Origin of the sequence: Pseudomonas fluorescens, assembly GCF_902497745.1 — a bacterium.
Taxonomy (GTDB): Bacteria; Pseudomonadota; Gammaproteobacteria; order Pseudomonadales; family Pseudomonadaceae; genus Aquipseudomonas; species Aquipseudomonas fluorescens_BM.
In genome coordinates this window covers 94,155-151,825 of the sequence record NZ_CABVHJ010000013.1, presented here as the reverse complement: position 1 = coordinate 151,825, position 57,671 = coordinate 94,155, and the positions used below count along the sequence as shown (strand labels likewise).

General features: G+C 59.4%; 50 protein-coding genes (1 of these 50 only partly in view). 25 read left to right on the top strand and 25 right to left on the bottom strand.

Annotation, left to right across the window (positions count from 1 at the left end; genetic code table 11):
* From F8N44_RS20565 to codA, 3 genes are all read left to right on the top strand, one after another.
* Positions 1-638: the 3' portion of an alpha/beta fold hydrolase gene (locus F8N44_RS20565; protein ID WP_150651590.1), read on the top strand. 175 nt of this gene lie to the left of the window's left edge; 638 of the gene's 813 nt are visible here — the last part of the coding sequence; its start codon lies beyond the left edge, outside the window; the stop codon is at positions 636-638.
* A 334-nt stretch (positions 639-972) separates the two neighbouring features.
* The gene (codB, locus tag F8N44_RS20560) at positions 973-2,244 is read left to right on the top strand and encodes a cytosine permease (protein ID WP_150651589.1); all 1,272 of its coding nucleotides are present in this window, start codon (positions 973-975) and stop codon (positions 2,242-2,244) included.
* A gap of 15 nt (positions 2,245-2,259) precedes the next feature.
* Positions 2,260-3,507: a cytosine deaminase gene (gene codA, locus F8N44_RS20555; RefSeq protein WP_150651588.1), complete on the top strand. Its 1,248-nt coding sequence runs from the start codon at positions 2,260-2,262 to the stop codon at positions 3,505-3,507.
* Positions 3,508-3,697: 190 nt separating this feature from the next.
* Here the strand turns inward: codA and F8N44_RS20550 are convergent, their stop codons facing one another.
* Positions 3,698-4,678: a diaminopimelate epimerase gene (locus tag F8N44_RS20550; RefSeq protein WP_150651587.1), complete on the bottom strand. Its 981-nt coding sequence runs from the start codon at positions 4,676-4,678 to the stop codon at positions 3,698-3,700.
* Between the two features lie 372 nt (positions 4,679-5,050).
* Between F8N44_RS20550 and F8N44_RS20545 the strand changes: the two genes are divergently transcribed.
* Positions 5,051-6,202 carry an MFS transporter gene (locus F8N44_RS20545; RefSeq protein ID WP_127929082.1) on the top strand — a complete coding sequence of 384 codons (1,152 nt, stop codon included), beginning with the start codon at positions 5,051-5,053 and terminating at the stop codon, positions 6,200-6,202.
* 85 nt (positions 6,203-6,287) lie between these two features.
* Here the strand turns inward: F8N44_RS20545 and F8N44_RS20540 are convergent, their stop codons facing one another.
* The 9 genes from F8N44_RS20540 to asnB form a co-directional block, all read right to left on the bottom strand.
* Positions 6,288-8,714, bottom strand: a complete 2,427-nt coding sequence (locus tag F8N44_RS20540; RefSeq protein WP_150651586.1) for a TonB-dependent siderophore receptor — start codon at positions 8,712-8,714, stop codon at positions 6,288-6,290.
* 98 nt (positions 8,715-8,812) lie between these two features.
* Entirely contained in the window at positions 8,813-9,796 is a 984-nt protein-coding gene (locus tag F8N44_RS20535; protein ID WP_150651585.1) for a FecR family protein, read from the bottom strand.
* A gap of 40 nt (positions 9,797-9,836) precedes the next feature.
* Positions 9,837-10,328 (bottom strand): sigma-70 family RNA polymerase sigma factor, encoded by a 492-nt coding sequence (locus tag F8N44_RS20530; protein ID WP_150651584.1) that lies wholly within the window; start codon positions 10,326-10,328, stop codon positions 9,837-9,839.
* 314 nt (positions 10,329-10,642) lie between these two features.
* Entirely contained in the window at positions 10,643-11,935 is a 1,293-nt protein-coding gene (locus tag F8N44_RS20525; RefSeq protein ID WP_150651583.1) for an MFS transporter, read from the bottom strand.
* A gap of 107 nt (positions 11,936-12,042) precedes the next feature.
* Complete coding sequence (locus F8N44_RS20520) at positions 12,043-13,302, bottom strand: ATP-grasp domain-containing protein (protein WP_150651582.1); 1,260 nt, start codon at positions 13,300-13,302, stop codon at positions 12,043-12,045.
* On the bottom strand, positions 13,299-14,261 hold the full coding sequence (locus F8N44_RS20515; protein WP_127929088.1) for a DMT family transporter: 963 nt from the start codon (positions 14,259-14,261) through the stop codon (positions 13,299-13,301). The genes F8N44_RS20520 and F8N44_RS20515 overlap by 4 nt, the downstream gene beginning before the upstream one ends.
* A complete protein-coding gene (locus F8N44_RS20510) occupies positions 14,248-16,332 on the bottom strand; it encodes a GNAT family N-acetyltransferase (RefSeq protein WP_150651581.1) in 2,085 nt (694 codons plus the stop codon). Before F8N44_RS20510 ends, F8N44_RS20515 begins: the two co-directional genes overlap by 14 nt.
* On the bottom strand, positions 16,329-17,192 hold the full coding sequence (locus tag F8N44_RS20505; protein ID WP_150651580.1) for a TauD/TfdA dioxygenase family protein: 864 nt from the start codon (positions 17,190-17,192) through the stop codon (positions 16,329-16,331). Before F8N44_RS20505 ends, F8N44_RS20510 begins: the two co-directional genes overlap by 4 nt.
* Before the next feature lie 48 nt (positions 17,193-17,240).
* Positions 17,241-19,106, bottom strand: coding sequence for an asparagine synthase (glutamine-hydrolyzing) (gene asnB / locus F8N44_RS20500; RefSeq protein WP_150651579.1), 1,866 nt, complete (start codon positions 19,104-19,106; stop codon positions 17,241-17,243).
* 862 nt (positions 19,107-19,968) lie between these two features.
* On the opposite strand from asnB, the gene F8N44_RS20495 reads away from it, so the two are divergent.
* The 5 genes from F8N44_RS20495 to F8N44_RS20475 are packed head-to-tail and all read left to right on the top strand — an operon-like array spanning position 19,969 to position 25,377.
* Complete coding sequence (locus F8N44_RS20495) at positions 19,969-21,360, top strand: hypothetical protein (protein ID WP_150651578.1); 1,392 nt, start codon at positions 19,969-19,971, stop codon at positions 21,358-21,360.
* 16 nt (positions 21,361-21,376) lie between these two features.
* Positions 21,377-22,072 (top strand): class I SAM-dependent methyltransferase, encoded by a 696-nt coding sequence (locus F8N44_RS20490; RefSeq protein WP_150651577.1) that lies wholly within the window; start codon positions 21,377-21,379, stop codon positions 22,070-22,072.
* Between the two features lie 36 nt (positions 22,073-22,108).
* Entirely contained in the window at positions 22,109-23,368 is a 1,260-nt protein-coding gene (locus F8N44_RS20485; protein WP_150651576.1) for a diaminopimelate decarboxylase, read from the top strand.
* A complete protein-coding gene (locus tag F8N44_RS20480) occupies positions 23,369-24,199 on the top strand; it encodes a 2,3,4,5-tetrahydropyridine-2,6-dicarboxylate N-succinyltransferase (RefSeq protein WP_150651575.1) in 831 nt (276 codons plus the stop codon).
* Positions 24,196-25,377 (top strand): aminotransferase class I/II-fold pyridoxal phosphate-dependent enzyme, encoded by a 1,182-nt coding sequence (locus F8N44_RS20475; RefSeq protein ID WP_150651574.1) that lies wholly within the window; start codon positions 24,196-24,198, stop codon positions 25,375-25,377. The genes F8N44_RS20480 and F8N44_RS20475 overlap by 4 nt, the downstream gene beginning before the upstream one ends.
* Here F8N44_RS20475 and F8N44_RS20470 read toward each other — a convergent pair.
* From F8N44_RS20470 to F8N44_RS20455, 4 genes are all read right to left on the bottom strand, one after another.
* The gene (locus tag F8N44_RS20470) at positions 25,374-26,549 is read right to left on the bottom strand and encodes a M20 aminoacylase family protein (RefSeq protein ID WP_150651573.1); all 1,176 of its coding nucleotides are present in this window, start codon (positions 26,547-26,549) and stop codon (positions 25,374-25,376) included. The two genes, F8N44_RS20475 and F8N44_RS20470, sit on opposite strands and share 4 nt — an antisense overlap.
* Positions 26,550-26,744: 195 nt before the next feature.
* Positions 26,745-31,214 (bottom strand): hemagglutinin repeat-containing protein, encoded by a 4,470-nt coding sequence (locus F8N44_RS20465; protein WP_150651572.1) that lies wholly within the window; start codon positions 31,212-31,214, stop codon positions 26,745-26,747.
* Between the two features lie 97 nt (positions 31,215-31,311).
* Positions 31,312-33,039 carry a ShlB/FhaC/HecB family hemolysin secretion/activation protein gene (locus F8N44_RS20460; RefSeq protein WP_150651571.1) on the bottom strand — a complete coding sequence of 576 codons (1,728 nt, stop codon included), beginning with the start codon at positions 33,037-33,039 and terminating at the stop codon, positions 31,312-31,314.
* A gap of 108 nt (positions 33,040-33,147) precedes the next feature.
* The gene (locus F8N44_RS20455) at positions 33,148-34,281 is read right to left on the bottom strand and encodes a multidrug effflux MFS transporter (RefSeq protein ID WP_150651570.1); all 1,134 of its coding nucleotides are present in this window, start codon (positions 34,279-34,281) and stop codon (positions 33,148-33,150) included.
* A 98-nt stretch (positions 34,282-34,379) separates the two neighbouring features.
* Here F8N44_RS20455 and F8N44_RS20450 point away from each other — a divergent pair, with 98 nt between their 5' ends.
* From F8N44_RS20450 to F8N44_RS20440, 3 genes are all read left to right on the top strand, one after another.
* On the top strand, positions 34,380-35,144 hold the full coding sequence (locus F8N44_RS20450) for an AraC family transcriptional regulator (RefSeq protein WP_150651626.1): 765 nt from the start codon (positions 34,380-34,382) through the stop codon (positions 35,142-35,144).
* Between the two features lie 96 nt (positions 35,145-35,240).
* Positions 35,241-36,350, top strand: coding sequence for an HlyD family secretion protein (locus F8N44_RS20445; protein ID WP_150651569.1), 1,110 nt, complete (start codon positions 35,241-35,243; stop codon positions 36,348-36,350).
* Complete coding sequence (locus F8N44_RS20440) at positions 36,347-37,939, top strand: DHA2 family efflux MFS transporter permease subunit (RefSeq protein WP_150651568.1); 1,593 nt, start codon at positions 36,347-36,349, stop codon at positions 37,937-37,939. Before F8N44_RS20445 ends, F8N44_RS20440 begins: the two co-directional genes overlap by 4 nt.
* A 138-nt stretch (positions 37,940-38,077) precedes the next feature.
* Here the strand turns inward: F8N44_RS20440 and F8N44_RS20435 are convergent, their stop codons facing one another.
* Entirely contained in the window at positions 38,078-38,518 is a 441-nt protein-coding gene (locus F8N44_RS20435; protein WP_150651567.1) for a carboxymuconolactone decarboxylase family protein, read from the bottom strand.
* Between the two features lie 186 nt (positions 38,519-38,704).
* On the opposite strand from F8N44_RS20435, the gene F8N44_RS20430 reads away from it, so the two are divergent.
* Positions 38,705-39,004 (top strand): hypothetical protein, encoded by a 300-nt coding sequence (locus tag F8N44_RS20430; RefSeq protein ID WP_007915566.1) that lies wholly within the window; start codon positions 38,705-38,707, stop codon positions 39,002-39,004.
* A 186-nt stretch (positions 39,005-39,190) separates the two neighbouring features.
* On the opposite strand, the gene F8N44_RS20425 is transcribed toward F8N44_RS20430, so the two are convergent.
* The 3 genes from F8N44_RS20425 to F8N44_RS20415 all read right to left on the bottom strand — a co-directional run bounded on the left by F8N44_RS20425 (position 39,191) and on the right by F8N44_RS20415 (position 42,433).
* Positions 39,191-40,762 carry a diguanylate cyclase gene (locus F8N44_RS20425; protein WP_150651566.1) on the bottom strand — a complete coding sequence of 524 codons (1,572 nt, stop codon included), beginning with the start codon at positions 40,760-40,762 and terminating at the stop codon, positions 39,191-39,193.
* Positions 40,763-40,939: 177 nt separating this feature from the next.
* Positions 40,940-41,713 carry an aldolase gene (locus F8N44_RS20420; RefSeq protein ID WP_150651565.1) on the bottom strand — a complete coding sequence of 258 codons (774 nt, stop codon included), beginning with the start codon at positions 41,711-41,713 and terminating at the stop codon, positions 40,940-40,942.
* Between the two features lie 15 nt (positions 41,714-41,728).
* Positions 41,729-42,433, bottom strand: a complete 705-nt coding sequence (locus tag F8N44_RS20415; protein ID WP_150651564.1) for a haloacid dehalogenase type II — start codon at positions 42,431-42,433, stop codon at positions 41,729-41,731.
* Between the two features lie 109 nt (positions 42,434-42,542).
* Here F8N44_RS20415 and F8N44_RS20410 point away from each other — a divergent pair, with 109 nt between their 5' ends.
* Positions 42,543-43,400 carry a LysR substrate-binding domain-containing protein gene (locus tag F8N44_RS20410; RefSeq protein WP_150651563.1) on the top strand — a complete coding sequence of 286 codons (858 nt, stop codon included), beginning with the start codon at positions 42,543-42,545 and terminating at the stop codon, positions 43,398-43,400.
* 17 nt (positions 43,401-43,417) lie between these two features.
* Here the strand turns inward: F8N44_RS20410 and F8N44_RS20405 are convergent, their stop codons facing one another.
* From F8N44_RS20405 to F8N44_RS20390, 4 genes are all read right to left on the bottom strand, one after another.
* Positions 43,418-43,939, bottom strand: a complete 522-nt coding sequence (locus F8N44_RS20405) for a hypothetical protein (protein ID WP_150651562.1) — start codon at positions 43,937-43,939, stop codon at positions 43,418-43,420.
* Positions 43,939-44,667, bottom strand: a complete 729-nt coding sequence (locus tag F8N44_RS20400; protein ID WP_150651561.1) for an alpha/beta hydrolase — start codon at positions 44,665-44,667, stop codon at positions 43,939-43,941. The genes F8N44_RS20405 and F8N44_RS20400 overlap by 1 nt, the downstream gene beginning before the upstream one ends.
* A 3-nt stretch (positions 44,668-44,670) precedes the next feature.
* On the bottom strand, positions 44,671-45,168 hold the full coding sequence (locus tag F8N44_RS20395; protein WP_150651560.1) for a PAAR domain-containing protein: 498 nt from the start codon (positions 45,166-45,168) through the stop codon (positions 44,671-44,673).
* 134 nt (positions 45,169-45,302) lie between these two features.
* Positions 45,303-45,968, bottom strand: coding sequence for a ribonuclease T2 (locus F8N44_RS20390; protein ID WP_150651559.1), 666 nt, complete (start codon positions 45,966-45,968; stop codon positions 45,303-45,305).
* 165 nt (positions 45,969-46,133) lie between these two features.
* On the opposite strand from F8N44_RS20390, the gene F8N44_RS20385 reads away from it, so the two are divergent.
* The 7 genes from F8N44_RS20385 to F8N44_RS20355 all read left to right on the top strand — a co-directional run bounded on the left by F8N44_RS20385 (position 46,134) and on the right by F8N44_RS20355 (position 52,272).
* Positions 46,134-46,604 (top strand): hypothetical protein, encoded by a 471-nt coding sequence (locus F8N44_RS20385; protein WP_150651558.1) that lies wholly within the window; start codon positions 46,134-46,136, stop codon positions 46,602-46,604.
* 102 nt (positions 46,605-46,706) lie between these two features.
* Entirely contained in the window at positions 46,707-48,404 is a 1,698-nt protein-coding gene (locus F8N44_RS20380) for a copper resistance system multicopper oxidase (RefSeq protein WP_150651557.1), read from the top strand.
* Positions 48,405-48,415: 11 nt separating this feature from the next.
* Positions 48,416-49,285, top strand: a complete 870-nt coding sequence (locus F8N44_RS20375; protein ID WP_150651556.1) for a copper resistance protein B — start codon at positions 48,416-48,418, stop codon at positions 49,283-49,285.
* Between the two features lie 31 nt (positions 49,286-49,316).
* Positions 49,317-49,691 carry a copper homeostasis periplasmic binding protein CopC gene (gene copC / locus F8N44_RS20370; RefSeq protein ID WP_038362456.1) on the top strand — a complete coding sequence of 125 codons (375 nt, stop codon included), beginning with the start codon at positions 49,317-49,319 and terminating at the stop codon, positions 49,689-49,691.
* A 3-nt stretch (positions 49,692-49,694) separates the two neighbouring features.
* Positions 49,695-50,564, top strand: a complete 870-nt coding sequence (copD, locus tag F8N44_RS20365; protein ID WP_150651555.1) for a copper homeostasis membrane protein CopD — start codon at positions 49,695-49,697, stop codon at positions 50,562-50,564.
* Between the two features lie 59 nt (positions 50,565-50,623).
* The gene (locus tag F8N44_RS20360; RefSeq protein ID WP_191630929.1) at positions 50,624-51,415 is read left to right on the top strand and encodes a transporter substrate-binding domain-containing protein; all 792 of its coding nucleotides are present in this window, start codon (positions 50,624-50,626) and stop codon (positions 51,413-51,415) included.
* A 191-nt stretch (positions 51,416-51,606) separates the two neighbouring features.
* Entirely contained in the window at positions 51,607-52,272 is a 666-nt protein-coding gene (locus tag F8N44_RS20355) for a TIGR02466 family protein (RefSeq protein ID WP_150651553.1), read from the top strand.
* Between the two features lie 21 nt (positions 52,273-52,293).
* On the opposite strand, the gene lepB is transcribed toward F8N44_RS20355, so the two are convergent.
* The 3 genes from lepB to F8N44_RS20340 all read right to left on the bottom strand — a co-directional run bounded on the left by lepB (position 52,294) and on the right by F8N44_RS20340 (position 54,090).
* Entirely contained in the window at positions 52,294-53,091 is a 798-nt protein-coding gene (gene lepB / locus F8N44_RS20350; RefSeq protein ID WP_150651552.1) for a signal peptidase I, read from the bottom strand.
* Between the two features lie 81 nt (positions 53,092-53,172).
* Complete coding sequence (locus F8N44_RS20345; protein WP_150651551.1) at positions 53,173-53,580, bottom strand: hypothetical protein; 408 nt, start codon at positions 53,578-53,580, stop codon at positions 53,173-53,175.
* 147 nt (positions 53,581-53,727) lie between these two features.
* Positions 53,728-54,090 (bottom strand): DUF6124 family protein, encoded by a 363-nt coding sequence (locus F8N44_RS20340; protein WP_150651550.1) that lies wholly within the window; start codon positions 54,088-54,090, stop codon positions 53,728-53,730.
* An 868-nt stretch (positions 54,091-54,958) separates the two neighbouring features.
* Here F8N44_RS20340 and F8N44_RS20335 point away from each other — a divergent pair.
* The 4 genes from F8N44_RS20335 to F8N44_RS31405 form a co-directional block, all read left to right on the top strand.
* Positions 54,959-55,624: an HNH endonuclease gene (locus tag F8N44_RS20335; protein WP_150651549.1), complete on the top strand. Its 666-nt coding sequence runs from the start codon at positions 54,959-54,961 to the stop codon at positions 55,622-55,624.
* Positions 55,621-56,040, top strand: a complete 420-nt coding sequence (locus F8N44_RS20330; RefSeq protein WP_150651548.1) for a hypothetical protein — start codon at positions 55,621-55,623, stop codon at positions 56,038-56,040. The genes F8N44_RS20335 and F8N44_RS20330 overlap by 4 nt, the downstream gene beginning before the upstream one ends.
* Before the next feature lie 459 nt (positions 56,041-56,499).
* Entirely contained in the window at positions 56,500-57,249 is a 750-nt protein-coding gene (locus tag F8N44_RS20325) for a hypothetical protein (protein WP_150651547.1), read from the top strand.
* 73 nt (positions 57,250-57,322) lie between these two features.
* Positions 57,323-57,671: hypothetical protein (locus F8N44_RS31405; protein ID WP_224794800.1), on the top strand; the 349-nt coding region annotated here is incomplete at its 3' end.

The window sequence follows — 57,671 nt, the reverse complement described above, 5'->3', positions numbered from 1 at the left end:
TGCTGGGTTATGGACGCTCCGAACAACCCGACGCCGACGTCTCCCTCGGTGTGCAGAACCAACTGTTGGCACAACTGCTCGATCACTGGAATCTGCAACGCCCGGACGTGGTGGCCCACGACTTCGGCGGCGCCACCGTACTGCGTGCACACCTGCTCAACGGCAAGGATTACCGCAGCCTGACCCTGATCGATCCGGTCGCGCTGACGCCGTGGGGTTCGCCATTCGTGCAGCATGTGCGTCAGCATGAAGCGGCTTTCAGCGGCCTGCCTGACTACATCCAGCGCGCCATCGTGCCGACCTATATTCGCGGGGCGATTCATCGCGAGATTAACGACGACGAACTGGCGCCCTACGTGCAACCGTGGCTCGGCGATCCGGGGCAAGCGGCGTTCTATCGGCAGATTGCACAGATGGACGAGCGCTATACCCGTGAAGCAGAAAGCCTGTACCCGACGATCCGCTGTCCGGTGCAGATTCTCTGGGGCGAAGAGGACCAGTGGATCCCCATCGAGCGTGGCCGAGCGTTACATCAAATGATCCCGGGATCACAATTCCACCCGATTGCCAACGCCGGCCACCTCGTGCAAGAAGACGCCCCCGAAGCCATCGTCGCCGCCCTGATGCGCTTTCTCTGACAGGCCCCAAATGCCCCTGACACCGATCGTTCCCACGCTCTGCGTGGGAATGCCTCAACGGACGCTCCGCGTTCGGCTTTGGAGTGGGACGCGGAGCGTCCCGCGCTGCATTCCTTTGCTGCGCGTGGGAACGATCAATCAGCCACTGCAGATGTCGCCTGACACGCCGCCTTCGCGAGCAGGCTCGCTCCCACATTGGGCTTGGGTGTATTCAGGTGCACCGCTTTCGCGCCAATCCGCGCGACTCGTCTATACATAACCCGCGCCAACCGGTATTTGGCACGACCACTGCAACCCTCCCCCGCGACTCCTCTCTTCCAGCAAGGACCGCCCCATGACGCAGAACGATCCCGGCAACGATTACCCCCTCAGCGAAGTCCCCATGCATGCGCGCAAAGGCCTGGCCTCCACGGCGATGGTGTTACTGGGCTTCACGTTTTTCACAGCGACCATGTTTGCCGGCGGTAAGCTCGGCGTGGCGTTCAGTTTCGGCGAGATGATGGCGGTGATCATCGTCGGCAATCTGCTGCTGGGTCTGTATGCGGCGGGCCTGGGTTACATCGCCTTCAAGAGCGGCCTCAACTCGGTGCTGATGGGCCGTTTTTGTTTCGGCGAAGTCGGCAGCAAGCTCAGCGACCTGATTCTCGGTTTCACCCAGATCGGCTGGTACGCCTGGGGCACCGCGACTGCAGCGGTGGTGCTCGGCAAATACTTCGATCTCGACGAAGGCACGGTGCTCGGGCTGATGGTGTTGTTCGGTCTGGTGTTCTGCGCCACGGCCTATGTCGGCTATCGCGGACTGGAGATTCTTTCGTACATCGCCGTGCCGGCGATGATGTTGTTACTGATGCTGTCGATGTGGGTGGCAACGGTGAAAGTCGGTGGTTTCGAAGGCTTGCTCAGCGTGGTGCCGAGCGGTTCGCTGGACTGGTCCACCGCGATCACTCTGGTGTTCGGCACCTTCGTCAGCGGCGCAACGCAGGCGACCAACTGGACACGTTTCTCGCGTTCGGCGCGGGTCGCGGTACTGGCCAGCCTGATCGGATTTTTTATTGGCAACGGCCTGATGGTGTTGATCGGCGCGTACGGCGCCATCGTCTATCAACAGCCGGACGTGGTTGAAGTGCTGCTGTTGCAAGGTTTCGCCATGGCCGCAATGGCCATGCTGTTGCTGAACATCTGGAGTACCCAGGACAACACCATCTACAACTTCGCCGTCGCCGGTTGCAACCTGCTGCGCACCGGCCGGCGTAAAACCGTGACCCTAGCCGGCGCAGTGATCGGCACCCTGCTCGCCCTGCTGGGCATGTATGACATGCTGGTGCCGTACCTGATTCTGCTCGGCACGGTGATTCCACCGATTGGCGGGGTAATCATGGCGGACTTTTTCTTCCGTTGGCGTGGGCACTATCCGCGTCTGGCCGACGCACGGTTGCCGGCGTTCAACTGGCCGGGACTCGGGGCCTACGCGGTCGGCACCGTTGCCGCGTTCAACTCGCCGTGGGTCGCGCCGCTGGTAGGGATCGCCGCTGCCGCGCTAACGTATGTCATCGTTACCGGCGTGCTCGGCGCTCGCAGCGCGACCGCGCCACTACAAGACTTATAAAAAAGGATTCGCCTGATGCACATCATCAACGCCCGTTTGCGCAACCAGGAAGGTTTGCACGAGTTGCACCTTGAAGACGGTCTGATCCGCAGCATCGCCCGGCAGACCGAAGCGCCGACCCTCGGCCCGGATGACCTCGACGCCGGCGGCAATCTAGTGGTGCCGCCCTTCGTCGAACCGCATATTCACCTCGACGCCACCCTCACCGCCGGCGAGCCGCGCTGGAACATGAGCGGCACGCTGTTCGAAGGCATCGAATGCTGGGGCGAGCGCAAGGTCACCATCACCGAAGAAGACACCAAGACCCGCGCGAAGAAAACCATTCAGGCGCTGGCCGCCCACGGCATCCAGCACGTGCGCACCCACGTCGATGTCACCGACCCGCAACTCACCGCGCTCAAAGCCATGCTCGAAGTGCGCGAGGAAAGCCGTCACCTGATCGATCTGCAAATCGTCGCGTTCCCGCAGGAAGGCATCGAGTCGTTCCGCAACGGCCGCGAGTTGATGGAGGAAGCGATCCGCATGGGCGCGGACGTCGTCGGCGGGATTCCGCATTTCGAGTACACCCGTGATCAGGGTGTCAGTTCGGTGAAGTTTCTGATGGACCTGGCCGAGCGCACCGGTTGTCTGGTCGACGTGCATTGCGACGAGACCGACGACCCGCATTCGCGCTTCCTCGAAGTGCTCGCCGAAGAGGCGCGCAGCCGCGACATGGGCGCCCTCGTCACCGCCAGCCACACCACGGCGATGGGTTCTTACGACAACGCCTACTGCGCGAAACTGTTTCGTCTGCTCGGCCATTCCGGGATCAGTTTTGTCTCCTGCCCGACCGAAAGCATTCACTTGCAAGGGCGCTTCGACAACTTCCCGAAACGTCGGGGCGTGACCCGCGTGAATGAATTGCTCGAAGCAGGGATGAACGTGTGTTTCGGCCAGGACTCGATCGTCGATCCGTGGTATCCGCTGGGCAACGGCAACATCCTCCGCGTACTGGAAGCCGGGTTGCACATCTGCCACATGCTCGGCTACCGCAACCTGCAAAGTGCGCTGGATCTGGTCACCGACAACAGCGCCAAAGCCATGCACCTGGGTGATCGCTATGGTCTGGAACAGGGGCGTCCGGCGAATCTGTTGATTCTGTCGGCGGACAGCGATTACGAAGTGATCCGCAGTCAGGGCTTGCCGCTGTATTCGATTCGCGGCGGCAAGGTGTTGATGAAGCGGCAGATGCCGGTGGTGGAGTTCAGTGGTGAGCTGAGCTGAGAGGCGCCCCGTAAATCCAATGTGGGAGCGAGCCTGCTCGCGAAGAGGTCGGCACATCCGGCATCATCGCCTCAGACATAGCGCTTTCGCGAGCAGGCTCGCTCCCACAGGATCGGTGTTTGAACAGGATGTTTGTGTTCAACACAAAACCCTGTGGGAGCCTGGCTTGCCAGCGATGGCGTGTTTGAATTCAGCCCATCAACTGCGCCGTACCAAACAGCCTGACCCTCAGCAATGCACCGTCTGCTTCTTCCAGCCAAATCGGCGCCGTACCGCCGGGCATGACCACCTGCACTTCTCCCGCCGCGACCCAACCAACCCGCCACGCCGCCGACGCCACAGCACTGGCGCTGGTGCCGGATGAGGCCGTCGGCCCTTCGCCGCGTTCGAACACTCGGGCAAGGATTCTCTGCGGTGACTCCAGCACTGCCCATTGCAGATTGACGCCCGCCGGGCATGGATCACCAGCGCCGGCGGGTGTGGCGTAGGCAATTTGGGTCAGGCCTTCGTTCAGTGGCGATTCACGCATCTCTTCATTGCTTGGCAACGCCGCTGCATCACCGAGCAGCGTGACGCAATGCGGATTGCCAATTCGTACGAATTGGCTGTGCGCCCAGTCGGGATCAAGTTGTGCCAGGGGTTGGACGTGGCTCACGTCTCGTGCGTTGAACTCAATGCCCTGAACCGTCTGCGCTGCGACGGCATCCGGCCCGAAACCGGGTTTCCCCAAGTCAAGCCAGAAGCCTTGAACGCCTTCAACGTCAGCCGGCTTCACCGAAGTTTCCACCACTTCACCTTTGTCGTGATGCACGCGTAACAACCCACCCGCCTCCGGCATCAAGCCTTGCTCGGTCAGTGCCTGCGAGAAAATCGTCAGGCCATTGCCACTGCGCTCGGCGAGCGTGCCATCGGTGTTGACGATCAGCACATCGAACGGCGCCGACGTCTGGAACGGGCCGATCAGCAGGCCGTCGCTGCGGTGGGATTTGCTGTTCGCCGGGCGTTGGTCTTCGGGCCAGTCACAGCAGAGTTTGATTGCTGCTTCGCTCCACGACTGACGCGAAGAGGCGCATTTGGTGGCGCTGGCCGGCAAATCAATGCCCGCCTCGCGTAATTCGATGGGCGAGATGACGCCATAGATATTGCCCCGTGCATCGTAGAATTGCGTCATCAGTGTTTGTCCCTGTTGCCGAAGAAGGCCACTGTAAAACGCAAGCCCTTGTGGGAGCGAGCCTGCTCGCGAATGCAGTGTGTCAGCCGATATTTTCTTTATCCGACACACCGCCTTCGCGAGCAAGCTCGCTCCCACAGGAATCGGTGCATGACCGCTGATTAGTGAGCCCGCTCCATTCAATGTGGGAGCGAGCTTGCTCGCGAAAACGGTGGGTCAGTCGATATATTTTTAGCTGACACTCCGCTATCGCGAGCAGGCTCACTCCTACAGGTTAGGATGTCCTCTGTACTTCCCCGAATGGCCGGCGATCGAACCTCATCGCTGAATCACTGTCCTTCGGGGACGCGAAGTTTTTTGCCAAGGATCGATATGACCAGTCTCAACCCCCAAGACACCTTCGTCCCCGGACGCCTGCAACAGATGTCCACGCGCATCGCCTTTTTCATCGCCGGGCTCGGCATCGCCGCGTGGGCGCCATTGGTGCCGTATGCCAAGGCGCGCGCCGGACTGGATGAAGGCACGCTGGGATTGCTGCTGTTGTGCCTCGGCGTCGGTTCGATTCTGGCAATGCCGCTGGCGGGGATTCTGGCCACACGCTTCGGCTGTCGGCGCGTCGCCACCGGCGGCACCTTGTTGATCTGCGCGGCGCTGCCATTGCTGGCGACCGTGTCGTCGATACCAGCGCTGATCGCCACGCTGTTCATGTTCGGCGCAGGCCTGGGCACGGTGGATTCGACGGTGAACCTGCAAGCGGTGATCGTCGAACGCGCCAGCGGCAAGAACATGATGTCGGGTTTCCACGGCTTGTTCAGTCTCGGCGGGATTGTCGGCGCGGCGGGTGTCAGTGCCTTGCTCGGCCTTGGTTTGACGCCACTGACCGCGATGCTGGTAGTGGTCGTCGTGTTGATCGCGGCGCTGTTCAAGTGCGTGCCGCACATGTTGCCTTACGGCAGTGAAAGCTCGGGCCCGGCATTCGCCATCCCTCACGGCATCGTGCTGTTTATCGGCGGAATGTGCTTCATCGTGTTCCTGACCGAAGGCGCGGCGCTGGACTGGAGCGCAGTGTTTCTGGCGCAGGAACGCGGGATCGACACGGCGTACGCGGGATTGGGTTATGCGGCGTTTGCATTGACCATGACGGCCGGACGTTTGATGGGCGACCGGATTGTGCGGATTGTCGGTGCAACGCGGATCATTTTGTTTGGTGGTCTGTTGGCAGCTGCTGGCCTGTTTCTGGCGACCTTCGCGCCGAGCTGGGAAGCGGCATTGGTCGGTTACGCGCTGGTCGGTGCGGGTTGTTCGAACATTGTGCCGGTGCTGTACACGGCGGTGGGCAAGCAGACGGTGATGCCGGAAAGCATCGCGGTGCCGGCGATTACCACTTTGGGGTATGCAGGGATTCTGGCAGGGCCGGCGGTGATCGGCTTTGTGGCGCACGCCAGCAGTCTGAGTTTTGCCTTTGGCTTAATGGCGGTGTTGTTGGTGGCGGTGGCCATAGGCGGCAAAGTCCTTAAAGTCTAAAAGCTTCGCGAGCAGGCTCGCTCCCACAGGATTTCAGTGATCCATGTGGGAGCGAGCCTGCTCGCGAAGAAGGCGCCGCGGTTTATCAAAACCCGACACTGGCCTGCACAAAGAACGTACGCGGCGCGCCCACATACATCCCCGAGTTGTTGTCGCTGGAGCGGGTGAAGTACTGCTTGTCGAAGATGTTCTTCACCCCGGCGCCCAGCTTCAGGTTCGACACCTGCGGCCCGAAGTCATAGCCGCCACGTACGTTCCAGGTCACGTAACCCGGGATGTCGCCATACTGCCCGTCCGCTGTGCCGTCGGTGATGTAGTTGCCGTTGAAACTGCCGTCGGCATTCACACCGGTGCCCGGTGAGCGCTGTTTCGACTGTGCGAATCCGTCGAGATTGTAGGTCCAGCGGTTGATGTCATAGCGCAGGCCGACGGTTGCCACCTGACGCGAATAGAACGGCAGATCACGGCCTTTGAAACCCGGAATCTCGCCTTCATACGTGGCGCGGGTGTAAGTGAAACCAGCATTGGCGGTCAAGCCTTCGAGACGCGGATCCAGCGCCGCCATGTCGTAGTGCACCGAGGCTTCGATGCCTTGGTGCTTGGTCGCGCCGAGGTTGGTCCAGCCCACGTCGTTGCTGATGTATTGCAGCTCGTCGTCGAAGTCGATGTAGAACAGCGTCACTTCCCCGCCCCACACATCATCGTTGTAGCGCGTGCCGATCTCGTAGGTCTTGGCCTTCTCCGGCTCCAGACCATTGGCGGTCTGATCACCTGAGCCGCCCTGGCCGAGCTGGAAATACTGCAGGCTGCCGAACGAAGTTTCGTAGTTGGCGAACAGTTTCCACGCGTCCGACAGGTGATACATCACGCTCAGCGCCGGCAACGGTTCGTTGCTTTCGATGCTGCGGTTTTTCGCCTGTACCGGTTTGCCGGCCGTGTCGAGCACGGCGCGGTCATGCCAGTCGGTGCTGATGTGTTCGAAGCGAATGCCCGGGGTGATGGTCCAGTTGCCGACATCGATTTTGTTGTCGATGTAGACCGAGTTGGCCTCGGTGCCGCCGGTACGATCCTGGAATACATGACCATCAGACGTCGGCGTGAGCACCGGCTGGTTGTTGACCAGCGCCACACGGCTCGACGATTCGTGCATCGCCTCTTTCAGGTAGCGATAACCGACGCTGACTTCCTGGGTGGTCGGGCCGACATCGAATACCCGCGACACCCGTGGCTCGATGCCAAGGGTGTAATAGGAACGCGGGTACGAGCTGAGGGTTTTCTGGTCGCGAGCGGCGATGGTGCTGCCACGGAAACTGTCGGTGTAATAGGTCAGGATTTCCGCTTGAGTGCGCTCGTCAATCTGGCGGATCCATTTGAAGGACACGTCTTTGCGCCGACCGGTGAACTGGTCGTAGTCACGCACCGAGTCATACGGTTTGTCGTCGTACTGCTTTTGCGTCAGACCGCCGGGCATGTCCGCCGTGGCGTCGTAGTAGTGAAAGTTGAGGCTGAAATCGTCCTGATCGGTCGGTGCCCAGTGGGTCTTGAGCAACACGTCATCGATGTCGTTGCCGTTGTTGCGCTCGCGATAACCGTTACCGTTGACACCCGAATACAGCAACGCCACGCCCATGCCGTTGTCGGCAGTGCCGCCGAGAAACGCGGTGTCGATGTGTTTCCAGCCACCGTACTGAGTGGTTTCCAGCGTAGTACCAATTTCACCGGTGGCTTTTTCGGGAATTGCGCGGGTGACGAAGTTGATCACGCCACCAACGTTTTGCGGCCCATAACGCACGGAACCGGCGCCACGCACGACGTCGATACTGTCGAGGTTGCCCGAGGAAATCGGCGCCATCGACAGTTGCGGCTGACCGTAAGGGGCGAACGCCGCCGGCACGCCATCGATCAACACGGTAGAGCGTGGCGACAGGCGCGAAGTCAGACCACGCACGCCGACGTTCAGGGAAATGTCACTGCCGCCGGTACCGTTGGAGTCCTGCACCTGCACGCCCGGCACACGCTTGAGCACGTCGCTGACGTTCATCGCGCCTTGTTCGACCATCGCTTCGCGGCGGATCACCGTACGCGCGCCCGGATGGTTCTGCACCACCGCGGCGTTGGCGTCACCGAGCCAGTCGCCAACCACTTTGATGTCGGTCACGCCCAATTCCAGCGGACCATTGCCGGCGGCGGAAGTTGCCGCAGGCGACAGGGTCACCGAGCCTTCGTTGATCTGATAATCCAGACCGCTGCCCTGCAGCAATTGGCGCAACGCCTGCTCCGGCGAGATATCGCCGTCGACCGCCGGCGCCTGTTTGCCGGCGACCAGATCCGGGCTGAAAAACACTTGCAGCGATGTCTGCTGGCCCAGTTCGCTGAGGGCCTGACCCAATGGCTGCGCGCGGATATGAATCGCTTCGCCAGCGAAGGCCAGCGGCATGGCAGCGTTAACCGCCAGCGCAAGGGCCAGCGGCAACCAAGGGGATTTTTTGTTGTTGGCAGTGGTGTTCTTCACGTCGTACGTAGTCCTGTGGATCGCAAGAGTGTGCGGCTGTTAATGCAAACCAGTTGCAGTTGAACAGGAAGACGATGAACTCGAAAAAAACCTGAATTTTATTTTGCGATTATTTCCTGACTGCCATCCGCAAGGGTGCGAACGGCCACCGGGAGGATGCTCGGCAAGGCTTTGAGCAAGGCATCGGTGTTGTCGGATTTGAACACGCTGGTCAGGCGCAGACGGGCCACGGCCGGGTTGGCGACAGTCAACGGCTTCTCACGATAATGCGACACTTCGGCTGCGACTTCACTGAGGCTGGCATTATTGAAGACCAGTTTGCCGCTGCGCCACGCCGTCAGTTCCGCCGGGTTGACTGCATAGGCCGCGGCGACTTTGCCTCGCGCATCGACGTGAGTGCCGAGGCCTGCTGTCAGGCTGATGAACTGATCATCCGCTGCATCACGCCCCTGTACTTTCACCGTGCCCTGCTCCACCGCCACGCGGGTTTGCGTGACGTCGCGGCGCACATCGAAACGCGTGCCAGTGACCGTGACTGTGCCGTTGCCCGCCTCGACCACGAACGGTCGCGAGGTGTCGTGCTCGACGCTGAACATCGCTTCGCCTTCGCTCAATTCGATGACGCGACGATCCTTTTCAAAACGCACCTGCAAGCGACTGCGGCTGTTCAGATCGATCACCGATCCGTCCGGCAGTGCCACATGTTTACGTTCGCCCAGCGCCGTGGCGAACTCGGCGCTGTAGCCACCCGGATGATTCAAACCACTGAACAGTCCCAGCCCGAGCGCGACCGCCAGCACACTGGCAGCCACGGCATAACGCAGCATCGGACGGCGTTCGCGGCGGCTCGGCGGAGTTTCAACCAGGGCTTTGAGACGTGGCGCCGACAGCAGATCGGCGGCCGACCACAAGCCTTGCAGCAACTGAAATTCGTCACGGTGCTGCGGATGTTCATTCAACCAAGTGTCGAAGCGCTGCTGCTCGTCGGCATCAATGGCCGGCTCCTGCAAACGCACAAACCAGCGAGCCGCATCATCGCGCACCGTTGTTTGCCCGCACGCGCAATCACGCGTATCCATCATGGAATGTCCTGTTTGGCCGGGAATGAAATGTCGCAGCGGCTCATGACTGCAACCCGTCCAGTCGATCACGCAGATGCCGCAGGGTGCGGATCATATACTTTTCGACCATGTTCTTGGACAGGCCCAGGCGTTCGGCGATTTCCGCCTGAGACAGGCCTTCGATCTTCTGCCAGATGAAGATCTTGCGGCAATTGACCGGCAGCTCGGCGAGCGCTCGTTCGATGGAGTCGGCCAGCTGGATCGCATGCATGTAATGCTCCGGGTCGCCGGATGACGACTCACTGTGATCGAGGGCCTGCGACTCCATGACGCCGCGCCGATCCTCACGCCGATAACCGTCGACCGCAATATTGCGCGCGGTCTGGTGCAAATACGCCCGGGGCTGCTGCACCGCCGCCGAATCGGACTCAAGCACCCGCACAAAGGTGTCGTGCGCCAGATCCTCGGCCTGCGCGCGATTGCGCAGGCGACGAGTCCAGGTGCCGATCAACTCTTCGTAATGCTCGAAAAAGCCGGGTCTGCGGGGACGCATGGGGTTCGGGCGGCGTGCTGAGGAAAGGGGCGTGAATAGTAATGCTTCGTATTAAGGCAAGGCAATGCATTCCTTGGCGTACCGACGAAGTCGACCGATCGTTATCGCCACACCAATAAAAGCCTCATTGCCAAAGAGGCAAGAGGCTTTCGTATGGATTTGCGAACGGGCGAAAACAATCGGAATCGCTACACCTGGTCGCCCCCATCACCGCAAGCACTCAGCAGGCCAACCGGTACTGGTGCGGTGTTTTCCTTGCCACCCTCCATTCCTGGGCAACCAAAGGCCGGATAAGCAATGCATGCTCTCTCATTTCAGGCGGCCTGGTCGTGGAAATCCCGAGCGGTGTTTGCTGCCTGTCGCTGACGCGCAACCATCAACGCGACAAAGCTCACCAGCGTCGCCGCCAGCAGGTAGTACGCCGCCATCATCGGGTCACCGGTGTGGCGATACAGCAAGGTCACCAACGTAGGGGTAAAACTGCCGAACAGCACCACCGAACTGGCGTAGGCCACGCTGATCCCGGTCGAGCGCACGGCCACCGGGAACAACTCCGCCAATGCCGCCGATGCCGGTCCGGCGTACAGCACCATTAACATCGCCAGACCCGCCTGCAACAGCATCAATCCGCTGTCCTGCGGATTCTGCTTGAGCGCCAGGAATGCCGGATACGCCAGCAACAACACCCCCAGCGCCCCGAGCAACATGACGTTGTACCGCCCCCAACGATCCGACAACCAGCCGCCCAATGGGCTGAGCAAGGTGATGAAACCGACCAGGGTGATGCCGTAATAAGCCTTGCCGGCATCAAGATTGAGCATGGCCTGGGCGTAAGCCGGCATAAAGTTGATCAGCTGGGTGCACACCGTCCACAGGGCAACGAATGCGATGCCCAACACAAGGCTGCGCCAATGCTGAAGGATTTCTTTCGCGGGGACTTCGATCCCCTGCCGGGCGTGAGCCTGGAATGCGCTGCTTTCATCAATTGTGCGACGCACGTATACGCCGACGAAGTAGATCAGCACCCCCAGGACAAACGGCACTCGCCATCCCCAGCTGCCCAACTGCTCAGGCGTCAAAACGGTCGCCAGGATGCTCGCAAACAGGCCACACAATAAAAACGAGCCTGCTTGTGCCACTTGCTGGATCGAGGTGAAAAAGCCTCGCCGCGCGGCCGGTGCCGATTCGCACAGGTAGGCCAGCGCGCTGCCGATTTCGCCACCCGCCGCCAGCCCTTGAACAATCCGCGCCGCCACCAGCAGCACCGTGGCGCCATAGCCCAGCACGCTGTAGCCAGGACAAAAAGCAATCAGCACAGTGCCGACAGCCATCATGTTCATGGTCAGGATCAACGCTTTCTTGCGTCCGTGGCGATCGGCGTAGCGGCCGATGAGAAACGCGCCAAGCGGTCGCGCCACAAAACCTACCGCCAGGGTGACGAAGGTCGCCAGCAGCGACATCAGTTGATCCTGGGCGGGAAAAAAAGTCTTGGCGATGTGCAGGGAGAAGATCGCGAACAAGGTGAAATCGAACCATTCCAGGGTCGTGCCTATTCCTACAGCCAGCAGTATCCTGCGCTGCTGCCGCGGCGAATCCGTATGCTTCATGGCGATGCTCTTCCAGACGTAGACGCGCAGGCCCGCGCGCACGGAATGCTTGGGTGCGGATGAGCACCAGACCCGTTCAGGCCTGGTGCACGGTCACTCCCGCAGGCTTACTGGACGCTGAACAGGCGCGATGTGCGCTCCCATTCGCGTACGGTCTGATAGTCAGCATGGAGCACATTGCTGTCGGCATGGCTCATGAAGACGATGCCGGGGCTGGAGAACAAGTCGACGGTCTTGACCACGGCGTCCCCTTCTTTTGGCGCACGCTGCAGCCAGGCTTTGCTCTTGAGGGTCTTGAGCAACTCATCGTAGGAGGAACGAGTGACAACACCTTCCTGGCTGGAGATGAATTGCACCTGCCACAGCGGGTAATGGTGACCCTGCTGCGCATCGACGATGGAGTCGATGGCCGACTCCCCTTCCCTGACCAGCTTGCCCACCAGATCCAGCTGACTGGCGCCGACCGCGTAGTTGGCCGCCGGACGATTGAGCCCCCCCGACAGACGCGAGGCACATTCGATCAAGGTCGGGCCTGCCTCGGTCACGATCAACTCGGTGTGGTTGGCACCGTAGCGGATACCCAAGGCATTCAGTACGCCGTGAACATACTCGACGATCTCCTTCATTTCGGGCGACGTCGGGTCGAACAGCACGGCACGGTCATAGATCCAGCCACCGTCCGGTGCCGGCAGCTTGTCGGCGCGCCAGATCTCGGTGATCACATGCTTGCCATGGCCGCTGACGCCATTGATGAAATACTCCGGCCCTACCAGCAAGCGCTGCGCCAGCACCGCATCATTGCGCTCGCCCAATTGGTTGACCGTGCCGAAGAGCTTGTCGAAGCTGTCGACGAGCTCACCTTGATCGGCGCAGAAGGTCACCGAGTCGGTCCCGGCACTGGCCTGAGGCTTGATGACCACCGGCCAGCTGCCACTGGCGGCCCACTGGCTCAGCCCATCGCGGTCACGGGCCAGATAGTGATCCATGCTGCGCAGGCCAACGGCCTTGAGGCGCTCGTGCATGGTGTATTTGTCGCGGCGCGCCAGGCTGGTGGACGGATCGTTGCCCGGCAGTTGCAAGGCCGCGGCGAGCAGGTCAGCGACAATCACCCCGCTCTCGGTGCCCGGCAACACGGCGCTCGGGTGCAAGGCGTTGATTTCATCGGCCAGGCGCTGGATATCACCCTGGTACTCGAAGTGCGCTATGTATTCGTCCTTGTGGTAGGTGCGCAGGTAGTACTCGGGCGGATTGGGTGAACTGCTCACGTGAATGCACTTCCAGCCAGACTCGGCCATCAGCGCCGGCAATTGTGAGCCTGATGAATAACCATCGACTACAACGAGGATTTTTTCCTTGGCTTGTGTCATTTGCTGTCTCCCTTGAATTTCATCCATGTGCCAAACACCGTAACCAGAGCGATCACGGAACAGCCCAAAGCAGAGGTCATCGACCACTGGATTCGGGCATCAAATACTTGAAAGACGTAAGTGAGCAACGGCGCCCACGCCAGCAACGCCGCCACGGTAAAGGGTTCCGAAAGTAGGATGCCGCGCTGCAACAGCCACAACGGAATGATGACCCCGAGCAGCGTGGCAATGGCCAGGCCACCCAATTGCGTACTTGAGGCAAACGCGAAGCCGGGACCGCTCCAGGCAAGCACCGCCGCGACGATGATCAGCAAGTAGAACCGATGCGCCATGATCCGTGTGGCAGTCCAGCTGCGCTCGCCCAATTGTTTGGTCGCGATGGTGTTCAGCGCTTGGGATGCACCGCCGGCCGCGGCGGCGGCGAGGCCGATAACGGTGTCACTGAAGTTGATCGGGCGAATCCCCGCCAGCCCCACCAGGGACGCCCACGCCAGCAACGCTGTGCCGGAAAGAATGCCCGCCGCGACCGCGTAGGTGTAAAGCGGCAACTGACGCCGCCGAACGATGCGCTCCAGCAGAATCGTGCTCACCGGCCCAAGTCCGCCCATGATGGCGCTGACGATGGCGGGTTCGATATAGCGCAGGGCATAGAAGTAGCCGATCCAGTTCAGCGCGCTGGTAAAGTTCAGGACGGTCAGCGGGCCAGCAGCATCGGCACCGATCGCCAGGCCTTTGGTACCGGAACTCAGCAATAACCGCGACAGAAAGAAGCCGCTGGTGATTACAAAACTCCAGAACAGAAAGGTGAACGGATGCAGTTGCTGCAGCAGGTTGCCCGAGAACACCGCGTTGGCGTTGGCCAGAATCAGAAAGGCCGCCACATACAGAATGCCGGCCCGCACCACACCACGGCTGACAGGCGTAGCCATGCCACTAAGGCTGACTTCAGGCTTGTTCATTGACGGTTTTCTCCATGAATACACTCAGCGGGTCTTCCCGGTAATCAGCGAACGGGCCGCGATCGCGAAAACCTGCGCGGCGGTAGAGCGAAATAGCCTCCGGCTGGCTGACCCCGGTCTCCAGCAACAAGGTACGGGCACCATTGCGATGGGCGAGCTGTTCAAGCCGCTTGAGCAACCGCGCACCCACGCCACGTCGACGGGCATTGTCGGCGACAAACATGCGCTTGAGTTCTGCCTGCCCTTCGCCGATCGCCACCACCGCTCCGCAACCCAGCACTTCGCCGCTACCCAGCTCGCGGGCGACCACAAAGCTCACCTCCGGAGCCTTGAGCTGTGCGACGTCGAGCATGTGCACGCTTTCATCCGGGTACAGGGAACGCGCGTAATCTTCCGAGCGTTGAAGCAGCTCGGCGGTCTGCAATTCCTCGGGGTCACCCTCGTCGATGCTGTAGCCAGTCTGCCCGGTGGCCGGCGGCGATGCATAATCCTCCAGCACCATGGCAGCGCCTTTTTCGCCAATCATCAGGGATGCGGCGTTGGTATTGCCCGACACCATCGTCGGCATGATCGACGCGTCGATCACCCGCAAACCGTCGAGACCGCGCACGCGTAACCGATGATCGACCACGGCCAGCTCATCGTTGCCCATGCGGCAGGTACCCACGGGGTGATAAGAGGTGTCGCCCTGAGTACGGGCATACGCCAGCAATTCTTCATCGCTGGCGACCTGGGTGCCGGGGGACAACTCGTGATCACAGTAGGGCTGCAGGGCCGCTTGGGCAGCAATGTCACGGATAATGCGCATGCCCGCAATCATCCGCCGGCGATCATCCTCATGCTCAAGGAAGCGCGACTCGATGACCGGTGCCTCGCCAGGGTCACTGGAGCAAATGTGAATACTACCGGTGGATTCGGGCCGCAACGGATACAGGCCCACGGTCATGCCGGGCAAGGTGTCCAGACGACGACTGGAACCAGGGCCGTAACTGGCCGGGGCGAAATGAAACTGCAAGTCTGGCCGCGGCTCTTCCTCGCGTGATTTGACGAAGCCATGGCCCAGAGCAATCGGCAAACTGAGTACGCCGCGACGGCGAAAGACGTAGTTGAGCGTTTCCCTGAACAACGCGAAACCACGGGTGCGTTCGTTAAAGGTGATTTTCTGGCGAATGCGCCACTTCAGTCGGGACGCGAAGTGATCGCGGAAGTTCTCACCCACGCCAGGCAGCGCATGTCGCAGCGCCACGCCGGCCTTCGCCAGTACCGCTGGCGCACCGATGCCGGACAACTCGAGCAACTGAGGCGACTGAATGACCCCGGCACTGAGGATCACCTCACGCCGGGCCGTGGCCGATTGCAACGTGCCTTTGAGGTACTCCACACCCACACAGCGCTTGCCTTCCAGACGCAGTTTTTGCACCGCGGCCTCGGTAATCACCGTCAGGTTTGCCCGCTTGCGCGCCGGCAACAGGTAGCGGCCATAAGCCGAGGAACGACGGCCCTGATCATGGTTGACCTGGTAATAGCCAAAGCCCTCCTGATCGCCGCTGTTGTAGTCGCGATTGCGTCGATACCCGGCTTCGCCGGCTGCCGCCAGAAAGGCATCGCACAACTCGTCATATTCGCGTGGCAACGCCACATGAATCGGCCCGTCCTGGCCACGACTCTCGCCGCTGACGTCCACGCTCGACTCCAGGCGTTTGAAGTACGGCAACACTTCGTCCCAGGTCCAGCCCGGGTTGCCTTGACTGGCCCACTCGTCATAGTCCTCGCGCTGACCCCGGACAAAGATCATCCCGTTGATCAGGTTCGATCCGCCCAACAGGCGCCCCCGTGGAATCTGCAGACGGCGTCCACCCAGCGTCGGGTCCGGGCGGGTCTCGAAGCACCAGTCGTATTTCGGATTACCCATCAGCAGCACTTCACCGACGGGGATCGACAGCAATGGACTGCGGCGTTCGGCCCCCGCCTCCAGCAGCAGTACCTTGATCGCCGGGTCTTCACTCAAGCGTGCAGCCAATACGCAGCCAGCCGCGCCGGCGCCGACGATGATGTAGTCATACTCGCTCATGCGCGTCGGTTCCTGTCCTGATTGTCGGCAGTGCGCGCACCGATGGTGGTGCGATGCAGCAGGCGACGATATTTGTCGTCGTACACCGTGGCCTTGTGCATGGCGCTGCGGTTGTCCCAAAGAATGATGTCGCCCGGGGTCCAGCGATGCCGATAGGTGAATCGCGGCTGCACCGAGAACTCCTGCAGGAACGTCACCAGTGGCGCACTTTCCTCCAGCGGCAAACCTTCGATCCGCCACGGCACGTTGCCGCCGGCATACAGCGCCTTGCGCCCACTGACTTCATGGCGACGCACCAGCGGTTGTGGCACGTCGATCCACTCAGCCAGTTCCTGGGCAGATGGCGCAGGCCGGTCGGGGTAGTTGTAGGGTCGTGACTGAGTCCGGCTGATGACCACCTTGAGGTGTTCGATACGATCCTTGACCGCTTCCGGCAATGCTTCATAAGCGGCAAACATATTGGCGAACCACGTGTCGCCGCCTTCCGGCGGGATTTCCAGCGCATGCAGCATCGACCCGGCTGGCGGCACGTCCAGATAATGGCCGTCGGTGTGCCAGACCCGACCGCTGACCGGCGAGCCGATCAGTTTTCCATCCTTGGTAATGTTCGACAGGATGAGGATTTCCGGCTGGGTCTGTTCACTGAACTGCGAGCGGGTATAGCTGACCAGCTCACCAAAATTGCGGCTGAACGCCAGTTGCTGATCGGGACTCATCGACTGGCCACGAAACAGCAGGATGGTGCTGCTGATCCAAGCGTTGTAGAGCGCTTCGATCGTGTCGTCACTGAGCCTGGCATTGACGTCGATGCCACGGACTTCGGTGCCGATAAACTCAGTAACGGGGACTAACTCAAGCATGCTGCCTCCTTGGTCTTCATGGGATCAGACTTCCGTGCTGACCGTGTCTTACACCGCGATATCGTTGTCGACGATCCAGCGATTCATCTCCACCAACTGGATCAGTAGATGCGCGGGACTGGCGCCGCCCGGCAGCATCGAAGCATTGAGCTGGTTCGCGGCGATCTGCTCGATCAGTGCGCTGAGACGCGGGGTGTCGAACATCCAGGCAATCGGCGACTTGGGATCGGTCGCGATCCAGCGCGCTTCGCTGATGAGTGCCCGGTCATATTCAGTGTCCTGAATGTGCGGGTACGCGCTTTTCTTCCGATTCAAGGTAGTCGGCGGCAGGATGTCGTGCATGGCAGCCTTGAGCAAACCTTTCACGCCGCCACGGGATTTCATTTCCCACGGCACGTTCCATACGTACTGGATCAGTTCCGGATCGCAGAATGGCACGCGCACTTCCAGGCCTTGCGACATGCTCATGCGTTCCTTGCGATCCAGGATCACCGACAACGGGCCGGACATGCCGAGGAACAGCACTTCGCGCATGCGCGCCGCGTCGCCGCTTTCGCCAGGCAGGCGTGGCACCTGACTCAGCCAATAGTCGTAACGCGCACGTTCGTCCTCTGCCACGCGCTGTGCACTGATCAGGCTCGGCGACAGATAGTGAGCCAGCTTCGGGCCATCGCCCAGCCACGGGAACTGAGGACGGGCGAGCAGCTCGGGTTTGAAATAATAGGGGTAGCCGCCGAAGATCTCGTCGGCAGCCTCGCCAGTCAACGCCACGGAGCAATTGCCGCGCATGCGTTCGAACAGCAGGTACATCGAGGCATCGAACTGCCCCCAGCCCGGCAGGCCGCGGGCCTTGCGCGTAGCCGGAATGACGCCGAGCAGATCCTGCATGGTTGCACTGAGTGTCGTGTGACGGGTACCCATGTATTCGGCGGCCAGCGCGGCGAAGGGTGCATCGATGTCAGGCCGCAGTTCGGTGGAGGTAAAGGCATCCTCGTCACTGTCGAACTTCAGGCAGAAGGTATCGAGTGCTGCGCCGCCGCCCTGGCTTGCCAGTTGCTTCATGACCAGCGCGGCGACCGACGTGGAATCGATGCCGCCGGACAACATCGCCGCGCAAGGCACTTCATGCACGTACTGGCGCGCCACGACGCCTTCAAGCAGTTCGCGGACGCGGTCCTTGGTCTGCTCGAAATCATCGGTATGCGCGGCGCTTTCCAGTTTCCAGTAACGATGCAATTCATGCCCACGTTCGTCAAAGGTCAGCACACTGGCGGGAGGCAACTCGCGCAAACCTTGCAACGGGGTTTCGCCAGGCAGCGCCATGCGCGGCTGAAGCACGATGGCCAGCGCGCTCGTGTCCAGCCGGGCGTTAAAGTGGGGATGGGCTTTGATGGCGGTAGGTACGCTGCCAAAAATGACGCCGCCGTCACGCAGGGTGTAGTAAAGCGGTTGCAAGCCGAGGCGGTCTCGCGCCAGCAATAATCGGCGCTTCTGGCCGTCCCAGATCGCGATGGCAAACATGCCTTCGAGGCGTTCAACGAACCCGACACCCCACTGGGCATAGGCACGGCGAATGATTTCAGCGTAGGACCAGCGATCAGGTGCCGGATCCAGGCCAGCGAGTTGCTGCTGCAACTGCGCAGCGTTGTACAACTGTCCGGTGTACATGATAGCCACTGTGGCGCCATGGATCTCGCCAATCCACGGTTGCTCGTCCCAGTCATAACGCGAAGTGACTGTACGGCAATGTCCCAGTGCAACCTCAGGCCCCAGCCATACCGCATGCCCATCCGGTCCACGCCCGGACATCGCAACGATCATTGCCGAGACAATTTCGGCGACTTTCGAACGAGGAATGTTTGCTTGCTGCCCAACACCGTGACGCAGGTCGACCCAACCGGCCATGCCGCTCATATAACACTCCTTGTCGAATTACCTACGGGCAACGCCTTTATTGGCGAAACCTGTTCCATGTAGATCAATGTGCCGCCTGGACTGACTAAAGCAATTTCATGCTTCGTTTTTAATATCTGTGTTCAGCCGGGGCACAAGCTACTTCAAGCAATACATCCCTGACAAGTGCCTTGTTAATGACAAATAACCTAATTGAAGGTGCTTATTACCTAATGTAATTTGCGCAAACTCGAAGCAATTCGCCGGCGCACCAGAACGGCGCAAAACAAACACACCGCATAGAGCGACGCACTAAAAAAGCGCACAACTAAACACCCTTGTTATTTCGCTCCTTATCATCCGGACGCGCGTAACACAGCCCGTCCCGAGTGCTCAAAACAAATCAATAAAAATATTATTCAGTGACCAACTACATAAAATCTATAGAGTTTTTAGTTTCGCCATCGCCGTTCTTTCGGCTCTTTGAGTTTTTTTTAGTTTTCCCTACTTGTCGTAAAAAAAAATTCGCTGTTATGCTCCACGGCAAGCAGCGTGGTGCCCTGTGTGCCACACCTTCACATGGAATGTGATTCAAGGAATGTATATGGATATTCATCTGCCGGTCATCTACCCGTCTTTATTGCTGCGCCGTCCAGTTGCCATTGCACCTGGACGTTAGTGCCAGCACGGCTATCGATCAGCCAGTCATTCCCGGTCAAGCCTAACTAATCAACGCACTTGGCGCGCTGTTACCTACATGCGCCGCGACTATTAGTCATGCCCGCCCGGAACATCGTCCAGTTACTGAGTGCGTGCTTGCTTGTGCCTGTTTGCAGGCTGAGTGTGCGCTGCCGTACATCAATAAGTAGAGGGAGTAATGAGCGTGAATCGGTTCGACTATTCAGGCAATCTTGCCAAGGCCACCTCCTACCGCGGTTATCGCAGCCCTTTCTGGCCGCCGGCGAGCAACTACAACCTGACCCTGCTTGATCTTGCGCCGGCGAACCCTCGTCAAGACGCTGCCTGGCAAGAACGACTGGACGCGCTGAAGGCCGCCATCGATGAGCAGTGGCGCAGCGCCAAGCTCGATGGCGTGGCAGAACGCACACGTTTCAACAACCCCGGCGCCGTGGCGCAAGCCCTGCGCGCGCTGGAAAACGACCTCGAGCGAGCTCATGATCGCCAAGCTGTGCAGCTCAGGGCCAAGGCCATCGAATACGGCTACAGCGAGGAGATACTCAAGACCCTGGCCGGCCTGCAAGAAGAGGTTTCCCTGGTCGCCGGGCAGATCGCTACCTGGTACGGCAAGCAACCGGGAGGACTGCCGACAGCCTTTGGCTGCCGACGCAATCCGGCGCGACAACAGGACGTGGAACTGGCCATGAGCCTGGTGGATCAGATCCCCGCCTATCTCAAGCAGTTGCACACCAACCTGCGCCTGGGGGAGTTGCCGGCCTTCGCCGCCACTGATGTTTTTTTCATGGCCGGTGAAGGCAATCTGCACCCCAAGCATGTCGCCTACTTCCTGCCCGAAGATGAAGGCGTCAAACGTTCGCCGTTCAAGAAAACCTACTACTTCGCCAATACCCACGCGGCCATGGTCGAGCATTTGGCGGCGCCGCTGGCCCGGCAGTTCCTGTCAACCGGCAAACACTATGACCCGACTGGCGAACACCTGCGACGCATTCCTGCGTTGGGCGTGCTCAGCCATGAGCTGGGCCATTTCGTCCATCGCCCGACGACCCAATACGGCCCGCTGAACACCCTTGACCGCTGGGCATCGGTGGTGCTGCAAGAGGTCGCAGCGGATGTCTATGGCATCCTCATTCTTGCCCAGGTATGGGCGCCTGCCCTGCAGATTCCGCCCGAGCAAGTGCTCGAGTACTACCTGGGCGAGTGTCTGCGCTACCTCAACCGCGGACTTGGCCTTTTTCCCGATTGCGACGGCATGTACCTGCAACTGTCGTACTTCGTCCAGCTCGGTGCCCTGACCCTGCGCCAGGACGACCCGCAACATCCACAACTGGTGGTCGATCACGGCGCCCTGCTGGCCGGTTTGCGTTCGCTGGCCAGAGTGCTGGCGGATGCCCTGCTCGGCGGCGACCCTGATGCCGCCGTTGCTTTTTACCAGTGCTACGGACCCGCACGGCCCCAGCCGTTGCAGGCACTGGTTGCTGCGCTGGCCAACGCGCCGGCGCAGTCCATCGAATACGTGCAAGAGCCTGTGCGTGTACCCACGGACTGCGACGCAACTCGCGCGCAAGCCCGACTCTAGACAAGGAGAGACAGAGATGACGAAGCCGATGCAGGACCTCCAACAGGTGACAGATTACTACGGCACCTCCCGCAAGTTTGGCGACAGCAACGCCACCATCTATGAGATATGGGAACAGGGTGGGGCCTTCAACGACTCGATTACGCCTTCTACCTACAGCCCGGAATATCGCTCGCACCTGGGTCTCAAGCTGAAATCGCTCACCCAGGAAGGTGCAACGATTTTCTCCATTGGCTGCGGCAACGGATTTGTCGAGGGCGATCTGGTGGAGGCCAGACGTCAGGTCAGAGCCATCGACTTCAACGACGAAGCCGTGATCCTGAGTCGCAAAAAAGGCGTCGATGCGCACAAGGTTGACTTCTTCAAGCTGGAGCCCGGCTCCCTCGCCGGGGTCAAGTCGGTTTACGCCGATGGCTTGCTGGGCCACCTCTTCCATCCCGAACTGGAACTCAAGCCGACCTTCGACAAGCTCAAGGAACTGAACCTGGACTCCGGCACGGTTCTGGTGTTCTCCAATGACTCGCCACGCGATCCCGAGGCGCTGTTTGCGGCCCACGATAAGGTCGATGGCTTCTGGTTCATTTCCAGGGACTATCTGCGTGATGCGCTGATCGAGGCCGGCTTCGAGATCCAGGAGTCGTACTACTTTCCCTACACGCGTCCGATCAGTGGCCTGCGCAATCGCACCATGTGCGTCGCTCTGGTGCCCTGAACCCGCCCCCCCCTGCGCCGCGAGGAGAAACCTGCTGTGCCAATATCCGAAAGCTTTGCCCGACGTTTGCTCCCCCTGCTTGATGAGTTGACGACACGTTACCCGACGCCCTTTCATCTCTACGATGAGCGCGCCATCGTCCAGACTCATCGACGCGTCGCGCAGGCTTTCGCCGACAGCGCGTTTCGTCAGTACTTCGCGGTCAAGGCGCTGCCCACTCCGGCGATTCTGGCCCTGTTGCTCAAAGAGGGCAGCGGGCTGGATTGCTCCTCGCCGGTCGAGCTGATGCTGGCCGAGCGACTGGGTGCGCGGGGCGACGACATTGTCTTCACCTCCAACAATACGGCGCTCGGCGAGTACCAGATGGCGCTGGACGCCGGAGCCCTGATTACCTTCGATGACCGCAGCATGCTCGACCGAGTGAAGACCTTGCCCGAAATTGTAGGGTTTCGCGTCTCACCTCATGGGGTCATCGCCCGCTCGTCACAGATGGGCAATGCGCAACAATCGAAATTCGGCGTGCCCGATGCCGATCTGGTGCAAAGCTATCGGCAGGCCTACGACCTGGGTGCCCGACGTTTCGGGATCCACGGCATGATGTGCGCCAATGAGCTGTCACTGGAGGCTGCAGTGCAGGCCGGTGTGCAAGTCATCGAAGTGGCTGCGCGTGTAGCGCGCGAAGCCGACATCGAATTCGAGTACATCAATATTGGCGGAGGCCTGGGGATTCCTTACCGCACCGATGACCAGGCACTGGATCTGGACGCCTACGCCGCAGCGCTGAAACAGGCGCTCAAGCAGGCCTTCCCGCGCAACACGCCGAAACTTCTGATGGAGTTGGGCCGTTTCATTACCGGCCCGCATGGGGTGTTGGTGTCGCGGGTGATCAACCGCTGCAGCAAAGGCCGGGAGATCGTCGGTCTCGACGCCTCGATGTCCGCGCTGATGCGTCCCGGACTGTACGGCGCCTACCACCACCTGACATTACCTTTCGCCGGCCAACGCCGCGAAGGCGTGTTCGATGTGGTGGGCGCGCTATGCGAAAACTTCGACAAGTTCGCCATCGATCGCCCTTTGCCGACGCCGGCCATCGGCGACCTGGCGCTGATTCATGACACGGGCGCCCACGGCCATGCCATGGGTTTTACCTACAACGGCCGGCTGCGCCCGGCAGAACTGATGTTGACTGACAACGGCGATGTCGTGGAAATCCGTCGCGCGGAAACCTTCGACGACCATACCGGCCCGGTTCAATGGCAACCCGTCGACGTCTTCAACCCTCACAAGGATCGTTAAATGAGTAACCGTGCATTGATTGAAGAAGCTTTTGAACGGCGTTCGCAACTGACGTCTGCCGAGCTGCTGGCGCTGGTGCCAGTCATCGAAGACGGCCTCGCCAGACTGGAAAGCGGTGAACTGCGCGCAGCGCGCCTGGAAGAAGGCCAGTGGATCGCCGATACGTTCGTCAAGAAACTCATCCTGCTGTCGTTCCTCACACGCGAAAATCATGTCGGCGAAACCGCTCCATGGCGGCCGAAAAGCTACGACAAACTGCCCCTCAAATTCGAGCACTGGGATGATGCCGCGTTCCGCGATGCACGTATCCGCGTAGTGCCAGGCGCGGTGGTCCGGGCTGGCGCATACATTGCTCCAGGTGCGGTGCTGATGCCCTGCTTCATCAACATCGGCGCCTATGTTGGCGAAGGCACCATGATCGATACCTGGTCGACCGTCGGATCCTGCGCTCAGGTCGGCGCACGTTGCCATATCTCCGGTGGCGTGGGTCTGGGCGGCGTGCTCGAACCGATCGGCAACAACCCCGTGGTCATCGAGGACAACGTGTTCATCGGTGCCCGCAGCGAGGTCGCCGAGGGGGTGATCGTGCGCAACGGTGCGGTGATTGGCATGGGCGTTTATCTTGGCGCCTCGACCCCGATCATCGATCGCGAAACCGGCGACGTGCGCTTCGGTGAAGTCCCGGCCAATGCGGTGGTGATCGCCGGCAACCGCGCCGACCCGAAATTGCCGGGCGTATCCCTGGCCTGTGCGGTGATCGTGAAATATGTCGATGAGCGCACTCGATCAAAAACCTCACTCAACGATCTGGTCAGAGAGCTCAGCCGATGACCCCCGCAGGCAATGCCTTCGCCAGACTGCAAAGCCTGCTGGATGACCTGCCGCCCGCGACCGGGCAGCCGGTCATCGCCCTGCACCTGGGCGAAACCCGACTTGGGGACCCGACGCCTTTGCTGGCCCCACTGTGCGAACTCGAGCAGTGGACGCGCTATCCGCCTCTGCCTGGCACTCCGCAATTGCGCGAAGCCTACAGTGGCTGGCTACGGCGTCGCTTCGGCGCTGGCGCCTGTCTCGATGAAAACCGTATCGCCATCGAGCCTACGCCCGGCACCAAACAAGCCGTCGCGACCTGCATCGCCCTCGCCGTGACACGCGCACGGGCACGTGGCGTAAAAGCACCGGTGGTGGTCCTGCCCAATCCGTTTTACCCGACCTATGTCGCCGCCACTGATGCCGCCGGTGCGCAAGCACTGTTTTATGACGTGAACGACGCTGACCTGTTGGCCAGCCTCGCCCGCCAACTGGATCAGGCCGGTGACAGTATCGCGGCGCTGGTGCTGTGCAACCCCGGCAATCCGCTTGGCAACATACTGCCTGCAAGCACATTGATCAGCCTCAGCCACATGGCCTTCCACGCCCAGGCGACGTTATTGGTCGACGAGTGCTACACCGATCTCGTCCCGCACTTACCACCACCTGGCTATCTCAGCCTGGTGGAAGCCGATGCGGTTGCGTCCTGCCCGTTCGTGGTTTTACACAGCTTGTCGAAGCGCTCGGCGGCGCCGGGTTTGCGCAGTGGTTTCATTGCCGGCGATCCGTCCAGCGTCGCCGCTTATGCCGGCTTCAACCGCAGTTGCGGGGTCTCGCTGGCCTGGCCGGCGTGCAGCGCCAGTGCGGCACTTTGGCACGACGAAACGCATGTGCAGCGTCAGCGACAGGCACTGCAATGCAATTGGGACCTGGCCGATGAGTACCTCGCCGCAGTGCCCGATTACCGGCGCGCCGATGCCGGTTTTTTCTTGTGGCTGGCAGTCGGCGATGGTGAAGGGATCGCGCGCCGACTCTGGAGCGAACAGGGTTTGCGCGTGATGCCCGGTCGCTACCTGTGTCATGAAGACGCCGAGGGCAGCAACCCCGGCAAAGCGTTCGTGCGCATTGCACTGGTTCATCAGGAACCGGTCATGCGCCAGGCCCTGCTGCGCCTCAGGGCCGGGCTTGCAGGTCGTTAACGTTCGACGGGCTGCAGGCGTTGGCGGGCCAGCGCGACCCAATAGGCAACGCCCAGTGGCATGATCTCGTCGTTGAAGTCATAACGCGGGTTGTGCAACGAGCAGCCGCCTTCAGCGGAGCCATTGCCAATCCAGATGTAAGCGCCGGGTTTGCGTTCGAGCATGAAGGCGAAGTCTTCTCCGGTCATGCTCGGTGCGACCCCGGTACCCACGTTTTCGCGGCCCGCCACAGCACTGGCGGCAGCCACGCAATGGTCCGCGTGCTCGGCACTGTTGATCAGCGGCGGCGAGCCAAATTCGAAAAACTTCAGCGACGCTCGAACCCCCATCCCGGCGGCCAACTGCTCGACCATCTCGGCCATTCGACGCGATGCGATCTCGCCGGCCTCGGGGCGGAAGTAACGCATGGTGCCGCCCAGCCGTGCAGTGTCGGGCACAATGTTGTGGGTATCGCCGGAGTGGAACTGAGTGACACTGAGAACCAGCGCATCGGCAGGGTCGATATTGCGCGAGACGATGCTCTGTAACGCGGTCACCAAATGGGCCGCGGCCAGCAACGGATCGGCGCCTTGGTGAGGCATCGCCGCATGGCAACCACAACCGCTTACAACCATTTCGAACGGCCTCGCCCCCGCCATCGCCGCACCGTGATGAACCACGAATCGACCGGTCGCAAGACCGGGCCAGTTGTGCAGACCGTAGACGCACTCAGCGCGAAATTTCTCGAACAGGCCCGCCGTCATCATCGCCTTCGCACCCGTGCCGATTTCCTCGGCCGGCTGAAACACCAGATGAACCTTGCCGGCGAAACTGCGATCTGCCGCCAGTCGGCTGGCAGCGCCCAACAGCATGGCGCTATGGCCGTCATGGCCACAGGCATGCATCCAGCCGTCGTGGACTGAGCGATGGGCGAAGGTGTTTTCTTCCTGGATGGGCAGCGCATCCATGTCGGCGCGCAGGGCTATCTCGATACCTGGTTGCTCGCCTTCGATGGTGGCGACAACACCCGTACCGCCGATGCCGATATGCGGTTGCAAATCAAAGCTGCGCAATATTTCTGCGATGAAGGCGCTGGTCTTGCGTTCGGCAAAACCCGCTTCCGGATGTTGATGCAGCCAGCGACGCCAACCGATCATTTGTTCCTGCAGTGCGAAATCCGTTTCCGATGCCATCCTGACGTTCCTGTCCCTGGAGCTGCTCTGAGTCGCCACACTATTCTGTGTCATGGAACTTCGCAACTGGCACGGATGCACGTCATGAACACTGGCGCAGGGTGAGCTCATCACGCTTATGTGGGAGTCGGGCTTACCGCTGCGGCAGGGTTTGGTGGTGGATGCCGATTCGCCTGCAACCACCACCTCTCGGGTTTAGCCTCTTTCGTCAATCCCCGCTTGCAGGGACTGGCCGTCCAGATGCCCGCTCAGCGTGACGGGGCCGACCTTCAGGTTGCCGTTTTCAAGGGAAACCTTCGGTGCGTTTTCCTTGGCTTTGTGTGGCAAATCAAGGCCCGCTTTCACTCCGTAATCACGATTACCCAGATCAGTGCTGCTGACCTTCGAACCCCCCAGATCAACCTTTCCATCCGCCGCCGAAATCCGCGCGCCGGTCAGTTGTGTCGCGCCGCCGACCGCGAGGTTTACGCCTTGGCCGGCACTGATTCCGGACGCCTGCACCACGCTGTCCTTGTGCGCATATTCGCCCTGTGCAGTCAGCGTTGGCTTGTAGTCGGTGCCGGCGAGTTTTTCCTTGTCGCTCGGCGGGTTTTTCTTCGCAGTCAGGCCCAGATCGACATCGACCTTGGTGTGATTGCTCGAGTCTTGACGGCTTTCGACGGTCAGATCACCCGCAACCTTGCCACTGACATCTTTAGCGTCGATCCGCGCACCCGCCAGCTGTGCATCACCGGCGCTGTTCAACACCACGCTGTCAGCCTTGATCTGGCTGTTCTGCTCGGTGCTGCCTTGCAGATAATCCACGCCAACCTTGGCCCCGGCATTGAAGCCGTGGTCGCTGCTGGCCTTCTCATCAGCGGCGGTCGGGGTTTTGCGGCTCAGGTTGCCGCCGGCATTCAGTGCGACATTCCAGTTATTGCGGTGGTCGGTGGACTGCGCTGACTCCTGCACATAACCGCCCTTCTGTGCATCGATGCTGACATTCGGTGCGCTGACTTGCGTGCCTTGCAGGTGAATCGAATCACCGCTCAGCGCGATGCCGCTCTGGCTGTTGAGCTGACCACCAGTAAGGGTTTTCGAATCCTCGTTGACCCGACCGATGTTGAAGTTGCCACTCAGATTGCCACCCTGATCGCGGCTCTTCTCGCTGCTGGTTTTGCTGCCGCCACCCTTCAAGCCGCCGCCGAGGTTGCTGCCGGTGGCGGTGTGAGTATCGGTGGCCGCTTGCAGATCGAGCTTGCCGTCGGCGTGCAAATCGATGCCGCCAGCGCTGTCGATTTTCGTGCCTTGCTGCACCTGATGGCCGCCGCTGCTCAACTGCACCGGGCCGTTGCCCGAGATGTTGGCAACGTGGGCCTGCGTCTCAGTGGTCTGCTTGGCGGTGTGATCGAGCTGGAACCCGGCGCCGAGGTCGACGTTGGTGCCATCGGTGCCCGGCAAGGTGCCGACCGTCAGCGAGCCATTGCCACGCAGGCTGCTGTCGTTGCTGTTCTGGCGGTCGTTGGCCTGATTCAGCGCCAGATCCCCCCCGGTGTTGATGCTGACACCGCCCTGCCCGCCGTCGAAACGACTGCCGACGAACTGCGCATCGCCGCCGACCTTGATGTTCACACCCTGGCTGCCGGCATAAGCGCCGACGACGGCGGTGGAACTGTCCTTGCTCGACGCACTGCTGCCACCCGCGCCGCTGCCGGCGACGTTCACGTCTTCACCGGTCTTGGTGTAGACGCGCACATCGACCTTGGCGTCCACGGCGTTCGCGCTGCTGCTGTGCGTGTTGCTCGCGGCGTCGGCAAGCAGTTTGTCGGCGCTGATATTCACTTGGCCGGCGCTGGCGTTGTATTGCGTGCCTTGCTCATGCAGCGTGCCCGTGGTTTTCACATCGATGGTGCCACCATCAAAACGGCTGACCACGGCGTTGCTACTTTGCTCGGACTTGCTGGCGCTGCCGTGACCGAACGCAACGTCGATCCCGACATTCGGCTGACCGAGATTGGCCAGCGAGTCCTTGTCCGGCACCTTGCCGTTGAGAACATCCTTGACCGCGCCAGCGATTGGCCGGGCGATGTCCTTGTACTCGACGTTGGCGCCGATGTCCGCCGACCAGTTGCTGTCGTTGTGCGTGCTGCTTTCGCTGTTGCTGGCCGCGCGATTGTCGATCTCGTTGGCGGCGACGTTCAGACCGTTGCCAGCCTTGAGTTGCGCGCCTTCGGTTGCGAGTTTGTCGGCATTGATGTTCAGACTGCCGCTGCTCTGCACATTCGTGGTCTGTGCGGTGATTTTGCTGGTCGAATCCTGCGTTGTGCTGTGGGCGAAATCGACGCCACTGCCGGCACGGTCGAGGCCGCCGGTGTAGTAGAAACCACCACCGGTGCTTGAGGTGTCGGTGGAGGTTTTGTGGCTGTCAGCCTCGGCCAGCAACGAGACGTTTTTGCCGCTCAACGTCGTGTCACCAGCGGTGGATTTCACTTCCGCGCCTTTGAGCGTGACGTCACCGCCCGCCTTCACCTGCACACTGCCGCCGCTGAGGCTGGAGCCTTGCTGGGTGACGTCGTTGCGGGTCACGGTTTGCTGTTTGTCTTCGTAGTGAATCCCGGCGCGATACTGCTCCGGCGTTTGCTCTTTCGCATAAGCATCGAAGCCACGGGTTTGCGTGGTGTCAGTGCTGTCGTGAGTGTTCTGCGCGGAGGACACGTTGACGTCGCCCGCTGCATCGGCGGTCAACGCACCATCAGCCTTGACGGTCGAGCCCGCCACAGCAATGTCCTTGGCGCTCTTGAGCTTGAGGTTGCTGTCGGACACCAGTTCGCTGCGCACGGTGCTGCTGTCCTGGCTGCTCTGCCGCGACTCGTCTTTGGTGATGCCGAAGAACTTGCTGTCCTTGTCGTGGTTGTTGCTGTGCGAGGTGTCCTGCACGCCGTCGATCACCAGCGAACCCTTGTCGCTGATCACGCTGGCGTCGGTGCCGCCACGTACCTGACTGCCGCTGATGCGCACATCGTCAGCCTTGACGATCAGTTTGCCACTGGCGTTGACCTTGCTGCCCTGATGCTGGGTCTTGCCTTTGTCGGCATCGCCGGTCTTGCCGAAGAAACCACCGCCAACCAGATCACCGGAGTAACGGTTGTCGCTGCTGCGATTGGTCCGTGTGGCCGTGGTGATTTCCACCTGTTTGCCGGCCAGTTGCACGTCGCCGGCGCTGGTCAATTCGGCGCCTTCGGAGCGCAATAACGCGGCGGTTTGCAGGGCGATATTGCCGGCCTTCAACTGGCTGGTGACGCTGCGCTGCTCTTCGCTGCTGCTGTTCCAGTCGGCTTTCCACAGGTGCTTGCGGTGGTTGCCTTGATCGCTTTGCGTGTGGCTTTCGGTGGCGGCGGTCAGGCGCAAGTCGCCGCCGCTTCGCACGTCGAGAGTCTTCGCGGCTTCTACTTTGGCGGCTTTCAGCTCGGTGTCTTTACCGGACGACAACTTGGCGTCGCGACTGGCGATAATCTGGCTGCCGTGCTGGCGCGATTCACTGTCGGTCTGGGTGCGATCGTAGGTTTCCCAGGTGATGCCGATGGTGCTGTTGTTCCAGTTTTCGCGCTTTTCCTGAAGCTTGCGGCTTTCGACCGTCGACAAGGTCAGGTTGCGTTTCGCCTCGACGGCGACGTCGCGAGCGCTGACATCGGTAGCCGCCAACGTCAGATCCTTGCCGCTATGCAAACCGACATCGCCCTGACTGCTGCGAATACCGGCACGGGTTACATCGAGGCTGTTGGCAACCGCTTCACCGCTGACACTGAGGTCACCGGCGGAACGAATCTGCACGCCGTCACGCCCGGCCACTTGCACCGCGCCAACCCGTACGCCGGCACCTTCGGCGGTGCTGACAATATTGATGCGCCCGGCCTGCATCGCGCCGAACAGGCTGGCGTCGATGCGTTGATCGCCGGTGTTGCCCGCCGGATCAACAGTTTTCACCTGGCCGCTGGCGTAATCGACCTGATTGCGCCCAAGCGTAAGGTTCAACTGATCGCGCGCAGTGATCGCGCCCTGGCTGTCGATTCGCGGCGCGATCAGGTTGATCGAACCTTCGCCGTTACGCAGGCCACCGCTGTGAATCTGCAACTGACCGCTGGCGTCGCGGCTGTTCAGGCTTTGCAGTTTGCCGTCATTCAATTCCGGGCGACCGACCACCAGATTGGCGTTCGGCGTGTTGATGAAACTGCCGCCATTGACCGAGATGCCGTTAGGGTTGGCCAGCACGTAATCGGCGGGCCGGCCGAAGATTTCCTGCGCGCCATTGATGGCGGACGGATTGCGGCTGATCACTTCGTTGAGGATCACGCTCGCCGCCTGGCCTTGCAGTTGCGGGTTGGCCGCCAGTTGCCCGGCCAGTTGCGATTGCCCGGCCTGCAAAGCGTTGTTCAGCACAAGGCCCTGACGGTCGACGTTGTAGTCGAGGAACTGGTTGTGCGACAGGCCCGAACCGTTGGGCGCGACGATGTTGACGATGGGCACACCGCCCTGGGTCTGCAATTGCGCGGTGCCGCCCGGTCCCGGTGCGACCACGACGCCGCCTGCGATCGCGCTAGGCAGATGCACGGCGAAGAACAGGCTGGCAATCGCCCAGCGCAATTTGCCCCGAGGCGAAAGATGAAATGCAAAGGTGTGTGCTGGCATAAAAACGTCTCCATGTGAGTACGGCATCACGTCGCGCGTTTAGTCTTGGCCGTGGCTGACGCGCTCAGATCCGACGGCTGTTTGTTCACTGCGTTGTTCAGATTTGCAGGCCCACGCGCATCAGCCAGGTTTCAGGCTCGTGCTGCAGACCGTTCGGGGTGTTGAGGGCGCGCTGGTAATCGACGTCCACTTGCAGGTTTTTCCAGCCCAGATTCAGGCCGACACTGGCACCACTCAGGCGTTGGCCCTGAGCACCGTGATCAGCCTTGATCCAGCCGTGGTCGAGGCCCACGCGCGGGGTAATCTGCACCGGCCATTCGCTGCGCAGCGGCAGGCGCAAGGTGTTGCGCCAGATCGCGCCGCTGGCGCCGGAGGCACTGCTGATGCGATAGCCGCGCACCGCCGAATCGTCGGTGCCGAGCAGCTGTTCAATCGCTGGCAACGGGTCCGGGCTGTACTGCAAATTGAGCTGGCTCTGCCACTGCCAGGCCTGCGCGCCGAACTGACCGTTGCGCCATTGGCTGAGACCGGCGCGGTACTTGCGGAACTGCGCCTTGGGCAGATTGCTGATCTGATGCTGCGAGTCGTCGTCGGCGCCAAACCAGCGCAGGCCCTGGGCGTAATTGATGTCGAGGTTCCACACCGCGCGGTCGAGCCAGAACAGATTGAGCCCGGCTTCGGCCACGGTCAGGGTCGGGCTCTGAATGCCGAGGCGAACGTCTTGCAGATAGCTGTCGACATCCTTGTGCGCCAGTTGCAGGTTGGCGCTGAGCTGCCGACTCTGGTCGCGCCACAGCACACGGTCGGCGCGCAGGCTGACCTGATCGGTGATGCCGGTGCTGTGAAAGGTCACGCTCGGCAATTTGAACGGCGCGCGATATTCGGCGTGGCTGGCGAACACGCTGTAGGTCCAGTAGCCGTAGGGAATCGCGTAATACAGGCTGGCGTTGCGGCTGTAGCGATCGCCCTGATTGAGCGTGTCGCTGGCGCTGAGGCTCAACAAGTCGTTGAGTTGCAGCGGGCTGTCGAGGCTCAGGCTGATCGTGTCGCGATCACGTCCGGTGCTGGCGCTGCCGAGGTTGTCGAAACCGACATTCAAGGCCCAGCGCGAATGCGCGGAGGTGCGTGAGCGCAGGATGATTCGCGAGGCGCCGTGCTGTCTGCCGGGGGCGATGTCGGCGGTGAGATCGATTGAGCGCAGGCGATTCAGTTGATCGAGGCCCTGCTCCAGATCACGCAGGTTCAGCGGCTTGCCGAGCATTCCCGGGAACGCGCCGCCGAGGGAAACCGGCAAGCTCTGATCGGCCAGTTCGATGGACTCGATGTAGCCTTCGTCAACGCGGATATCCAGTGACTGCCCGGCGGCCGGAGCGCTGAGCAGATACGGGCGGCTGGCGATGTAGCCCTTGTCGACGTAGCTCGCGGTGATGGTCGCCAACAGATGATTGATCTGGCCGACGCCCATGCACGGTGCCAGCAGCGGTTTGATCCGGGCGTTGAGCTTGTCGCTGTCGATCAGCGTGACGCCGCCAATGCGCGTGCCGCTCAGCGGCCAGCAACGTTCATCGGGGGCAACGGTTTGCGGGATGGCCGGAGTGATCGGCGTCGGACCGAATGCACCGCGCTCCAATTGCCGTTTTCTTTGCTCAAGTTGCAGTTGTTGCAGATCGCGCTGTTGCTGTTGCTGCTGGCGCAGCACTTCCTGACCCGGCGCAACAGGTTCGGCCGCTTCAATCGAGGAGGCACACACACTCAACACAAAGGCCGACAACAGCGGGCAAAGCGGGGAACGATGGCGAAAAACAGCGCGAAACGGAAACGGCACGCAACATCCTTGCGATCATCAAATGGCGTAATGCCATGTCATCAATAATCGTGATAGTCGGAGCCATCCCACACAAAAGCAAGACGCTTCCTACAGCGCTTACATTTCTTAAACAATTGCTTTGCCTGACTTTATTGTCAGCAGCAAGGCCACGGCACTGCACGCTATCAGGGTTTCCCCGATGGCCTGAAACCAGCCCGCGAGCATCAGGCCCACGCCGATCAGCAGGTAGTACATCAAGCCAAATAACGCCCCGGCGGTGCCCAGCCGATCCGCGTAATCGACCAGCGCCGAACCGAGCACGTTCGGAATCGCCAGGCCAAACGCCAATACCACCAGCAGCATCGGCAGGACGAACGCGACACTGTTCTGCAGCGACCACACGCCCACACCACCGAGTAAAGCGGTGCCCGCCGCGAGCCGAATCAATTGCACGGGGATGAACCCGGCCGTCAATAAACGCCGGTTGAGCCATGCTCCAAAACCTGAGCCCAGCGCGAGGATCACACCGCTGTAACCGAACCCGCTAGCGTCCACGTCCAGCCGCTGAAACATGAACGGAGCGAGGCTGTAATAGCTGAACAGCGCCACGTTGAATGACGCGATCCACAGCGCCGAGCGCCAGATGCCCGGGTCACGCAACATGCGCCCGAGGGTTTCGAGCAAACCGACATGGCGCGTTGGCTGGGGCCGGGTTTCCGCCAGGGTGTACCAACTCCACAGCCACAACAGCGTTGCCAGCAACAGCAACGCGCCAAGCACACCGCGATAACCAAAGGCCTGAACCAGACTGGCACCGCTGAACAGGCCAATCGCCGGACTGGCCGACAGCGCGATGCCCACCAGGGAAAACACCTGCGCCAGTTCGGCGCCTTTGAAGCGGTCACGCAACACGGTCTGCGTGACCACCGAGCCGACTGCCGCACCGAACGCTGCCAACATCTGCGCCAGTAACAAGCCGTTGAAGCTGCTCACTCGCAGGCCGAAAAGCGTGGCAATTGCATAAATTGCCAGTCCCGCGAGCATTGCCGGGCGCCGACCGATGCGATCACACAAACGCCCCCACACCACCACCCCGACGGCAAACGCGAGGAAATACACGGATAAAGTCTGCGCCGCTGCTTGCGGGCCGACGCTGAACACACGCCCGATATCACCGAGCGCCGGGCTGTACAGGGTTTGCGCGATCTGCGGAAACATCAGCAGCGCAATCGCCAGCCACAGGAAATTTCTGTTGTGCATCCTTCATCACTCCTCTCATAAACCGCCGAGGAGTTTAAGAATCGATGAGTGGCGTATTATCCGAACCCTGCCAACTAATCGTTGAAATCGGACAACCCATGGCCTGGCTCGACGCCCACGCAACGTTTGACGCAGATCGCTTTCAGGCACCGGTGATCGGCATCGCCTCAACCTTGGGCGATCACGATTCCGGCCTGCACCGCCATCAACGCGGCCAACTGCTGTACACGCGACAGGGCTGCACGCGGATTACCCTGGCGCAGCAACTGTGTCTGCTGCCGCCGTCGCGGGCGGCGTGGATTCCGCCGGGTGTCAGCCATCGCGCGGTGATGCAGCAGAGTGTCGATTACCGCTCGATCTATCTGACCGCCGAACTGTGCAGCGCACTGCCGCAGCAGGTCTGCGTGATTGAAGTCAGCCCCTTGTTGCGTGCGGTGCTGGAACCGATGGCGCTGGCGGCTTTCGACACCGATTGGCAGCAGGGCAAATTCGCCCACCTGCTCGGTCTGTGCCTGAGCGAAATCACTGAAGCGGCGCAGCAACCGATGCTGTTGCCGTTACCTCAGGACAAGCGCCTGACGCCACTGCTGAAAACTCCCGAGCGACTGCCGCCGGAACTGCAAGTACTGGAACAACAGATCGGCGCCAGCAGCCGCACCATCGGGCGAATCTTTCAGCGCGAAACCGGCATGAGTTATCAGCAATGGCGCCAGCAGTGGCGCTTGATGCGCGCGATGGAATTGCTCGCCACCGGACGCAGCCTGAGTTACTGCGCTTTTGAATCCGGTTTTGCCAGCGACAGCGCCTTTATCGCCTTCTTCAAATCCATGACCGGCAGTACCCCGGGCCACTGGCTCAAATGAGCAACTGACGATCGGCACCAGAAATAATTTGCCACTAAATATTACCTGCGTCATATTACAGCCGTAATAACGACCCGCTTACCCAGGTAATCCGCCATGACCAGCATGCCCACCCTCGAACCTGTTGTGGTGAAGACCAAGCCTTCCCTGCATAAACGCTTGCTGCTTCCCGGCGCCGGATTGCTCGCGCTGATCTTCGCCGGTGTGTACGCCGTGCACTGGTGGGGCGCCGGGCGGTTTATCGAAGAAACCGACGATGCCTATATTGGTGGCGATGTTACGGTGATCGGGCCGAAAGTCGCCGGTTACATCGACGAAGTGCTGGTCAGCGACAACCAGCATGTGAAGGCCGGCGATGTGTTGATCCGCCTCGACGCCCGCGACTATCGCGCCAATCTGGCCAAGGCTGAAGGCGCCGTCGCCGCCGAAGAGGCGCTGCTGGCCAACCTCGACGCCACCGAACAACTGCAACAAGCAGTGATCGGCCAGGCCCGCGCCGGCATCGATGCCGCCGGTGCGGAAACCGCGCGCTCGCGGGATGACAACGCGCGCTACAAACGCCTGGTGACGACCAATGCTGTCTCGGTAGAAAGCGCACAACGCGCCGACGCCACCTTCAAAACCGCGCAAGCCCTCAGTGCCCGCGCCCAGGCCGAACTGCTTGCCGCGCAACGCCAACTGGCGGTGATCGACACCCAGAAACAACAGGCCCGCGCCGCCCTTCAGCAAGCCCGCGCCGAACGTGATCTGGCGCAACTGAACCTCGGCTACACCGAACTGCGCGCGCCGGTCGATGGGGTGATCGGCAATCGCCGCGCACGGGTTGGCGCCTATGCTCAAGCCGGCTCGCAACAGTTGTCGGTGGTGCCGGCCAGCGGTTTGTGGGTCGACGCCAATTTCAAGGAAGACCAATTGGCGCGGATGAAACCCGGGCAACGCGTGAGTATCCGCGCCGACGTCCTTTCCGGTCAGGAATTCCACGGCCGCCTCGACAGCCTTGCGCCAGCCACCGGGTCGCAGTTCAGCGTGCTGCCGCCGGAAAACGCCACCGGCAACTTCACCAAAATCGTCCAGCGTGTGCCGGTGCGCATCCTCCTCGACCCGGCAGATGGCGTGCTTGGCCACTTGCGTCCGGGGCTGTCGGTGACGGCGGAAGTCGACACCCGCGCGCAACCGGAAACCAGCGCCGTGGCCGTCGCGCCATGAGCACCGCCCTCACCGCAAATGCGCGGCCGTTCAACGCCGCCGATATGGCGACCGCGACCAAAGTGTTCGCCTTCGCGACCATGTGCATCGGCATGTTCATTGCGCTGCTGGATATCCAGATCGTCTCGGCGTCACTGCGTGATATCGGCGGTGGACTGTCCGCCGGCACCGACGAAACCGCCTGGGTGCAGACCAGTTACCTGATCGCCGAAATCATCGTGATTCCGTTGTCGGGCTGGCTGTCGCGAGTGTTTTCAACGCGCTGGTTGTTCTGCGCTTCGGCGGTCGGCTTCACCCTCGCCAGCCTGCTCTGCGGCGTGGCCTGGAACATCCAGAGCATGATCGCCTTTCGGGCGCTGCAAGGTTTTCTCGGTGGTTCGATGATCCCGCTGGTGTTCACCACGGCGTTCTTTTTCTTCACCGGCAAACAACGGGTAATCGCCGCCGCGACCATCGGCGCGGTCGCGTCATTGGCACCGACATTGGGGCCGGTAATCGGCGGCTGGATCACCGATATTTCCTCGTGGCACTGGCTGTTCTACATCAATCTGGTGCCAGGAATTTTCGTCGCCGTGGCGGTGCCGATGCTGGTGAAAATCGACCAGCCGGAATTGTCCCTGCTCAAGGGTGCGGACTATCTGAGCATGGTGTTTCTCGCGCTGTTTCTCGGCTGCCTGGAATACACCCTCGAAGAAGGTCCGCGCTGGAACTGGTTCAGCGACCAAACCATTCTGACCACGGCGTGGATCAGCGGCCTCGCCGGCCTGGCCTTCATCGGCCGCACCTTGCATGTGGCCAATCCGATCGTCGATCTGCGCGCACTCAAGGATCGCAATTTCGCCCTCGGCTGCTTCTTTTCGTTCGTCACCGGCATTGGCCTCTTTGCAACGATCTACCTGACGCCGCTGTTCCTCGGTCGCGTGCGCGGCTACAGCGCGCTGGACATTGGTCTGGCGGTTTTCTCCACCGGCGTGTTCCAGATCATGGCGATTCCGCTGTATGCCTTTCTGGCCAATCGCATGGACCTGCGCTGGATCATGATGATCGGTCTGGGTTTGTTCGCGGTGTCGATGTGGGAGTTCAGCCCGATCACCCATGACTGGGGTGCCGGCGAGTTGATGCTGCCGCAAGCGTTGCGCGGGATTGCCCAGCAACTGGCGGTGCCGCCAGCGGTGACGTTGACCTTGGGCGGATTGGCGCCGGCACGTTTGAAGCATGCGTCAGGGTTGTTCAACCTGATGCGTAATCTGGGCGGGGCGATTGGTATTGCGGCGTGCGCGACCATTCTCAATGACCGCACCAACTTGCACTTCACGCGGTTGGCCGAACATCTGAACAGCAGCAATGAGGCGATGAATCAGTGGCTGGCGCAAGTCGGCGGCAACCTCGCGAATCTGGGCCAGAGCGGCGACGTCGGTGTCACCGCCAGCCTGCGCCAGTTGTGGCTGCTGACCTACCGCGAGGCGCAAACCCAGACCTACGGCGACACCTTTTTGATGATCGGCGTGTGCTTCGTCATCGCCACGGCGATGGTGCCCTTGATGCGCAAGGTGCAACCACCGGCGGCGCCGAGTGCGGATGGGCATTGATCACTATTTTCTGGCCATGCCCATTTCCCTTGTGGGAGCGAGCCTGCTCGCGAAGGCGTCGTGTCAGTCACCATGGTTGTTATCTGACACTCCGCTTTCGCGAGCAAGCTCGCTCCCACAGGGGTTATGCGTTGAGGCTTAAGCCTGGGGGATTTTGCGGAAACCCACCGCCAAACGGTTCCAGCTGTTGATGGTGTTGATCGCCACGGTCAGGTCGACCATTTCTTTGGGCGTGAACTGCGCCGCAACCACGTCGTAATCTTCATCCGGCGCATGGGTCAGGCTCAGTTGCGTCAGCGATTCGGTCCACAGCAGCGCGGCGCGTTCGCGGTCGCTGAAGAACGGCGCTTCACGCCAAGCGGTGACCGCGAACAAACGGCGCGGGGTTTCGCCACCCTTGATTGCATCGGTGGTGTGCATGTCGATGCAGAACGCGCAGCCGTTGATTTGCGAAGCGCGCAGTTTGACCAGTTCGATCAGGGTCTTTTCCAGCGGCAGTTTCGATACAGCCGTTTCCAGAGCCATCATCGCTTTCAAGGCGTCTGGGGAGGCGGTGTAGAAATCGGTACGAGGTTGCATGGTAGCTCCGGGTAGCAAGTGAATGTGTGGCTACGTTAGCCCTCACACCCGGTTCGACAAATAGCCAATATTCCAGAAGATCAGGAGGCCACTCGGTTTCTCCGCTGACCGCTCGTCAGCCACCCGGCACCAAGGGTCAAGCGCGCCAGACCAATATCAGGTACAGACCCTTTACGGAGACGGATCATGATCACGCGCAAACTCACTTCGTTATTGCTCGCCGGGTTGCTCGCCAGCGCCTCGGCCGCCAGCTTCGCCGCCAACGACGGCGCTGACGCCACCGGCACCAAATCCGGAGGCCCGACCAGCACAACCACGCCGCCAGACAACACGCCGGGCGCGCCTTCGGGCGGTAGCGGTTCTTCGGGTATGGGATCCGGGACTGGCACCAATGGCGGGGCCAGCGGTTCCGGTTCAGGGGCTGGCGGTGGCACCGGTTCGGCGGGTGGCGGGACTGGCGGTGCGGGCGGTGGCACCGGCGGCTGAACGAACAAGAGCCATCCGTGGTGAAAACCCTCGGTTTTATGAGTATTCACATAACCCTGGCTTAATGAAAATCCCTGTGGGAGCGAGCTTGCTCGCGAAGGCGTTAGATCAGCCAACAATCTTCATCGCCTGACACTGCGCTTTCGCGAGCAAGCTCGCTCCCACAGGGTATGTGTTGTACTTGAGTTAGCGATCCGAGCGCATCAGTTCAGCCAAACCGCTATCCAGCGACAACACCGCCGCACGATTGCGCCCGGCATTTTTTGCCTGATACAGCGCCGCATCGGCACGCTGGATAAACACTTCCAGGCTGTCATTGCCGCTCGGGATAAACGAATAGCAGCCCAGACTCACCGTCAGATACCCGGTCGGCGAACCGCTGTGGATGATGTGTTTGTCGATCACGCTGCGGCGAATCTGCCCGGCGATCGCCAGCGCTCCATTGATATCGGTGTCCGGCAACAGCACCGCAAATTCCTCGCCACCGTAGCGCACCGCCAGATCAGCCTTGCGCTGACAGCACGCCCGCAGCACCTGAGCGACCTGAGTCAGACAATGGTCTCCCGCCACGTGCCCATAGGCATCGTTGTAGCGCTTGAAGAAATCGATATCGAGCATGATCAGGCTGACCGGGCTGACCTGCCGCGCGCCACGAGCGAATTCGATCTCCAGCGATTGTTCGAACAAGCGGCGATTGGCCAATCCGGTCAGGCTGTCGTGGGTCGCAATCTGTTCCAGTGCGCGCTGGGCCTTGCGCAGGTTTTTCTCGATGCGTTCGCCGTCGCGCACTTGATGAATGAACACCCAGCCAAACAGGCCGACACCGAGGATCACCAACGCGACAATCACACTCGACTGAAACGCACGCTCGTACCAACCCTTGAGAATCGTATCGCGCGAGGTCGCCGCCGACACCACCAACGGATATGCCGACAAGCGTCGATAACCGTATAAACGCACCACGCCATCGACCACCGAATTGATCATCGCTGTACCCGCCGCCGCCTCTGGCAGCAACGTGCGATAAATCCGCCCTTGCGCCAGCGAAGTGCCGATCAGGTTTTCATCAAACGGCCGGCGGGCGAGCAAGGTGCCGTCGCTCAGGCCAAGGAACATGATGGCTTGGTCATCAAGGCTGAAGCCTTCGAAGAAGCGGTCGAAGTACGACATCTTGATCCCGGCCAGCAGCACACCCTGAAAATTGCCGGCGTGATCATTGACGCGCTTGGAAATCGGGATGATCCACTCACCGTTCTCGCGGCTGCGGATCGCCGGGCCGATGTGCGCTACTGTCGAGGCATTCTGCTGGTGAAACTTGAAGTACTCGCGGTCGGCCACTCCACTGCCACGGGGCAGATCGGCAAACGAGGTAATCACCCATTGGCCTTCGCGATCGAACAGGAACACGCCGTGCAACTGATCGAGTTGCTGCACCCGTCGGGCAAAAGTTCTCTGCAAACGCGGTTTCTGCGCGGCGCCGTAGCCGTCGTCCTGAATCCAGTCGACCAGGCTGGTCATCACCAGATCGGCGGCGAGGAAGGTGTCCTCGGCCTGCTGTGCCATCGCCCGCGTCAGATTGCTTGAGGCTATTTTCGCCACTGCCAGATCCTGCCTTCGCGACTGCTCCAGTTGCAGGTACAGCAAACCGGACAGGCACAACCCCACCGCAACGATAAACAGCACCGCCGCTTTGCGCAGCGGCAGGCGTTTAAGGGTGCCTCCGGGGGCCTGATGCGGGTCGTGAATGGGGATAGGCAAAAGCAAGTCCTGGGCAGGTACGACAAGGGCGCCAGCGGGTAAACCCTTATGTTTGTGAGCGTAGCCCACCGGGATGTACGGGGCAAACGCCCCGGTCCCGCCCAGTTATATCGGCGCGCAGCGAGATTGGATGATCGCTGTTCGTCGATTTATTTTCGATTGCCTCTTTACGGTTAGTCAGTTGTGAAGGGCCAGGCGCCGCATCGCACTGTGCAGATGCGCCCGCGCACTTTGCGGATCGCCCTCGCGCATCTGCTCATAAGCCCGCTGCGCAATGGCATGGGGCACTGGCTTCAGCTCCCGTTGCGTGGCCATCGCCAGCAGTTGCACCTGGGCGGCGCGCTCCAGGTAATAGAGGTCGTCCCAGGCTTCGGCGATGGTCGGCGCGGCAACGATCACGCCGTGGTTTTTCAGGAACAGAATGTCGGCGTCGCCCATGACCCCGGCGATGCGATCGCCCTCGGATTCGTCCAGCGCCAGGCCGTTGTAATTCTCGTCTACCGCCGTGCGCCCATAGAACTTCAGCGCGGTCTGCCCCAGCCACAACAGCGGCGCCCCTTGCAGCAGACACAGCGCCGTAGCGTGAGGCATGTGGGTGTGGAAGGCGACTTTCACTCGCGGCAGTTGTTTATGCAGACGCGCATGAATGTAAAACGCCGTGGCTTCCGGTTGGCCTTCGCCTTCAAGCACATTGCCGTCGAAGTCACAGACCAGCAGGTTCTGCGCGGTGACTTCGGCAAAGGCATAACCGTAGGGATTGACCAGAAACAGATCGTCATGCCCCGGCATCATCGCCGAAAAGTGATTGCAGATACCCTCCTCCAAACCGTGCAGCGCGGCCAGTTGAAAGCACGCTGCGAGTTCGTTGCGAGCGGTGATGATCGCCTCTGTGTCGAGGTTCAATGCGGTCGGACGTGAGGCCCGCGCACTGACGCCAAGAGTGTGAGCCATGACGATTCTCCGTGATTACCATCCAAGGGATTTGAACAGCGGCAGCACTTGATCGAGGCTGTTGAGGATCGCGTCAGGGCGATAGTCCGGCAGCAACTGGCGACCGGTGCCGCGATCGATCCACACACAACGAAAGCCCATGTTCCGCGCCGCTGTGTGGTCGAGCATCGGGCTGGCACAGATGTGCACGACTTCATCGCGGCTGACGCCCAATTGTTCATGAGCGTAGTCGAACAGTCGAGGCGCCGGTTTGTACGCCCCAGCCTGTTGCGCGGTGATTACCCGGTCAATGTGGCCACCGAGTTGCGCGACGTTACCGGCAATGATGTCGTCGTCGGTGTTGGAGACGATGCACAGTTTGAAGCCCATCGCCTTGAGCTGTGCAAGGGTCTCGATCACCTCGGCAAACGGCGGCATTTTCGGGATCGCAGCGGCCAGACGCTGGCTGTCTTCGGGCAGGCTGGGCAGGCCCAATTCTTTCAGGGCCAATTGCAGGCCGAGGGTGCTGAGTTCGCGGAACGATCGGTGCGGCGGGGTTTGTTCGAGGCGATGTTCATGGCGATCATAAACTTCGATCAGGTGCCCGGCGTCGACCTGGTGTTCGCCCTTCTCATTGAGAATTTCGCCGACCACAGCTTTGAGGCCCTCGTCCCATTGGATCAAAGTGCCGTAGCAATCGAAGGTCAGCCATTGCGGGCGCGGGGTGTGGATGAGTGTCATTGGTCGAATCCTCCGTCGTGAGGACTTCAGCTTATGAGCGCTCGGTGATAGTGTGAAATTAAATAAATAGCCAACCGTCAGTTGAAAAACCACTATCGAGAGCACCGCCATGCTGGATCTGGAACTGCTGAAAACCTTTGTCTGCGTGGTCGACGAAGGCAGCTTCACCCGCGCCGCCGAGCGCGTGCACCGCACCCAGTCGACGGTCAGCCAGCAGGTGCGCAAACTTGAAGACCTGGTCGGCCACGCCTTACTGCTGCGTGATCGCACCGGGCTCAACGTCGCCGTCACCGAACACGGCGAACTGCTGATCCACTATGCGCGGCGTTTGCTGGCGCTTTCGGCAGAAGCCACTGAAGCGCTGGCCAGCGACCTCGACCTGGAAATCCTCCGTATCGGCATGCCGGAAGACTTCGACGCGCGGCGCATGGCGCTGATCCTTGCTGGCTTCACCCGCAGCCATCCGCAAGCACGGCTGGAAACGATCAGCGGCATGAGCCTCGATCTGCGCCAGCGTCTGGATGCCGGCGACATCGACATCGCCCTGATCAAACGCGAACCCGACAGCGGCCCGGCGTGGGCGACCTGGCCGGAACGACTGGTGTGGGTCAAAGGTGCGGAATTTGATTCGTCGAGCGGCGTGTTGCCGTTGGCGTTGTTTCCGCAAGGCTGCCTGTATCGGCAGCGGGCCATTCGTTTGCTCGATGTTGCCCAGCGCCCTTGGCGGGTCGCGTTTGGCAGCCACAGCCTGACCGGGATTCAAGCAGCGGTGGCTTCGGGACTGGGGGTGTCGGTGCTGCCGGTGTCGGCGGTGTTGCCTGAGCATCAGGTGTGTACAGATTTGCCGGAACTGGCGCCGACGGAATTGGCGTTGGTCAGTCGTGAGGGTGTGTTGAGCGGGTTGCAGCGTGGCCTGGTGGAGTTTTTGCGTGGGGAGTTGGGGGTGGATGCGGGGGGATTTGCCTGAAATCCCCCTTACTTCTGTTATCGGGGTTTGTTGATTTCCCGCAGCAGGTCCGCGACAGGAATGTTCATGGTGTTTGAGTAGTAGGGTTTGTAGCCGTAGGCGGTGACGACGACTTTGCAGGGGATCTGTTGTTTGTTGGAGAGGAGTTGGTTCAGTTCTGACGCTGACAGATCTCTCTCCGTACTTCGGTCGCTGGAGGTTTCAGTGATAAATGTACTGGTCGAAAAGGAGAATTTGGAGTTGCCGTTTTCGCGTATATCAGAATCTACCAGCCCCACTGCAGAAAACTGAATGGCTTTGCCAACCGAAAAATCGTGGTCATCCGCTAACGCGCACCTCAATGTCCCCGAAGCCATCCCTTGCCTTTCGCCTCGGCCAAACAGGTTCAAAACATCCACATCGGATTGATATTTGATGACATATAAAAGGGAACTCGACCTATCTACGGACACATAACTCAAATTTGCCGGAGGCTGTAAATGGTCCTTTGCACATCCCGAACAGACAGCAAGAACCACGCAAAGGAAAAACCTAAACATCACGAAAATTCCTTCATGATTGAATCAAACAGCAAGTCACTTGCAGATTTACCATCAGCGATTGGGGCGTTTAGCAATCCCAGTGCATTAGCATGATTCGTGTCGACATTTACGTTAAGTGACGGTCCGCAGGAGATAATCCATTTTTCCCCGAAGTCCGCGACCCCGTCTGATGGGTCTCTCTTGGAAGGTGTTGCCTTGATATTGATCCAATCAACCGAAACTGGCGCGGGACGTTCGCGATAAATGTCTGAGCCCAGCCAAACCAAAGCCCCTTCACCCACAGGATCCAGAGTGATCAGCATCTGAACCTTGTAACCCCAATCCGACATTATTTTGGACAGGTGCGCACCATTCCAGCCGCCGAGGCTATGGCCCACGATATAGACGGGGCAGCTTTTATACGGAATAAGGCTTAGCACGTGCCGTTGAATGTCCTGCTTTCCTCTGACTTCGTTGTAACCCAACCATTCCGATTTATATTTTCCTTCTCCCTTTAATGTCTCAGTGCGCCTATCAAATGCACGGCGTGCATCCTGGATGTTTTCATAAGGCCCCGAGAAATAATAACTCTCCTTATCTCCCGCACCGCCGATAAAAACAACAATCGCCTTGGTACTCTCCACCGGCACAGGCTTATCACTGACATCCTTCTTGTCCGTCAGCGCATGTTCCTTGTGAAGCTTGTAATTGTTGCCCTTCGCGCACGTTACCGTTTCAGCAGGCATGCCTTACTCCTCCAAAAACAACTTGATGGTTTCGGGCAGATGCGAGCTGACTTGGTGGGTGAATCCGTTTGCGTCAGACACCCCATGCTCCAGACGTCCGTCAGCGCGCTGAATAACGTAAGGATGATCAGGCATGGGCTCACCGGTCACGTCATTGACCAGTTTCAACCGGTCAGTGAAATGCACCGGCATCGGCAGCAAACCACTGAAGGGAGCCGATGTCACCGTGTCACCGATGATGACTGTGCCGGAGCCGCCGATGACGACGTTGCCGTGCCCACCGGTGCTGTCCAGTGTCGCGGCGTTCAAACCGTTGATGAACACCGTCGACGCAACAGCACCGGTAATCGGGCTGCCGCAAGCAGATTTATCAGTCATTCGCGCAGCCGCCAGACCGTCGAAATTGACATTTGGCGAGCCACTGGCTATGGGATTGGTGCCATGTCCCGGCAATGGGCAGGCGGTTGGATCGGTGACGCGGGCGGCGGGTTTTCCGCTCATGAACAGCTCCTTGCAATGTAACGTGGTCATCCTTTCGGGGGCGCAAGCATGCGGGAGTTTGTCGGGTACTTCAAACCTTCAGACCAAAAAAGGCGCCCGATCGGGCGCCTTTTTATATGTGGAAACCGCTCAGGTTAGCGCGCCGGCGGCACCCGAATATCCCCCGCCCGACACTGGGTTTTCACACCCTTGCCACACGCACCGAACTGCAAATCCTTGCCCATGCAGACGCGCACTTCCGAGAGTTCCGGGCCACTGCAAATGACCGCGATGCCATCGGCCGGAATGCCCGGGTTGGCCTTGCGGAACAGGTCGGCGATTTCCTGGGCTTCGAAGTAATAGGAACTGCTGAACGGTTGCAGTTCCTGCGGGATTTTCACCGCGCCAACGGCTTTGTCCGCTTCATCCAGATAACCCATCGCGCCGAGGCCGCTGCAGGTGCCGTGTTTGGACCATTCGTGGTCGAGCAGTTTTTTGGTCGGGAACAGCGTCAGACCTTTGCTGCTTTCCGCTGCGTTGAGCGTGGTCAGCGGTGGGCAGGATTCCGGCCAGCCGCCCTTGGCGTATTGCGGCCACAAACCGTGAAGCACGAAGCCGTAGCCCTTGCCCGTGCACTGCGAGTCATCTTTGTGGGTCAGACAAAAGGTCGGCGACCAGGACAACGCCAGCAGGTAGTAATCGAACACCCCCGCCACCGATTCCGCCTGCGCTTTGCTTGACTGTGATTGCCGCGCCGAACTCAAACCGATGCTACCGGCCGTCAGCGCAATGACTGCCAAAATTGTAAACAGCTTTTTCATCTACCCACTCCTTTGGGACGCCTGCGTCCATGGTTTTCGATCCTGACCGACTTGGCCAGCGCTGATTTCGCCACGCTTGTGTTGCAAGCGCATGACGCAAGGCAAAGCCGTACACCGTTGAAAGGTCTACGATTAACAGGCAGACATCAAACCAAGGGATCCGAAATGAGTAAAGCAGACGAACTCGCCGCCAAACTCAAGCAAACCCGGCACACCCACGCGGATACCGCGCTGGAGATCGATTGCTGGCCGGCGCAGGTGTATGACCTGTACCACCGTATCGAAGCGTGGCTGCAACCGGTGACTGAGGTTGGTTTGAAGATTCGGCGCAATCCGACCCACGTTTGCGAAACGTCACCCGATGATGAATCCCACGATTACGCCATCGACCAACTGGTGATCGAGGCCAACCATCAAAGCCTGACATTCGATCCCATTGCGCGGTTTACCGAGGATGGCGCCGGCCGGGTGCAGATCATCCCGTCAGCCACGGACACCTATCTGCTGCGTACTGTGGATGAGCACGGTGAAAGCCATTGGTGGATGCAGTCGATTGAAACAGGCCAGCAGCTGGATGCCATCGCGCTGACCGAAAACAATCTTTTGCTCGCGGTGCAGGAAGGTCTCGGCCTGTAGGGCAAACGATCAAACTGTCAAAACTGTAATCTCCGCCTCAGCCAACTGAAAGCCGGCGCTGGTTAGCCTCCCCGTCATGAGTCAAACGGGGATTTCCAGCGCATGCCTTCCAACCCATCACGACGCACCTTCGTCAAAGGCCTCGCCGCCGGTAGCCTGCTCGGTGGCCTCGGCCTGTGGCGCACGCCGGTCTGGGCGCTGAATGCGCCCGGTCAGTTGCATGAACTGAGCGACAGCGACTTCGAGCTGTTCATCGGCGAAACTCCGGTCAACTTCACCGGCAGCCCGCGCACCGCCATGACCATCAACGGCAGCCTGCCCGGCCCGCTGCTGCGCTGGCGCGAAGGCGACACGGTGACGCTGCGGGTGCGCAACCGGCTCAGCGCCAGCACCTCGATTCACTGGCACGGCATTCTGCTGCCGGCGAACATGGACGGTGTACCCGGCCTGAGTTTTCACGGCATCGAACCGGGTGGCGTGTACGTCTATCAATTCAAGGTGCGGCAGAACGGCACCTACTGGTATCACAGCCATTCCGGGCTGCAGGAACAGGCCGGCGTGTACGGCCCGCTGGTGATCGACGCCAGGGAACCGGAGCCGTTCCAGTACGACCGCGAGTTCGTGGTGATGCTCAGCGACTGGAGCGACGAAGACCTGACCAGCCTGATGAAAACCCTGAAAAAACAGTCCGACTACTACAACTTCGACAAACGCACCGTCGGCGATTTCATCAACGATGTCAGCGAGAAAGGCTGGGGCGCCACCGTTGCCGATCGCAAGATGTGGGCAGAAATGAACATGAATCCCACCGACATCGCCGACGTCAGTGGCGCCACCTACACCTTCCTCATGAATGGCCACGCGCCGGACAACAACTGGACCGGCCTGTTTCGCCCCGGGGAAAAACTGCGTCTGCGCCTGATCAACGGCTCGGCCATGACCTACTTCGACGTGCGCATTCCCGGGCTGAAAATGACCGTGGTCGCGGCGGATGGCTTGCACGTCAAACCGGTCAGCGTCGATGAATTGCGCATCGCCGTGGCCGAGACTTACGACGTCATCGTCGAGCCGGACGCCGAGGCGTACACCCTGTTTGCCCAGGCCATGGATCGTACCGGTTATGCCCGTGGCACCCTCGCCACTCGCGCCGGGATATCTGCGCCCGTACCGGTTCTCGACCCGCGCCCGCTGGTGACCATGGACGATATGGGCATGGGCGGCATGGATCACGGCTCGATGGACATGAGTGCCATGGATCACTCGGCGATGGGCCCGATGCAATCCCATCCCGACAGCGAAAAAGACAATCCTCTGGTGGATATGCAAGCCATGACCACCGCGCCAAAACTCAACGACCCCGGCCTCGGTCTGCGCAACAACGGCCGTCGCGTGCTGACCTACGCCGACCTGCGCAGCACCTTCGAAGATCCGGATGGTCGCGACCCCAGCCGCACCGTCGAACTGCACCTGACCGGCCACATGGAAAAATTCGCCTGGTCGTTCAACGGCATCAAATTCTCCGACGCCGAGCCTTTGCGCCTGAAATACGGCGAGCGCATCCGCCTGGTGCTGGTCAACGACACGATGATGACCCACCCGATTCACTTGCACGGCATGTGGAGCGATCTGGAAGACGAAAACGGCGACTTCCAGGTGCGCAAACACACCATCGACATGCCGCCCGGCACCCGCCGCACCTACCGCGTGACCGCCGACGCACTCGGCCGCTGGGCCTATCACTGCCACCTCCTGTACCACATGGAAACGGGCATGTTCCGCGAAGTGCGGGTGGAAGAATGAACGGGCCGCTGATGACTCGACTCACCGCATTTTCCTTGCTGCTGGTCGGCAGTTCGGCGATGGCCGCCAGCGACATGCCGGGCATGGATCACAGCCAGATGGCGGGCATGGATCATTCCACGATGCAAAGTATGGACGACGGCATGATGCAGCCCGCCGCCCCGACGGAAAGCCGCACGCCGATCCCGCCACTGACCGACGCCGACCGTGCCGCCGTGTTCACCAGCCCCGGCGGTCATCAAGTCCACGACAGCGCGATCAACAGCTACTTCCTCGCCGACAAACTCGAATGGCAGGACGCCGATGACGGCAGCGCATTGGCTTGGGATCTGTCCGGCTGGATCGGTGGCGACATCGATCGGCTGTGGCTGCGCTCCGAAGGTGAACGCAGCAACGGCAAGACCGAAGACGCCGAGATTCAAGCGCTCTGGGGCCATGCGATATCGCCGTGGTGGGACGTGGTCAGCGGCGTGCGTCAGGACTTCAAACCCGGCGCGCCACAGACCTGGGCTGCATTCGGTGTGCAGGGCATGGCGCTGTACAACTTCGAAGCCGAGGCCACGGCGTTTATCGGTGAAGGTGGCCAGAGCGCGCTGCGGTTCGAGGGTGACTACGACATTCTGCTGACCAACCGCCTGATCCTGCAGCCCACCGCTGAACTCAACGTCTACGGCAAAAACGATGCGCAACGGGGTATCGGTTCCGGGCTTTCCAACAGCGAAGTCGGCTTGCGCTTGCGCTATGAAATCCGCCGCGAATTTGCGCCGTACATCGGCGTGACGTGGAACCGTACCTACGGCAACACCGCCGATTACGCCCGCGAAGAAGGCGAGGATCGCAGCGAAGCGCGCCTCGTGCTTGGCGTGCGGATGTGGTTCTGAATCCCCTAAAAAAACAAACCGGAGCTCTTGCATGCGCACCTTGAAAATCACCCTTGTACTCGCCAGCGGCTTGCTTCTGAGCAGCCTCGCTCAAGCCCACCCGAAACTGCTCTCGTCGAGCCCCGCCGAAGGTGCCGACGGCGCCGCGCCCGGCAAGATCGAACTGCATTTTTCCGAGAACCTGCTGACAAAATTCTCCGGCGCCAAACTGGTCATGACCGAAATGCCCGGCATGGCCCATTCGCCGATGCCAATGAAAGCCAAAGTCAGCGCCGGCAGCGACCCGAAAAGCATGCTGATCACCCCGCTCGCGCCGCTGCCCGCCGGCACTTACCAAGTCCAATGGCGCGCGGTGTCGTCCGACACGCACCCGATCACCGGCAACGTCACGTTCAAAGTGAAGTGAGCGATGGCTGAACTGATCAACATCATTCTGCGGTTTGCGTTGTATGTGGATTTGCTGCTGTTGTTCGGGCTGGCATTGTTTGCGCTGTACAGCGCTGATGCATTGCTGCGGTGTCGACCGCTGTTGCGCGGGATCGCATTGATCGGGGCGCTGCTATCAGCGGCGGGTCTGGTGCTGATGACTCGCGCCATGAGTGGCGAAACAGCGCTTGCGGCGTTGTGGCCGCACCTGCAAATGATGCTGCTGGAAACCGACGTCGGGATGGCGTGGGCAGTGCGGATGATCGCGCTGATCGTGGTGTTGATCAGGCCGGGTGCGTGGCTCGCATCGGTGGCTGGCGCCATCGCCCTCGCCTCTTTGGCCTGGAGCGGACATGGGGCGATGGACGAAGGAACACTGCGGTTCTGGCATTTTCTCAGCGACATTCTGCACCTGCTCGCGGCGGGCGCCTGGCTGGGTGCGATGCTGGCGCTGGTGTTGATGGCGCGGGGGCCGATCGATGCAGCTCGCATTCGTTCGCTGACGTTTGCGGTTCAGCGCTTTGAGTGGATCGGTGCAGCGATTGTGCTGACGCTGTCGATTACCGGCGTGGTGAATTATCTTTTCATCGTCGGCCCGAGGCTGGATGAAGGCTTGCTCGGCACTTACGGGGTGCTGCTCGCGATCAAGGTTTTACTGTTTGCCGGGATGTTGGTGTTGGCGGCGTTGAACCGCTTTCATCTTGGTCCGGCGTTGGCGCAAGCGTTGCGCAATGGACACTCTGTCATCGCGGCAAATGCCCTAAGACGCAGCGTTGTCGTTGAACTGGCAATGGCATTGCTGATCGTGGCACTGGTGGCGTGGCTAGGCACGTTAAGCCCGGACGCGGGATGACACCCGGGAAGGCCTTTCACTACACTGGGCCACCCTTCCTTCTCGGAAATCCGATCTCAATGACAATTCCAAAAAGCACGATGATCCTCTGCGGCGCGCTCACATTGGCCACTGCCGTTCAAGCGCAGGAACCCCCTTCGCACCTCGACAGCATCCAGCAACAAGGCCAGTTGCGCGTGTGCACCACCGGCGACTACAAGCCGTACACCTTCAAACGTCCCGACGGCGATTTCGAAGGCATCGACATCGCCATGGCCCGCTCGCTGGCCGACAGCCTCGGCGTCAAAGTGCAATGGGTGCAAACCACCTGGAAAACCCTGATGCCGGACATGCAGGCCGGCAAGTGCGACATCGGCATGGGCGGCATTTCGGTGACCCTCGAAAGGCAGAAAAAAGCCTACTTCAGCAACACCCTCGACACCGACGGCAAGATCCCGCTGGTGCGCTGCGCCGATGTCAGCAAGTACCAGACCGTCGAGCAGATCAACCAGCCCAACGTGCGTCTGGTCGAACCCGCCGGCGGCACCAACGAAGCCTTCGTCCACGCCTTCCTGCCCAAGGCGCAACTGGCCCTGCACGACAACGTGACGATCTTCCAGCAACTGCTCGACAACAAGGCCGACGTGATGATCACCGACGCCTCGGAAGCGCTGTATCAGCAGAAACTCAAGCCTGGCTTGTGCGCGGTGAATCCGCATCAGTATATGCAGTACGGCGAGAAGGCTTACCTGCTGCCGCGCGATGACATCAGCTGGAAACTGTATGTCGATCAGTGGCTGCACTTGAGCAAAGTCACCGGCAAGTATCAGCAGACCCTGAGCGAGTGGATTGCCGTACCTGCAGCGCAGTAATCCTTAATCGTCATGCAACAGGCCGGAGCGTTGCGGACCTCCGGCCAAGGTCAGATCCCGGTTAGTTGCTGTCAATGTCGCATTAATCCGGACATTTACAATAACTACGTCAGGTTTAACAAAGGTTTACATCAACTGTTTTTTTCGTTCGGTATCGTTATTGCAACTCACCGAAAGGAATCAAACTTCACATGCAGTCGGGCACCCAACTGGTCGATCCAGCACTGATAAACATTCGACGACTGTTCGCCACCCCATTGGCGAGTATCCAGCACCCGGGCGCAGAAAAACTCAATGCTGAGTTGAAAACCATCGTCGCCAATCGCATGGCTCAAGATCGCAACGGCACACAGCGCAGCAACGACGGCGGTTGGCAGTCAGCCAATGACTTCGCAACTTGGGAAGGTGACGCCTGCACAGCGCTGGTTGAATTTGCCAAAGCATTCGCCGGCCAACTCACCGCCGTTCATAGCGACCAATACGGGCTGACCGAGCCGCACTTCGAATGGAAGCTCAACGCCTGGGTAAACGTAAATGAAGCCGGCCACAGCAACTCACTGCATGGCCACCCCGGCGCGTTCTGGTCCGGCGTGTACTGGGTCGATGCCGGCGGACGAGAAGATGATCCGACCGTAGACGGAGACCTGGAATTCCTCGACCCACGCGGCATGGTCGCCTCGACCTACAACCCGGCCCTGCGCATGAGAGTCGAGGACTGCCTGACTGCCGGTTTCAGCACCGTCTGCGCCGCCAAAAGCGGAACATTCATCATGTTCCCCTCATGGCTGATGCATTCGGTACGACGCTTTGAAGGCAAGCGACCGCGCATATCCATTGCGTTCAACTTTGGCACTTGAGACGACTCAAGGCTGGGTAACTCAATGGAAAGCCGTACCGATCCGCGAGCGATCCTCTGAAAACCAGATTCCGGTGACTTTACCGGTAATGTCCTCGAGTGCGACCTGGCCCATAAAGCGGCTGTCGTTACTGACATCGCGGTTATCACCGAGCAGATAAACATGGTCCTTCTCGACCACCGTCGGCGGCGTTTGCAGATAACGAGGATCCTTCACGCGATCTGGCGGTGCAAAGAACAGCCCCATGTTTTCGCCGTTGCGAATGACCTTACCGTCAACAATCGACAAGGTATCGCCACCCACTGCCGCCACACGTTTGACCGCCTCCGTGCCGTTGTAGCGATAAGTCACAATGTCGCCCACCTGCGGCGCGTCGATGCGCATTTTGGTGACGATATAGTCACCGATCGAAAGGGTCGGAACCATCGAGCCAGAGGGGATGAAGTAAGTCTTGAACCCCAGCGTCGGGCCTCGCAGTGGTCCCAAAAGAATCAGCGTGAGGATGACCAGCGCCACCACGTAAAGCACATGGAAACGGGGGCTGGGGCTGTTCACCGGATGGTCGTTTCTACGCACCGATATCGCAGCTGCCGTGGCCGAGCCGAGTTTCACCAGGACGATAAACGTCGCGAAGACATACAGGCCCACTGGCGTGGCAGGCACCCCGCAGACACCGAGTAAAATCACCCCCAGATAAAGCAAAGCGGCAACACGCACCGCCCACTTCACCTGACCGGCATACACCAGACCCCAGCCGGCCACCAGGCACGACATCACGAATGCTTGCAGCGGTAACTTCGGCCTATCAGGAGTAGACATAAATTCTCTTCACGTAAATAGCTAACAATCAAGCGCCCGGCCTATTCAGCCAATAGGGCGCTACGGGCAATGCAGAGGGGGTTATTTAGCGGAAAAATAACCGGCCGTGCGCAATTGCAGGCTGTACACCCAGATACCAAACACCAGTGCATATTCTTTGAACATCGGCAGAGTGAGCAGATGCACAACCGAACCGCTGTTCATCTGCGACAGAGAAAAGGCAATTCCCAGGATCAACGCCAGAACAAAGCACAGAGAACTGATCTTCTTTCTCGCTAGCAACAGCAAGCCGCCGACAAACATCAACAACGCCACCACGCAGACGTTCAGCAGCATCAGAAACGAAATATCCCCTTCCCGCGCTTGCTGAAACCCGTCATGAGCCACCCACAGACCGGCCTGAATCAATACGACAAAGCAATAAAAAACGGCCATGAAGACAACGGCGGGACGTGTGTTGTACCAAGCTTGGGACGATGTAGCTTCCATGGTGCGGCGACTCCTGAGTAAAGGCGCGGAATGCTACTAAATGGCCATCACCCTGTCCATTTACTCGCCCTCCTCCCGGCTGTTTTGCTCAGCGCCAACAGCCCCTCCGTGGCAACGGCTAAGCCGTTCGCCACAAAGGGGGCTGATTTACGCTTTCACCTCAACGTTATCCAACGCCTGATTCACCGCCAACTCCCCCAGCATCACCACCTGCGCAATGCCGAGCGCGGTTTTGCGGTGCGAGGGGTCGAGTGCTGCGGCGAAGTTGTTGAGCATTTCCGAGGCGGAACTCAGCGTTTCACTGGCATTGGCCAGCAGGGATTCCGAGTCGTACTTTGGGTTGGCGAAGTACATGCGTTCGGGCTCGTTGACGCTGGACATGATGTGGCCGGCGGGAAGGAGGTAGTGATCGAGCGCGCGCTCGGCGGCTTCGTGGAGTTTTTTGGGGTTGAGGGATTCGTAGGGGGATGCGGGGTCGGTTTCTGGTGGATTCGGTGTTGGTTTGAACATGGTGTAACTCCTGACGGATGAACGAAAAGGAGCCATCACTCTCGCTACCAAACGAAGGGTGGAGGCCATACGCAGGTTGGTAGACCGGTCGTCAGGAACCCCGGCGCATCCGAAGACGCCCCGCGCATGACCACCATAAAACGAAGACGAGAAACGCCCTCGCAAGACAGTAGTCTTGTGCTTCTGACGGAGACGGGCTACCAAACCCGATCACTGCTTTTCAGTGACGTAGGGACGATAGAACCTGCGGGCTAGAGGCACAAGCCGGTGGATTCTGTCTTAGGTGTAGGGGGAGGCGCAAGGTGGTGTAGGGCATGGATGGGGACGCCGATACTTTTTTAAACAAACGCAGAGTTATTGAAAGACTTATATAGGTAATTTGAAAAAATTAGTAAATAGATCCGCCCCCCCTTTTCCCTAATTTAAACAGACACGTTTTTCCGTTTGGCAAGGCCTTACGGGCACGCTGATCGATCCAAGTGCTGCCAACAGCAATGAGAGCACTGCGTTCCCTTTTTCAAGCGCTGTCCGTCTCTCCGATGACGGATTGGATCTAAGATCCCTATCAAAGCCCCTGTTGCATTGCTCCATGCCGCTATAGTTTTATTTCGCGTACCAATTTCTAAGTAACTAGGACGTCTGCCTGTATCGGCGCTTTCAATAGCGCTTGGATGCTTCATGAGACGTGGTGTCCTGGACAGGTATATATCTCGATGTGCTTGCTCTTGGACGATTTCCAGTCAGAAAGCATGGATTGGCAGCGAAATATTCTTTGATATACAGCCTTCGGATATCGCACATAACAGCCTAGTCAGCTAACCTGATTTACGGCACGTTGGTTACTAATATTTATAGGGGCTGCTGCACCATGGCAATCAGCGACAACACCGTTAAGCTTTTATGGGGCCGCGCTGCAGGCACCTGTTCGAGTTGCAAGGATGATCTGACAGTACTCTTGGAAGACGGTCGCGGCTTCAATATTGGAGAAATGGCGCATGTCATCGCGAGTAGTCCATCCGGTCCGCGCGGTGTAGCCACCGGGGGTAGCGATGGCTATGAAAATCTGATTCTCCTCTGTCCGACTTGCCACCGCAAAATTGACAAGGCGCCTCCCGGCACCTTTCCTCCAGAGATGCTCCATGAGTGGAAAAAAGACCACGAAAAGCAAATTCGCGCAAACGGTGCAGCTTTAAAATTCTTAAGTGCTGACGAACTGAAGAAATATGTAACGCGGCTGTTAATCGAAAATAAGACACTATGGTCTCAGTTGGGACCGCGCTCCGAGATTGCCCAGACTGATCCAGGATCAAATTTGCACGAGCTTTGGGAGCTACGCAAACTAGATACCATCGTTCCGAATAATATCAAGATAGTTAATGCGATTGAGGCGAATATCATGCTGCTGACCACTCCGGAAACAGAGGCATTCTACCAGTTCAAGATGCATGCTCAGGCATTTGTACGCCATCAATACAGACGACTAGATACCTATCCCTTGTTCCCTTCGAATTTCGAGAGAATTATGCATCCATGAATAAGAATGGCAGCAATAGTTGGGGCGTAAGCTTTGCCCGGGTGTCGTGGTTAGAAAAACTACTACGCAATCACGGCAATACCGTTTCTTTATTAAGGCACGACGATCTTGTATTTGAAATTGTTCGCAAACAGCAGCGAGATCAAATCTCTGTTATTTGTTTAGATGAGTACACCATGGGTCTAACGGCTGTACAACGCGTGATTCATGAATTCGGCAAACCATCAATTATTTATATCGGAGGCGGATGGTGCGGCTACACAGAACAAGCAAAGCATTTTTGTTTAGCAGAGCGGATAGGTTTATATGTCACAGATGAAATGTCGGGAGCGCTCTGGGCAACTGACTATTGGGCTTATCACAAGAGGGATAAAGACGGCAGTCCAAGCTACTACATTAGCGGAGAACGGGCTTAAAACTGTATATGGTTTCGGATCATTTTTTCGATTTGAGCCTTATAACGACATCGACATACTTGCTGTCTTAACCGATGGTACGACCACCGCACTGAATAACTATTATACGCTAAGGTCTACACTTGAGGTCGCAACCGAACATCTTGAAGCACCCATTCACCTTACAATGTTGACATATACGGAATTCAGATCAAAACCTCTGAATTGCATGAACGAACTCATAATTCTATGGAGCGATGGGACATAGCCCTCATTCGCTGCGCGCAACAAACCGCAACCGCACAAAATATGCATCCGGGCACACCGAATCGAGTGCGATTATTGCGCTGACATTGAGGTACGAGGATAGGGACTCGACACCCTACCTATCCCGACGCAGTCCGATAAAGGCCGATACAGGCCGATGAAACAATGTCATCGCATCGATGATTTCTTCAAACAAGAACAGGTTCTCTGCACATGAGTATTCAGCCGGAAGTCTTTGAGTCAGTGAAAGAATTTTTGAAAGTCGCTCCCGGCTTAATACTTCTTCCTCTTTCTGGATATTTAGCATGGAAAAAAATAAGTAATAAGGTACTTGCTTCTTTTTCCACTTACCACAGTAGAACATCAGCATCACGAATTGGAAACATCGTACTAAGCAATCTTAAGGACAAACCTGTCCCCATATTCTCTATTTATGCAACAATTGATCGACATATTGCAATCAAAGTAGAGGAATTTAACCCACCAATAATACTTAAGGGCCTTGAGAGCTTAAGCATTGACACCTCACCAGTTTCGAATTACTACATAGGCAAGGACGAATACGAACCAAATTTCATGCCACCGCGAAAAATAGAACTCTATGTATTCAGCATCGGCCGCCCGATAAAATGCAAAATTACCAATTCACACTCGATAGAATCATTCAAAGAGTTCTCACACTACTCCACAGCTATATCCAGCACTAGAAAATTTAATGGATTCGTGTATAACGACAATGTTTTATACGCAATTATCTATCACTTCGAGGGAAAGCTTAAGACTGCCTTTGTAGAGGATGGAGGATTCATTACCAATGAATGGGACTTCCAATACAACATGATCCCAAAGGAGCAAATGAAGAACATCAGCGGGGTCATCGACTTTCTAAAACACTGCAAGTACAATGAACTATTCACAAATTTCAGCGTTATTTCGCCAACTGAAAATGAACGACGTCAATAGCCATCAACCCCCTTCCACTTGATTTCAAGTATAAAACAAAAAAAATTATCTACTATCGAGATGGAATAATTCAATGCTGCAATTTTTCGCAGACCAAATTGATCAGATGGATTTGGCACTTGACCAGCTTGCAATGCATGATAGAAACTTCGACCGCTTCGCGCTCATGCTTATCGACAATATTGTTGAACTCACACTCCACAAGTATGCACAAGACCGACTTTATGAAAACGACATGTGGAAACGTTTGTCCAACCCAAGTACTGACCCGAAGCTTGTAGCTGCCGCCCTCGGACAAAATTTTGATTCAAAAATAAAGCTCGCAAGAATTAAAAAACTCATATCACCGGCCACATGCGATAGCATCCAGTATTTACATAGTTTCAGAAACACCGCATATCATCGCGGACTTCGTCACGATG

What these genes read in the sequence shown, in the direction of transcription:
- F8N44_RS20505 (WP_150651580.1), bottom strand. Translation starts at nt 17,192, where the DNA reads ATGCTTGAGTTAGTCCCCGTTACTGAGTTTATCGGCACCGAAGTCCGT.
- F8N44_RS20410 (WP_150651563.1), top strand. Translation starts at nt 42,543, where the DNA reads ATGCTGGATCTGGAACTGCTGAAAACCTTTGTCTGCGTGGTCGACGAA.
- F8N44_RS20525 (WP_150651583.1), bottom strand. Translation starts at nt 11,935, where the DNA reads ATGAAGCATACGGATTCGCCGCGGCAGCAGCGCAGGATACTGCTGGCT.
- F8N44_RS20530 (WP_150651584.1), bottom strand. Translation starts at nt 10,328, where the DNA reads ATGCGTCCCCGCAGACCCGGCTTTTTCGAGCATTACGAAGAGTTGATC.
- F8N44_RS20435 (WP_150651567.1), bottom strand. Translation starts at nt 38,518, where the DNA reads ATGCAACCTCGTACCGATTTCTACACCGCCTCCCCAGACGCCTTGAAA.
- F8N44_RS20390 (WP_150651559.1), bottom strand. Translation starts at nt 45,968, where the DNA reads ATGAAAAAGCTGTTTACAATTTTGGCAGTCATTGCGCTGACGGCCGGT.
- codB (WP_150651589.1), top strand. Translation starts at nt 973, where the DNA reads ATGACGCAGAACGATCCCGGCAACGATTACCCCCTCAGCGAAGTCCCC.
- F8N44_RS20395 (WP_150651560.1), bottom strand. Translation starts at nt 45,168, where the DNA reads ATGAGCGGAAAACCCGCCGCCCGCGTCACCGATCCAACCGCCTGCCCA.
- F8N44_RS20520 (WP_150651582.1), bottom strand. Translation starts at nt 13,302, where the DNA reads ATGACACAAGCCAAGGAAAAAATCCTCGTTGTAGTCGATGGTTATTCA.
- F8N44_RS20545 (WP_127929082.1), top strand. Translation starts at nt 5,051, where the DNA reads ATGACCAGTCTCAACCCCCAAGACACCTTCGTCCCCGGACGCCTGCAA.
- F8N44_RS20475 (WP_150651574.1), top strand. Translation starts at nt 24,196, where the DNA reads ATGACCCCCGCAGGCAATGCCTTCGCCAGACTGCAAAGCCTGCTGGAT.
- F8N44_RS20415 (WP_150651564.1), bottom strand. Translation starts at nt 42,433, where the DNA reads ATGACACTCATCCACACCCCGCGCCCGCAATGGCTGACCTTCGATTGC.
- codA (WP_150651588.1), top strand. Translation starts at nt 2,260, where the DNA reads ATGCACATCATCAACGCCCGTTTGCGCAACCAGGAAGGTTTGCACGAG.
- F8N44_RS20420 (WP_150651565.1), bottom strand. Translation starts at nt 41,713, where the DNA reads ATGGCTCACACTCTTGGCGTCAGTGCGCGGGCCTCACGTCCGACCGCA.
- F8N44_RS20360 (WP_191630929.1), top strand. Translation starts at nt 50,624, where the DNA reads ATGACAATTCCAAAAAGCACGATGATCCTCTGCGGCGCGCTCACATTG.
- F8N44_RS20345 (WP_150651551.1), bottom strand. Translation starts at nt 53,580, where the DNA reads ATGGAAGCTACATCGTCCCAAGCTTGGTACAACACACGTCCCGCCGTT.
- F8N44_RS20325 (WP_150651547.1), top strand. Translation starts at nt 56,500, where the DNA reads ATGAGTATTCAGCCGGAAGTCTTTGAGTCAGTGAAAGAATTTTTGAAA.
- F8N44_RS20510 (WP_150651581.1), bottom strand. Translation starts at nt 16,332, where the DNA reads ATGAGCGAGTATGACTACATCATCGTCGGCGCCGGCGCGGCTGGCTGC.
- F8N44_RS20455 (WP_150651570.1), bottom strand. Translation starts at nt 34,281, where the DNA reads ATGCACAACAGAAATTTCCTGTGGCTGGCGATTGCGCTGCTGATGTTT.
- copD (WP_150651555.1), top strand. Translation starts at nt 49,695, where the DNA reads ATGGCTGAACTGATCAACATCATTCTGCGGTTTGCGTTGTATGTGGAT.
- F8N44_RS20405 (WP_150651562.1), bottom strand. Translation starts at nt 43,939, where the DNA reads ATGTTTAGGTTTTTCCTTTGCGTGGTTCTTGCTGTCTGTTCGGGATGT.
- F8N44_RS20380 (WP_150651557.1), top strand. Translation starts at nt 46,707, where the DNA reads ATGCCTTCCAACCCATCACGACGCACCTTCGTCAAAGGCCTCGCCGCC.
- F8N44_RS20330 (WP_150651548.1), top strand. Translation starts at nt 55,621, where the DNA reads ATGAATAAGAATGGCAGCAATAGTTGGGGCGTAAGCTTTGCCCGGGTG.
- F8N44_RS20490 (WP_150651577.1), top strand. Translation starts at nt 21,377, where the DNA reads ATGACGAAGCCGATGCAGGACCTCCAACAGGTGACAGATTACTACGGC.
- F8N44_RS20375 (WP_150651556.1), top strand. Translation starts at nt 48,416, where the DNA reads ATGACTCGACTCACCGCATTTTCCTTGCTGCTGGTCGGCAGTTCGGCG.
- copC (WP_038362456.1), top strand. Translation starts at nt 49,317, where the DNA reads ATGCGCACCTTGAAAATCACCCTTGTACTCGCCAGCGGCTTGCTTCTG.
- F8N44_RS20470 (WP_150651573.1), bottom strand. Translation starts at nt 26,549, where the DNA reads ATGGCATCGGAAACGGATTTCGCACTGCAGGAACAAATGATCGGTTGG.
- F8N44_RS20355 (WP_150651553.1), top strand. Translation starts at nt 51,607, where the DNA reads ATGCAGTCGGGCACCCAACTGGTCGATCCAGCACTGATAAACATTCGA.
- F8N44_RS20430 (WP_007915566.1), top strand. Translation starts at nt 38,705, where the DNA reads ATGATCACGCGCAAACTCACTTCGTTATTGCTCGCCGGGTTGCTCGCC.
- F8N44_RS20340 (WP_150651550.1), bottom strand. Translation starts at nt 54,090, where the DNA reads ATGTTCAAACCAACACCGAATCCACCAGAAACCGACCCCGCATCCCCC.
- F8N44_RS20550 (WP_150651587.1), bottom strand. Translation starts at nt 4,678, where the DNA reads ATGACGCAATTCTACGATGCACGGGGCAATATCTATGGCGTCATCTCG.
- F8N44_RS20465 (WP_150651572.1), bottom strand. Translation starts at nt 31,214, where the DNA reads ATGCCAGCACACACCTTTGCATTTCATCTTTCGCCTCGGGGCAAATTG.
- asnB (WP_150651579.1), bottom strand. Translation starts at nt 19,106, where the DNA reads ATGAGCGGCATGGCCGGTTGGGTCGACCTGCGTCACGGTGTTGGGCAG.
- F8N44_RS20400 (WP_150651561.1), bottom strand. Translation starts at nt 44,667, where the DNA reads ATGCCTGCTGAAACGGTAACGTGCGCGAAGGGCAACAATTACAAGCTT.
- F8N44_RS20440 (WP_150651568.1), top strand. Translation starts at nt 36,347, where the DNA reads ATGAGCACCGCCCTCACCGCAAATGCGCGGCCGTTCAACGCCGCCGAT.
- F8N44_RS20515 (WP_127929088.1), bottom strand. Translation starts at nt 14,261, where the DNA reads ATGAACAAGCCTGAAGTCAGCCTTAGTGGCATGGCTACGCCTGTCAGC.
- F8N44_RS20445 (WP_150651569.1), top strand. Translation starts at nt 35,241, where the DNA reads ATGACCAGCATGCCCACCCTCGAACCTGTTGTGGTGAAGACCAAGCCT.
- F8N44_RS20335 (WP_150651549.1), top strand. Translation starts at nt 54,959, where the DNA reads ATGGCAATCAGCGACAACACCGTTAAGCTTTTATGGGGCCGCGCTGCA.
- F8N44_RS20535 (WP_150651585.1), bottom strand. Translation starts at nt 9,796, where the DNA reads ATGATGGATACGCGTGATTGCGCGTGCGGGCAAACAACGGTGCGCGAT.
- F8N44_RS20450 (WP_150651626.1), top strand. Translation starts at nt 34,380, where the DNA reads ATGGCCTGGCTCGACGCCCACGCAACGTTTGACGCAGATCGCTTTCAG.
- F8N44_RS20480 (WP_150651575.1), top strand. Translation starts at nt 23,369, where the DNA reads ATGAGTAACCGTGCATTGATTGAAGAAGCTTTTGAACGGCGTTCGCAA.
- F8N44_RS20385 (WP_150651558.1), top strand. Translation starts at nt 46,134, where the DNA reads ATGAGTAAAGCAGACGAACTCGCCGCCAAACTCAAGCAAACCCGGCAC.
- lepB (WP_150651552.1), bottom strand. Translation starts at nt 53,091, where the DNA reads ATGTCTACTCCTGATAGGCCGAAGTTACCGCTGCAAGCATTCGTGATG.